At 66.5% G+C, this 56611-nt stretch carries 54 protein-coding genes (2 of these 54 cut by a window edge); 22 read left to right on the forward strand and 32 right to left on the reverse strand.

Translation table 11 applies throughout. The features are described 5' to 3' along the window. The 7 genes from secA to mtrA form a co-directional block, all read right to left on the reverse strand. Positions 1-2588, reverse strand: the 5' portion of a protein-coding gene (secA, locus tag IE92_RS0113010; RefSeq protein WP_030148939.1) for a preprotein translocase subunit SecA. Its footprint begins 196 nt before the window's first position; the window shows 2588 of its 2784 coding nt (coding positions 1-2588); its start codon is at positions 2586-2588; its stop codon lies off the left edge, out of view. A gap of 307 nt (positions 2589-2895) precedes the next feature. Continuing rightward, positions 2896-3549, reverse strand: coding sequence for a ribosome hibernation-promoting factor, HPF/YfiA family (hpf, locus tag IE92_RS0113015; RefSeq protein WP_030148940.1), 654 nt, complete (start codon positions 3547-3549; stop codon positions 2896-2898). A gap of 216 nt (positions 3550-3765) precedes the next feature. After that, positions 3766-4302: a YagU family protein gene (locus tag IE92_RS0113020; RefSeq protein WP_030148941.1), complete on the reverse strand. Its 537-nt coding sequence runs from the start codon at positions 4300-4302 to the stop codon at positions 3766-3768. 252 nt (positions 4303-4554) lie between these two features. Next, on the reverse strand, positions 4555-5367 hold the full coding sequence (locus IE92_RS17440) for a ComF family protein (RefSeq protein WP_156027553.1): 813 nt from the start codon (positions 5365-5367) through the stop codon (positions 4555-4557). A gap of 109 nt (positions 5368-5476) precedes the next feature. Then, positions 5477-7180, reverse strand: coding sequence for an LpqB family beta-propeller domain-containing protein (locus tag IE92_RS0113030; protein WP_030148943.1), 1704 nt, complete (start codon positions 7178-7180; stop codon positions 5477-5479). Further along, complete coding sequence (mtrB, locus tag IE92_RS0113035) at positions 7177-8763, reverse strand: MtrAB system histidine kinase MtrB (RefSeq protein WP_245601293.1); 1587 nt, start codon at positions 8761-8763, stop codon at positions 7177-7179. Before mtrB ends, IE92_RS0113030 begins: the two co-directional genes overlap by 4 nt. Before the next feature lie 72 nt (positions 8764-8835). Continuing rightward, positions 8836-9516 carry an MtrAB system response regulator MtrA gene (gene mtrA, locus IE92_RS0113040; protein ID WP_030148945.1) on the reverse strand — a complete coding sequence of 227 codons (681 nt, stop codon included), beginning with the start codon at positions 9514-9516 and terminating at the stop codon, positions 8836-8838. Positions 9517-9767: 251 nt separating this feature from the next. Here mtrA and IE92_RS0113045 point away from each other — a divergent pair, with 251 nt between their 5' ends. The 5 genes from IE92_RS0113045 to IE92_RS0113065 are packed head-to-tail and all read left to right on the forward strand — an operon-like array spanning position 9768 to position 15674. Beyond that, on the forward strand, positions 9768-11450 hold the full coding sequence (locus tag IE92_RS0113045) for a hypothetical protein (protein WP_051701943.1): 1683 nt from the start codon (positions 9768-9770) through the stop codon (positions 11448-11450). Beyond that, a complete protein-coding gene (locus tag IE92_RS0113050) occupies positions 11447-12103 on the forward strand; it encodes a DUF4129 domain-containing protein (protein WP_043322166.1) in 657 nt (218 codons plus the stop codon). The genes IE92_RS0113045 and IE92_RS0113050 overlap by 4 nt, the downstream gene beginning before the upstream one ends. Next, on the forward strand, positions 12103-13353 hold the full coding sequence (locus tag IE92_RS0113055) for a DUF4350 domain-containing protein (RefSeq protein WP_051701944.1): 1251 nt from the start codon (positions 12103-12105) through the stop codon (positions 13351-13353). Before IE92_RS0113050 ends, IE92_RS0113055 begins: the two co-directional genes overlap by 1 nt. A gap of 5 nt (positions 13354-13358) precedes the next feature. Continuing rightward, positions 13359-14342 (forward strand): AAA family ATPase, encoded by a 984-nt coding sequence (locus IE92_RS0113060; protein WP_043322168.1) that lies wholly within the window; start codon positions 13359-13361, stop codon positions 14340-14342. After that, entirely contained in the window at positions 14343-15674 is a 1332-nt protein-coding gene (locus IE92_RS0113065) for a DUF58 domain-containing protein (RefSeq protein ID WP_030148950.1), read from the forward strand. Here the strand turns inward: IE92_RS0113065 and IE92_RS0113070 are convergent. Continuing rightward, the gene (locus IE92_RS0113070; protein ID WP_081864127.1) at positions 15671-16303 is read right to left on the reverse strand and encodes a TMEM175 family protein; all 633 of its coding nucleotides are present in this window, start codon (positions 16301-16303) and stop codon (positions 15671-15673) included. The two genes, IE92_RS0113065 and IE92_RS0113070, sit on opposite strands and share 4 nt — an antisense overlap. Positions 16304-16334: 31 nt before the next feature. After that, a complete protein-coding gene (locus IE92_RS0113075; protein ID WP_030148952.1) occupies positions 16335-16847 on the reverse strand; it encodes a DUF6790 family protein in 513 nt (170 codons plus the stop codon). A gap of 56 nt (positions 16848-16903) precedes the next feature. On the opposite strand from IE92_RS0113075, the gene IE92_RS0113080 reads away from it, so the two are divergent. Further along, complete coding sequence (locus IE92_RS0113080; RefSeq protein ID WP_030148953.1) at positions 16904-17359, forward strand: MarR family winged helix-turn-helix transcriptional regulator; 456 nt, start codon at positions 16904-16906, stop codon at positions 17357-17359. Positions 17360-17449: 90 nt separating this feature from the next. Here IE92_RS0113080 and IE92_RS0113085 read toward each other — a convergent pair whose 3' ends face one another. The 4 genes from IE92_RS0113085 to IE92_RS0113100 form a co-directional block, all read right to left on the reverse strand. After that, the gene (locus IE92_RS0113085; RefSeq protein ID WP_030148954.1) at positions 17450-17809 is read right to left on the reverse strand and encodes a VOC family protein; all 360 of its coding nucleotides are present in this window, start codon (positions 17807-17809) and stop codon (positions 17450-17452) included. Positions 17810-17981: 172 nt separating this feature from the next. Next, the gene (locus IE92_RS0113090) at positions 17982-19433 is read right to left on the reverse strand and encodes a catalase (protein ID WP_030148955.1); all 1452 of its coding nucleotides are present in this window, start codon (positions 19431-19433) and stop codon (positions 17982-17984) included. Positions 19434-19528: 95 nt separating this feature from the next. Continuing rightward, on the reverse strand, positions 19529-19993 hold the full coding sequence (locus tag IE92_RS0113095) for a Fur family transcriptional regulator (RefSeq protein WP_030148956.1): 465 nt from the start codon (positions 19991-19993) through the stop codon (positions 19529-19531). A gap of 73 nt (positions 19994-20066) precedes the next feature. Next, positions 20067-21062 (reverse strand): stage II sporulation protein M, encoded by a 996-nt coding sequence (locus IE92_RS0113100; RefSeq protein ID WP_030148957.1) that lies wholly within the window; start codon positions 21060-21062, stop codon positions 20067-20069. A gap of 17 nt (positions 21063-21079) precedes the next feature. Between IE92_RS0113100 and IE92_RS0113105 the strand changes: the two genes are divergently transcribed. From IE92_RS0113105 to IE92_RS17930, 4 genes are all read left to right on the forward strand, one after another. Beyond that, the gene (locus IE92_RS0113105; RefSeq protein WP_030148958.1) at positions 21080-21931 is read left to right on the forward strand and encodes an RDD family protein; all 852 of its coding nucleotides are present in this window, start codon (positions 21080-21082) and stop codon (positions 21929-21931) included. A 35-nt stretch (positions 21932-21966) separates the two neighbouring features. Then, positions 21967-22515: an SMI1/KNR4 family protein gene (locus tag IE92_RS0113110; RefSeq protein WP_030148959.1), complete on the forward strand. Its 549-nt coding sequence runs from the start codon at positions 21967-21969 to the stop codon at positions 22513-22515. A 114-nt stretch (positions 22516-22629) separates the two neighbouring features. Next, entirely contained in the window at positions 22630-22869 is a 240-nt protein-coding gene (locus tag IE92_RS0113115) for an antitoxin VbhA family protein (RefSeq protein ID WP_030148960.1), read from the forward strand. 53 nt (positions 22870-22922) lie between these two features. Further along, entirely contained in the window at positions 22923-23537 is a 615-nt protein-coding gene (locus tag IE92_RS17930; RefSeq protein ID WP_162178505.1) for a Fic/DOC family protein, read from the forward strand. Positions 23538-23630: 93 nt separating this feature from the next. On the opposite strand, the gene IE92_RS0113125 is transcribed toward IE92_RS17930, so the two are convergent. The 7 genes from IE92_RS0113125 to IE92_RS0113155 form a co-directional block, all read right to left on the reverse strand. After that, positions 23631-24800, reverse strand: a complete 1170-nt coding sequence (locus IE92_RS0113125) for a glycoside hydrolase family 1 protein (protein ID WP_030148962.1) — start codon at positions 24798-24800, stop codon at positions 23631-23633. Between the two features lie 43 nt (positions 24801-24843). Continuing rightward, positions 24844-25740 (reverse strand): alpha/beta fold hydrolase, encoded by an 897-nt coding sequence (locus IE92_RS0113130; protein WP_051701945.1) that lies wholly within the window; start codon positions 25738-25740, stop codon positions 24844-24846. 121 nt (positions 25741-25861) lie between these two features. Continuing rightward, on the reverse strand, positions 25862-27589 hold the full coding sequence (locus tag IE92_RS0113135; protein WP_051701946.1) for an ABC transporter ATP-binding protein: 1728 nt from the start codon (positions 27587-27589) through the stop codon (positions 25862-25864). Then, a complete protein-coding gene (locus tag IE92_RS0113140) occupies positions 27586-28494 on the reverse strand; it encodes an ABC transporter permease (RefSeq protein ID WP_030148965.1) in 909 nt (302 codons plus the stop codon). Before IE92_RS0113140 ends, IE92_RS0113135 begins: the two co-directional genes overlap by 4 nt. Then, positions 28491-29471 carry an ABC transporter permease gene (locus IE92_RS0113145; protein WP_030148966.1) on the reverse strand — a complete coding sequence of 327 codons (981 nt, stop codon included), beginning with the start codon at positions 29469-29471 and terminating at the stop codon, positions 28491-28493. Before IE92_RS0113145 ends, IE92_RS0113140 begins: the two co-directional genes overlap by 4 nt. Then, a complete protein-coding gene (locus IE92_RS0113150) occupies positions 29471-31153 on the reverse strand; it encodes an ABC transporter substrate-binding protein (protein WP_030148967.1) in 1683 nt (560 codons plus the stop codon). The genes IE92_RS0113145 and IE92_RS0113150 overlap by 1 nt, the downstream gene beginning before the upstream one ends. 227 nt (positions 31154-31380) lie before the next feature. Then, positions 31381-32478, reverse strand: coding sequence for a LacI family DNA-binding transcriptional regulator (locus IE92_RS0113155; RefSeq protein WP_245601294.1), 1098 nt, complete (start codon positions 32476-32478; stop codon positions 31381-31383). 92 nt (positions 32479-32570) lie between these two features. On the opposite strand from IE92_RS0113155, the gene IE92_RS17935 reads away from it, so the two are divergent. Then, entirely contained in the window at positions 32571-33350 is a 780-nt protein-coding gene (locus tag IE92_RS17935) for a tautomerase family protein (protein ID WP_081864131.1), read from the forward strand. Between the two features lie 2 nt (positions 33351-33352). Here the strand turns inward: IE92_RS17935 and IE92_RS0113165 are convergent, their stop codons facing one another. Continuing rightward, entirely contained in the window at positions 33353-33721 is a 369-nt protein-coding gene (locus IE92_RS0113165; RefSeq protein WP_051701947.1) for an ImmA/IrrE family metallo-endopeptidase, read from the reverse strand. Between the two features lie 3 nt (positions 33722-33724). Further along, on the reverse strand, positions 33725-34207 hold the full coding sequence (locus IE92_RS0113170; protein ID WP_030148971.1) for a helix-turn-helix transcriptional regulator: 483 nt from the start codon (positions 34205-34207) through the stop codon (positions 33725-33727). Between the two features lie 131 nt (positions 34208-34338). Here IE92_RS0113170 and IE92_RS17445 point away from each other — a divergent pair, with 131 nt between their 5' ends. Further along, on the forward strand, positions 34339-34830 hold the full coding sequence (locus IE92_RS17445; RefSeq protein ID WP_051701948.1) for a helix-turn-helix domain-containing protein: 492 nt from the start codon (positions 34339-34341) through the stop codon (positions 34828-34830). Positions 34831-34930: 100 nt separating this feature from the next. After that, a complete protein-coding gene (locus tag IE92_RS17450) occupies positions 34931-35740 on the forward strand; it encodes a M23 family metallopeptidase (RefSeq protein ID WP_051701949.1) in 810 nt (269 codons plus the stop codon). Between the two features lie 60 nt (positions 35741-35800). On the opposite strand, the gene ahcY is transcribed toward IE92_RS17450, so the two are convergent. The 3 genes from ahcY to IE92_RS0113195 are packed head-to-tail and all read right to left on the reverse strand — an operon-like array spanning position 35801 to position 37773. Further along, on the reverse strand, positions 35801-37282 hold the full coding sequence (ahcY, locus tag IE92_RS0113185; RefSeq protein ID WP_030148974.1) for an adenosylhomocysteinase: 1482 nt from the start codon (positions 37280-37282) through the stop codon (positions 35801-35803). Positions 37283-37338: 56 nt separating this feature from the next. After that, positions 37339-37557: a hypothetical protein gene (locus IE92_RS0113190; protein ID WP_030148975.1), complete on the reverse strand. Its 219-nt coding sequence runs from the start codon at positions 37555-37557 to the stop codon at positions 37339-37341. 12 nt (positions 37558-37569) lie between these two features. Beyond that, a complete protein-coding gene (locus IE92_RS0113195; protein WP_030148976.1) occupies positions 37570-37773 on the reverse strand; it encodes a DUF3499 family protein in 204 nt (67 codons plus the stop codon). 80 nt (positions 37774-37853) lie between these two features. On the opposite strand from IE92_RS0113195, the gene IE92_RS0113200 reads away from it, so the two are divergent. Both IE92_RS0113200 and IE92_RS0113205 read left to right on the forward strand, forming a co-directional pair. After that, complete coding sequence (locus IE92_RS0113200; protein WP_030148977.1) at positions 37854-38294, forward strand: metallopeptidase family protein; 441 nt, start codon at positions 37854-37856, stop codon at positions 38292-38294. Positions 38295-38420: 126 nt separating this feature from the next. After that, positions 38421-39233 carry an ABC transporter ATP-binding protein gene (locus IE92_RS0113205; RefSeq protein WP_051701950.1) on the forward strand — a complete coding sequence of 271 codons (813 nt, stop codon included), beginning with the start codon at positions 38421-38423 and terminating at the stop codon, positions 39231-39233. An 85-nt stretch (positions 39234-39318) separates the two neighbouring features. Here the strand turns inward: IE92_RS0113205 and IE92_RS0113210 are convergent, their stop codons facing one another. The 4 genes from IE92_RS0113210 to manA form a co-directional block, all read right to left on the reverse strand. Further along, entirely contained in the window at positions 39319-40722 is a 1404-nt protein-coding gene (locus IE92_RS0113210; RefSeq protein ID WP_030148979.1) for a DUF5719 family protein, read from the reverse strand. Next, positions 40723-44034 (reverse strand): glycosyltransferase family 2 protein, encoded by a 3312-nt coding sequence (locus IE92_RS0113215; RefSeq protein WP_051701951.1) that lies wholly within the window; start codon positions 44032-44034, stop codon positions 40723-40725. Positions 44035-44158: 124 nt separating this feature from the next. Next, entirely contained in the window at positions 44159-44476 is a 318-nt protein-coding gene (locus IE92_RS0113220) for a WhiB family transcriptional regulator (protein ID WP_081864134.1), read from the reverse strand. 151 nt (positions 44477-44627) lie between these two features. Beyond that, positions 44628-45839 carry a mannose-6-phosphate isomerase, class I gene (gene manA, locus IE92_RS0113225; protein WP_030148982.1) on the reverse strand — a complete coding sequence of 404 codons (1212 nt, stop codon included), beginning with the start codon at positions 45837-45839 and terminating at the stop codon, positions 44628-44630. 182 nt (positions 45840-46021) lie between these two features. Here manA and IE92_RS0113230 point away from each other — a divergent pair, with 182 nt between their 5' ends. The 3 genes from IE92_RS0113230 (at position 46022) to IE92_RS0113240 (ending at position 50044) form a co-directional block, all read left to right on the forward strand. Continuing rightward, a complete protein-coding gene (locus IE92_RS0113230) occupies positions 46022-47200 on the forward strand; it encodes an acyl-CoA dehydrogenase family protein (RefSeq protein WP_030148983.1) in 1179 nt (392 codons plus the stop codon). 91 nt (positions 47201-47291) lie between these two features. Beyond that, entirely contained in the window at positions 47292-48731 is a 1440-nt protein-coding gene (locus IE92_RS16815; RefSeq protein ID WP_051701952.1) for an O-antigen ligase family protein, read from the forward strand. Then, positions 48728-50044 (forward strand): O-antigen ligase family protein, encoded by a 1317-nt coding sequence (locus tag IE92_RS0113240; protein ID WP_051701953.1) that lies wholly within the window; start codon positions 48728-48730, stop codon positions 50042-50044. The genes IE92_RS16815 and IE92_RS0113240 overlap by 4 nt, the downstream gene beginning before the upstream one ends. Positions 50045-50068: 24 nt before the next feature. Here the strand turns inward: IE92_RS0113240 and IE92_RS0113245 are convergent, their stop codons facing one another. Further along, a complete protein-coding gene (locus tag IE92_RS0113245) occupies positions 50069-51088 on the reverse strand; it encodes a glycosyltransferase family 2 protein (RefSeq protein WP_051701954.1) in 1020 nt (339 codons plus the stop codon). 91 nt (positions 51089-51179) lie between these two features. On the opposite strand from IE92_RS0113245, the gene IE92_RS0113255 reads away from it, so the two are divergent. The 4 genes from IE92_RS0113255 (at position 51180) to IE92_RS0113270 (ending at position 54488) form a co-directional block, all read left to right on the forward strand. Continuing rightward, a complete protein-coding gene (locus tag IE92_RS0113255) occupies positions 51180-52274 on the forward strand; it encodes a glycosyltransferase family 4 protein (RefSeq protein ID WP_162178506.1) in 1095 nt (364 codons plus the stop codon). A gap of 88 nt (positions 52275-52362) precedes the next feature. Beyond that, positions 52363-53247, forward strand: coding sequence for a glycosyltransferase family 2 protein (locus IE92_RS0113260; protein WP_030148988.1), 885 nt, complete (start codon positions 52363-52365; stop codon positions 53245-53247). A 60-nt stretch (positions 53248-53307) separates the two neighbouring features. Further along, positions 53308-54060, forward strand: a complete 753-nt coding sequence (locus IE92_RS0113265) for a glycosyltransferase family 2 protein (protein WP_043322173.1) — start codon at positions 53308-53310, stop codon at positions 54058-54060. Between the two features lie 32 nt (positions 54061-54092). Further along, entirely contained in the window at positions 54093-54488 is a 396-nt protein-coding gene (locus tag IE92_RS0113270; protein WP_030148990.1) for a DUF2304 domain-containing protein, read from the forward strand. 73 nt (positions 54489-54561) lie between these two features. On the opposite strand, the gene IE92_RS17455 is transcribed toward IE92_RS0113270, so the two are convergent. Next, positions 54562-55800, reverse strand: a complete 1239-nt coding sequence (locus IE92_RS17455) for a hypothetical protein (RefSeq protein WP_051701956.1) — start codon at positions 55798-55800, stop codon at positions 54562-54564. Between the two features lie 3 nt (positions 55801-55803). Further along, positions 55804-56611, reverse strand: the 3' portion of a protein-coding gene (locus tag IE92_RS0113280) for an NAD-dependent epimerase/dehydratase family protein (protein WP_030148992.1). It continues 281 nt past the right edge of the window; 808 of the gene's 1089 nt are visible here — the last part of the coding sequence; its start codon lies beyond the right edge, outside the window; its stop codon occupies positions 55804-55806.

Raw genomic sequence — 56611 nt, forward strand, 5'->3', positions numbered from 1 at the left:
CTGAGCTTGCGCTGCTCGGGCTCGTTACGCTCCAGACCCTTCGCCGTCACCTCGACGGTCCCGCCATCCACGGCCTCGGTTGCACCCTCGGCAACCTCAACCTCAAGGTTGAACAGGAAGCCGATGGACTCCTCGCGGATCTGGCCCATCATCTGCTGGAACATTGCATAGCCCTCGCGCTGGTACTCAACCAGCGGGTCGCGCTGTGCCATCGCACGCAGGCCGATACCGTCCTTGAGGTAGTCCATCTCGTAGAGGTGGTCCCGCCAGCGGCGGTCCACAACCTGGAGCACCACGCGACGCTCGAGCTCACGCATGGCAGGCTCGCCCAGCTGGTCTTCACGACGACCATAGGCCACCTTGGCATCGGAGAGAATCTCGCGGCGGATGAAGTCGCGGTTCACGCGTCCACGCTGTCCGGCCTCGGCGATCACCTCGTCGATGGTCACACCAACGGGGTAGATCTGCTTGAGGTCGACCCACAGGGCGTCGAAGTCCCAGTCGTCGCCGTTACCCTCGTGCACGTGCACGTCGAGGATTTCGTCGATGACGTTTTCCAGGAAGGTGTCCACGCGATCGTGCAGGTCATCGCCCTCGAGGATGTGGCGACGGTCGGTGTAGATTGCCTCACGCTGACGGTTCAGAACGTCGTCATACTTCAGCACGTTCTTACGGATCTCGGCGTTGCGCTGCTCGACCTGCGACTGGGCGCTGCGGATCGCCCGCGACACCATCTTGGACTCGATCGCCACATCGTCCGGGGTTCCCCCACGGCTCATCAGGGCCTCGGCTGCACCGGAGTTGAACAGGCGCATCAGGTCGTCGGTCAGCGACAGGTAGAAGCGGCTCTCGCCCGGGTCTCCCTGACGGCCCGAACGACCACGCAGCTGGTTGTCGATCCGGCGCGATTCGTGACGCTCGGTGCCCAGCACGTAGAGTCCACCGGCCTCGGCGACCTTTTCGGCCTCCACCGAAACCTCGGCCTTGACGTCCTTGAAGACGTCGTCCCACGCTGCCTCGTACTCCTCGGGGTTCTCCGAGGGGCTCAGGCCCTTCTCAGTCATCTTCGCCACCGCGAGGAACTCGGCGTTTCCACCGAGCATGATGTCGGTACCACGACCGGCCATGTTGGTGGCCACCGTTACGGCGCCGAAGCGTCCGGCCTGGGCCACGATCGCGGCCTCACGGGCGTGGTTCTTGGCGTTCAGGACCTCGTGACGGATACCCTTCTTCGCCAGCAGGCGGGAGAGGTACTCGCTCTTTTCCACCGAGGTGGTTCCCACCAGAACCGGCTGGCCCTGCTCGTGACGCTCGGCGATGTCCTCGGCGACCTGCTCAAACTTGACCTGCTCGTTCTTGTACACCAGGTCGGGCTGGTCGATGCGCTGCATCGGCTTGTTGGTCGGGATCGGGACCACACCCAGCTTGTAGGTGGACATGAACTCGGCGGCCTCGGTGTCGGCGGTACCGGTCATACCCGAGAGCTTCTCGTAGAGACGGAAGTAGTTCTGCAGGGTCACCGTGGCGAGGGTCTGGTTCTCCGCCTTGACGGTCACACCCTCCTTGGCCTCGATGGCCTGGTGGATACCCTCGTTGTAGCGACGACCGGCGAGGATACGGCCGGTGTGCTCATCCACGATCATGACCTCACCGTTCATCACGACGTAGTCCTTGTCGCGCTTGAACAGGGCGGATGCCTTGATCGAGTTGTTCAGGAACGAGATCAGCGGGGTGTTGGCCGACTCGTAGAGGTTGTCGATGCCGAGGTAGTCCTCGACCTTTTCGATGCCGGGCTCCAGCACACCCACGGTGCGCTTCTTCTCGTCGACCTCGTAGTCCACGCCGGCCTCAAGCTTGGTGGCGATGCGGGCAAACTCGGTGAACCAGCGGTTGGCCTCACCTGAGGACGGGCCCGAGATGATCAGCGGGGTACGGGCCTCATCGATCAGGATCGAGTCGACCTCGTCCACGATGGCGAAGAAGTGGCCACGCTGGACCAGGTCGGCGGACTGCCACGCCATGTTGTCACGCAGGAAGTCGAAGCCAAACTCGTTGTTGGTGCCGTAGGTAATGTCGGCGGCGTACTGCTCGCGACGCTCGGCCGGGGTCTGACCGGAGATGATCACACCGGTGGTCATGCCGAGGGCGCGGAACACGCGGCCCATCAGCTCCGACTGGTAGCTCGCCAGGAAGTCGTTGACCGTAACCACGTGCACACCCTTGCCGGCGATGGCGTTGAGGTAGGCGGGCAGGGTGGCGACCAGGGTCTTACCCTCACCGGTCTTCATCTCGGAGATGTTGCCGAGGTGCAGGGCCGCACCACCCATGATCTGCACGTCGAAGTGACGCAGACCCAGGGTGCGCTTAGAGGCCTCACGGACGGCGGCGAACGCCTCGGGCAGGAGGTCGTCGAGGGTTTCGCCGGCTTCGAAGCGACCGCGCAGCTCGGCGGTCTCCTCGCGCAGCTCCTCGTCGGTCAGGCCGTTGAAGTCTTCCTCAAGCGCGTTGACCGCCTTGGTCAGGTTCTGCAGCTTTTTGATGACTCGGCCTTCGCCAACACGAAGGACTTTTTCCAGGACTGAGGCCACGACTTGCTCTCCACTTGTCTTTGGTCGCCGACGGGGCGCGGGTCCGCACGGGTGTGCGGCCCACCCATCGTCGACGGGGCGCAGTTCCGCACGGTGTGTGCGGCCGACCCTTCGATGGGACCATCGAGGGCCAAGTCTATGTTATCGGGACGGGGGAACAACACCGGTGTTCGGTGCGGATTTCGACCGAAAACACAGTAAATTTCTCCCAAAGCGAAGCGCCCCGGCCCCCTATAGAGGGCCGGGGCGCTGGTCCGCGGGGCGACACACACCGCACTGATGGTGAGTGCCCCGGCGGATGATGTGTCTAGGAGGCTTGTGCTTCCGCTTCCTCATGCAGGCCGATCACACCGTAGTCCCAGCCCTTACGGCGGTAGACCACGCTGGAGCGGTCGGTGCGGGCATCGATGAAGAGGAAGAAGTCGTGTCCGACCAGTTCCATCCGGTCTACCGCCTCTTCCACGGTCATCCACTCGGCGGGGAACAGCTTCTCGCGAATCACCACGGGGCTGTAGGGCACGTCCTCTTCGGATTCCTCGATCACGGGGACGGATCCGGTGGCAACCGCGTTCAGGACATCAACGCCGGCAGCTTCGAGACCGATGGAGGTAAACCCCTCGGCGCTGGCCTCGTGCAGCGAGGTGCGACCGCGGCCCCGCAGGACCTTACGGCGGTCCTTCGAACGGCGAATGCGCTCCATCAGCTTCGCCATGGCGAGGTCAAACGCCACGTATTGGTCGGATCCGGTGGCCTCCGCGCGAACCAGCGGGCCGGGACCCACGAGGGTGAGTTCCACCCGGTCTTCGCCGCGACGGCCGGACTTATCGCTGTGCCGGGAAACCTTGACCTCAAACGAGATCGTCTTTTCCGCCAGGTGCTCGACCTTGGCGGACTTTTCCTCGACATAGTCACGGAAACGATCGGTGATCTTCAGGCCAAATCCTACGATGTTGGTTTCCATGTGGACCTCCAGTCAGGGCGTGCCACCAGTTGATCCCGGCGGTCCTTTCACGCCTTTAGCCCCCACCGTAGCCCCCTTTCCTAGACTTGTCATCAGAAAACTTGGATCCGATGTTTTCCGGGCGTGCCCCGTTCGGGCAGAGCCTGAGAATCCGCACAAAAAACGGCGGCAGGGCGCGCATTTTGCGCCCCGCCACCGCCCCAAACCGATCCCGGGTTACAGGTTCACCAGCGTCTTGGACCTGTCTTTCTGGGCCAGGAAGAACCCGCAGGCGGCGATCGCCCAGCCCCACACCGCATGCCCAAAAGCCTCGGAGAAGTGCTCCTCCCAGGGCTGGTTCCAGGCGGCGGGGACCGTTCCCATCGCCGGCATCAGAATCAGGTGGAAGAAGACCCAGACCACAAGCCCGAAGGCCGCGCCCTGCCACAGCGAGGTGATCGGCAAATACTGGGCGGCGAAGAGGTACACCATGGCGCACACAATCGAGAAGGCAAAGTGGATGATCAGCGCCACATAGAAGACCTTCTGATCCCCGAAGAGGACGAAGGAGTGGGTTTGCTCCGAGGTCATCCCGAACTGCTCAAGCAGCGTCTGGGGTGGATTGGTCGCGTTTCTCTCGATGCTGCGCGGCGGGAAAATGACCTCCCATCCGATCTTCACCATTCCGGAAATCATCCCGGCAATGAAGCCAAACCAGAGGCTCTTCAGGATGATTGCGCCCACCGGAGCGAGCGGCTTTGTTAGCTTAAACACGGATTCCCCCACACATATTGACCCCCAAAATTACGTCAGTAGCGACGAACCCCAGCGTAATTTTTGCGACAAACCACTGTCAATACGGGCGGCCGCCATTTCGCGAAACACCACGGTAGCGTGGGTCTCACGATCCGCAATTTCGGCCCAATAACGTGATAAATACGCGGCTCTTTACTCTAGCTTCACCCCCAACGAGGCCAACACTGGTCCGCAATTTCGACCATCTATATGCGACAGTGGTTGTATGCATCAGGCGAAACGAGCCGCACGGGCAAGGACCAGCACTCCCGCCGGGAGCAGCCCCGCGTCCCGAAGGGCCCGCACGGCCTCACGCAGCGTGGCACCACTCGTGCACACATCATCGACCACCCAGAGGTTGGGGCTTCGGAGCGCCGGGGAGGTGCCGGATCGAGCCGAGACTCGAGCCACCGAGCCCCGGGGACGAACCCTCAGCGTCCCCGCCAGATTCTGGGCACGCTCGGCGGAGCTCAGACCCAGCTGATCGCGCGGTGTGTGCGCCCATTCGAGCAGCCGCAGGGGTGGATGGCCGGTGCGCCGGATCAGCATATCGACCGGGTGATACCCACGGCGAGTAAATCCGGCGGCACGGCCCGGGATGGGAACCAGGAGAGCCGGAGACGAACGCGTGCCCCCGTTGGCGGCCTCGATGGTCTTGGCCAGGGGCGCGGCCAGGGCACCGGCGAGGTCAACCCGATGGTGATTCTTGAAGTCGAGCACCAACCGCGAGACGGGATCGTGATACCGCAGTGCCCAAAGCAGCCGGATATCGGGTGAACGAGCACCGGGCAGCCGGATATCGGGTGAACGAGCACCGGGCAGCCGCGATCCGGGCGCGTGGGCAGCAGGCATGCGAGCGCCCGGCGGCGGGGTGGGCGGAGCATCGGGCAGCCGGCCCTCGCGTGGTGTCGCCGAGGCGAGCACCACGCGGCATCCGGGACAGAGCCCGGACACCGGCCAGCGTGGATCGGCCGGAAGTCCGCATCCCGCGCAGGGAACGGGGACGAAGCAGCCCAGGGCAAAGGAAGCGATTCGAGTGGTCATGGGACCATTCTGATTCGCGGGTGCGGAGGGAGGCGTGAGGTTGTCGAACCTGTGGAGAACGGGTTCGGTTACCGGGGTTGTGGAGGAAGACAATAAGGGCGGGAAAACCCTATTCCACCCGCTCGACGGCCCCCTGCTGGGTCGCGATCACCCGCACGTCCGTGGCCACCTGCTGCCAGGATCCCGAACGCCACTGCATCATTCGCCCGCCCTCGGCCAACACCCGCAGCTGATTCTCCGAGCTGCCACCCACGAGCTCATGCCCGCCGGACACGGTCACCAGACTCTCGCTGCGCCCGCCGATCGTGGACTGCACAATCTGAGCAATCCCCTGATCATTGGTTCCCAGCGATGCCACCGAGTTTTCGTCCACCCAGGTGGCCGAGGTTGCCGAGCCCGCGGCCGCGGGCACCCGAATCGGTTCTCCCAGCTTGGACGGGACGCCGTTTTCATCCTTCTGAATGCCGGCCACCAACAGGGTACTTCGCCCGCCGGAGACCACGAAGGCCAGCACCCGCGTTCCATCACGCGAGACCTGCAGCGAGACGATCTGTGAGGCGTCCGGCCAGCTTGCGGCTACCGGATGCTGCTTGCCGTCCGGGGTGATCGCCAGGATCTCCCCAGGCGCATCGGTGGGAACCGTCCAAATATTGCCGGCCTCGTCGATACTCGGCGCGATCAGGTGCGGACGCGCGTCCACCAGCAGCGGACCCGCCGGCCGGATCGCCGAGACTCCGCTGGGGGCGAGCGCGGCAATCAGCTGCCGGGCACCGTCGATGGCCACCGCACTGGGGTTCAGCGACTCGACCTGGGTCGAGAGCACCGCGAGCTTTTCCAACCGGTCATCGGTCTGGAATCCAAACCCGTCCTTGGTCAGCACCAGGGCGCGCGGGTCGGTCCGCGCGCCGGAGATGGTGAGCGGCACCGCCTCCTGGGTCACCCCGTTAATGCTCAGCGAGATTGCCTTGATCGAGGAGACCTCGGACAGGCTCTCGGTGAGCTGCGCCTTCATCCGGCGCAGGGTGAGATCGTCCTGGCCGCCGGCCTCACGATTGAGGTTGATACTGGCCACGCTGTTTTCCACCGGGACCGCGTCCGAGAGCAAGCGGGTGCCCTCGGGGAAGGCCGTCGAGACGGCCCCCGCGAGCCAGGGGCTCGGGCCCGCCAGGAGCGCCTTGACCACGTTGGTCGAGGTGGAGGATCGCGAGGGGAACCACCGCACCTCGGGCACCAGCACGCTCCAGCTCGGGTCGAAGAAGCGCAGCGTGTAGGGCTTAAACACCTCGCGGAACTTCACCGGATCGAGGATGATCCCATCCGGAGCCCCGGAAATCCGCCACTGGCCATCCACCCGGGCAAAGGTGAAGTCCAGCTGGATGGACGAGCTGCCAAAGGACGGGGTGTACTGGCCGGTGCTGTCCACGGCCGCCTCGGGGCTCGTGGTCAGGACCAGTCCGTCGGTCGCATCGTTCGGTGCAATCTTGCGCTGCTCGGCCTGATCCATGATCGTGCGGGCATCGGGCTTCCAGGATCCCGCCAGGGTCGCGGTCAGGAATTCCCGCGCCGTCGCATAGTTGCCCGCGGGGCTGGCCGCGGCCTCGATAAAGCCGGTGAGGATCTCCTCGCGGCTCGCGTCCTTTTCCGGACCGCGAGCCAGGAACACCACCTCGGGGCCCTCGGGACGGTCCACCGCGTGACCGGCGTTCACGCCGCCTCCCCGGGGAATGGTGGCGCATCCGGAGATCAGCAGTAGGGCAACAACCGCGCCGACCAGGGCCGTGCCCCGGCGACGCCAGGTGGTGGAGATACTCATGCGGTAGTCCCCTCAAAATCGGTTTCGTCGGGGCCGTCGGCACCCGCATCCGCGGGCTCCAACGGCAGCGGGGATGCCCCCAGGGCCGCGGCGTCCTCACCCTGGTGGCGGGGCAGCAGCAGGCGGAAATTGGATCCGGCACCGGGACTGGACCACACCGCCAGGGTTCCCCCGTGCAGCTGAGCATCCTCGAGCGCGATCGCCAGGCCCAGTCCGGTTCCACCGATGGTCCGGCGACGCGACGGGTCCGCCCGCCAGAAGCGATCAAACGCGCGGGCGGCATCGGTTTCGTTCATGCCGAGGCCGTAGTCGCGCACGGTGAGCGCGACGGTGGTCGCGGTGGAATCGATGGTCATCACAACCGGGCGGCCCTCGCCGTGCTCGATCGCGTTGCCCAGCAGGTTGTTGACGATCCGGCGAATCCGGCGCGGGTCCATATCCACCGGGCCGTATCCCCCGGGGGCCAGCACGATCAGGCGGGTGCCGCTCTGATCCGCGAGCTGCTGCATGCCGTCGGCGCAGTCGCGCACGAGTCCGGGCAGGCTCACCGGTTCCATTTCCAGCTGAATCGATCCGGCGTCATAGCGACTGATTTCCAGGAGATCGGCCAGCAGCAGTTCGAAGCGCTGCGTCTGCGTGTGGAGCAGCTCGACCGTGCGCCCGGTGGTGGGCGAGAAGTCCTCGCGCTGGTCGTACAGCACGTCCCCGGCCAGGCGAATCGTGGTCAGCGGCGTGCGCAGTTCATGGGACACATCGGAGACGAAGCGCTGCTGCACGCTGGACAGCGCCGCGAGCTTCTGGATCTGGCCCTGCATGCTGTCGGCCATCCGGTTGAACGAACGTCCCAGGGTGGCCAGCTCATCCTGACCGCGCACCGGAATGCGCACCTCCAGGTCACCGGCGGCCAGCTTGGCCGAGGTCTGCGCGGCCACCCGGACCGGGTCGGCGACCAGGCGCACCACGACCCAGGCGACCCCGCCCACCAGGAGCAGCAGCACCAGGCCGCCCACCAGGAGCGAGCGCTGGACAAAGCCCAGGGTCTCCTCGGTACTGGCCAGGTTGTAGCCGATGTACACCTCGTAGGCAGCCCCATCGGGTAGGCGCACCTGGCCTCCCACGATCAGGCCGGGATCGGTGTGTTCGCCGCTGGCGGCGAGCGCCGTGGATTGCCACCACAGGCCGTCGGGGTTCTTTTGAACCGTGCGGCGCAGCTCGGCGCTGATCACCTCGCCCTGCAGCCCGGGGGCCACAAAGTCCTGCGGCGCGGTCGCGCTAAAGGGCTGATCGGGGACGCGGAAGGCGGCGACCAACGGGCTGCCCGACGCCTGGGCGAGGTCGGTTCGGGCGGTGGTCATCAGCGCCTGAAAGTCCACCCGAGACTCCGCAGTCGAGGAATCCAGGGTGCGCTGGGCGGTGTCCAGTGCTCGCCGGGTATCACTCTGGGCCTGCGATGCCCGGGACTGATAGAGATCGCTCCCGATCGAGATCGTCATGTATCCGCTGGAGAGCATGATCGCCAGCGCGCTGAGCACCATGGTGATCGTCACCGCGCGGAATTGCAGCGAGTGTCGCCACGCACGCATGATCCCGCGAGGAATTCCCCGCCAGCGGCGGAGCCGAACCGCGGAGAAGTAGTCTTCGGGCATCTCGGGCCGCTACTCGGCGCTCCCGGCTCGGTAACCGACTCCGCGCACGGTCATCACGATGCGTGGGTTATCCGGGTCCAGCTCGACCTTTGAGCGCAGACGCTGAACGTGCACGTTGACCAGGCGCGTATCGGCCTTGTAGTGGTATCCCCACACCTGTTCCAGCAGCGCCTCGCGGCTGAAGACCTGGGCCGGCTTGGCGGCCAGGGCGTGCAGGAGGTCAAATTCCAGCGGGGTGAGGTTGATCCGCGAGGAACCCCGCCGCACCTCGTGTCCGGCCACATCGAGGATCAGGTCGCCGATGGCCAGCTCGGTCGCCGAGGCCTCGCTTGCCGGGCGCAGCCGGGTCCGCACTCGGGCCACCAGCTCCTTGGGGTTGAAGGGCTTCACGATGTAGTCATCGGCACCGGATTCGAGACCCTTCACGACGTCCGCGGTGTCCGACTTGGCCGTCAGCATGATGATCGGCACACCGGATTCCTGACGCAGGCGGGTGCAGATCTCGATCCCGTCCATTCCGGGCAGCATCAAATCGAGCAGCACCAGATCGGGCTTGTGCTCGTGGAAAGCGTCGACGGCGGCGGCACCGTCGGCGCAAAACTCCGGCTCAAAGCCCTCGGTGCGCAGCACGATCCCGATCATCTCGGCCAGCGCCGTGTCGTCATCAACCACCAAAATGCGTGGAGTCATCGATCCCGTTCTCAGTATTCGCCGCGGGTTTGCACCGCGCAGGGGGAAACACAGTTCCCCTCACACTACCCGTTGTCTCCGGTTTTGGAGACGTATTCTGCCAGCCACGGCCGTTTCGCGCCCGATCGGGGGGCCATAGACGACAAAATCCGGGCCGCTTTGGTCTCGCCGGGTGTGACTCTGCCCACGCGACGACTCGGTGTGTCACGATGGAGGCACGCTAGCCGATCCGATAGCCGAGGAGAACTCCGGTGACCGACCCACGTTCACAGCACCAGCCCGAGCAGAATGATGCACGCTCGGGTGGGTTTGACCCGGGAATTCCGGCGTTCACCCCGCCCTCCGCCGGTCCGGCAGACCCCTCCACCGCGGTCCCCAGCTGGACCACTCCGGGATACCCCACCGCTCCCCCGGCACCCGCTCCGGGCGGATCCATGCCGGGTTCGGGCATGCCGAATCGGGGATATCCTGCCCCCGGATCCGCGGGTCCCGGCGGCGGTCCGTCTGCCAACCAGTGGCAGGCTGCCCCCAAACCGGGGCTCATTCCGCTGCGACCGCTCGCCTTCGGCACGCTGATGGGCGCGCCGTTTCGAGTCCTGACCCGCAATCCTCGGGCGAGCCTGGGCAGCGCCCTGCTCCTGCAGGCCCCGATCAGCATCATCTCCCTGTTGGTCGCCGGGTTCGGCATGGTCTGGTTCACCAATCGGATTTCCAACGCCTCCTACGCCGACCGCGTTGAGATCGCACTCGGCGGCGGGGCGGTACTGCTGCTCCTGCTACTGATTCCAACCCTGCTCTCGGCGCTGAGCGTCGCCTTCCTCCAGGGGGTCCTGGTGAGCGAGGTTTCGCGCGCAACGATCGGTGAAAAGCGGCGGATGGGCGAGCTCTGGAAGGCCGTGTGGCCCCGGGTTGGGCCGCTGTTCCTCTTCAGCCTGTTGCAGATTGCGGCCATGACCGTCGCGGTGATCGTGATCGCCGGGGCCGTGATCGCGTTCATCGCCACCAACTCCGACAACTGGGGCTGGGCGATTCTCGCCGGTTTCCTATTGGGTGCCGGCTTCTTCCTGCTGTTTGCCTGGTTGCTGATCAAGACCTCCCTGGTCCCCAGCGTAATTGTGCTGGAGCGCCGCGGGCTTGGGGCCGCGATCCAGCGGTCCTGGCGCCTCACCAATGGATACTTCTGGAAGACTCTGGGGATTCAGCTCCTGGTCTACATGATCGTCTCCACGGTCAGTCAGATCGTGATCTTCCCCATTTCCATCGCGATCAGCCTGCTGACCACCCTCTTCATGCCCACCGGTGAGACCGACATGTACGGTGCGGTGATCAGCCAGGCGGTGCCGAGCCTGATCGTCGGGGTGGTGTCGCTGCTGATTGGTTCGATCACCGTCGTGGTGCAGTCCTCGGTGGTGGCGCTGATCTATATCGATCTGCGCATGCGGAAGGAGGGTCTGGACATCGACCTGCTGCGCTATGTCGAGGCCGGAGCGACCACGAGTGGTCTGCCGGATCCCTTTACCGTGGTGCGGCAGGAGTCCGCGGCCTCGGCCGGGCGGTATCGTTCGGGGGGACCGGCCGGTCCGCAGGGCTATCCGGCTCCGGGCTATCCCGCAGCCCCCGGCTATCCCGCGGCTCCCGGCTATCCCGCAGCCCCCGGCTATCCCGCGGCTCCGGGCTATCCCGCAGCCCCCGGATATCCCGCGGCTCCCGGGTCCCGGGGGCCCGCGGCACCCGGCTACCCGGCCACACCGGGCTACCCCGCCGCTCCCGGATACCAGCCCGTGCCCGGCACGCAGACCGCCCCGGGCTATCCGACCACCCCCAGTTCTCAGGGGCCCACCACCCCGGGCACCCAGCACTCCGCCGGCCCCAACTACCCGGCACCGCCCACCGGTGCCCCCGCCCCGCGTACCCCGGAATCGGGAGACCAATGAGTGTGCGTCTCGCCGAGCCTCCCCTCACCCCGGACGCCCCGGAGGCGCATGACTGGCTGAGCAACGAGCTCACCAAGCCCGAGTATGCGGCGGCCACCCCCAATCTGTTTGATCGTCTGGTAACCGAGTTCCTCGGGTGGCTGGGACGCCTGTTCTCGGGCTCCATCGACGGCCCCGGGGACTGGGTACCGGTGCTCCTGCTCCTCCTGCTGGCCGCCGCTGTGGTTGCCGCGATCCTGATCTGGGGGCGTCCGCGACTCAACCGTGCGCGCGCGTCAACCACACAGGCGCTGTTTGGCGAACGGGACACCCGATCCGCGGCCGAGATTCGCGCCGCGGCGGCGCGGGCGGCCGCGGCCGGTAACTATGACCTCGCGGTCCTCGAGGGCTACCGGGCGCTGTGTCGCGACCTGGATGAGCGCACGATTATCGTGCTGGATCCGGGGAGCACCGCCCACCAGGCCGCCGGTGCCGCGAGCCGTGCCTTCCCCGCGTTCGGCGAGGTTCTGGCCCGGACCGCCAACGACTTCGACGCGGTGCGCTACCTCTCCGTACCCGCGACCGCCCAGCAGTGGGAACGCATCCGCAGCACCGACGAGAGCCTGCGCGCCCAGCGTCCGGTGCTTGCCGACATGGTCTCGGAGGTGCGGTGATGAGCGTGCGCGAATCCGAGATCGCCCCCGAGGTAGCCTCTGCCGCCCTGACCCCCACCGTGCGCGGGTTCCTACGGCAGCGCCGTTTTTGGATCATCACGGCGGCGGTCATCATCCTTATCGCGCTGGTCCTCATGGTGCTGGGCAATGCCGGCAACGCCCGCGGTCGCGAGCTTTCGGCCGAGGACCCCTCCCCGGTAGGTGCCCGGGCCGTGGCCAACGTATTGCGGGATCACGGCGTCCGGATCACCATCGCGAACTCCTACGAGCAGGCCACGTCGGCGCTTGAATCCGAGCCCGGCACCCTGCTGTTTGCCGATCTCGGTGGATACCTGGACGCGGAGCGCGTCCGGGCGCTGTCCGATGCGGCCACGTCGACCGTGCTGGTTGACCCGGGATTCTCGATCCTGTCCGAGCTCGATCTGGGCGCGATGCCCGCCGGGGTGGCCACGGAGGATGTCTCCGACGAGGTCGCCTGCCGGGTGCCCGCGGCCCTGCGCGCGGGCAGCATCACCACCGGACGGGTGTTTCAGTCCGAGTCGGCTACCGGCTGCTTCGGCACCGACACCGATGGCTACTCCCTCGTGGTGAGCGCGGACCGGCGGGTGACCCTGCTGGGTTCGCGGTCGGTCCTGCAGAACGACTCCGTGCTGCGGGAGGGCAACGCCGCACTCGCGGTGGGCCTGCTGGGTGAAAAGACCCACCTGGTCTGGTATCTGCCCACCGCAGCCGACCTGGAAGACACCGGAATCACCTCCCTCGAGGATGCGACTCCGACCTGGCTCACCCCGGTTCTGCTCCTCGTGTTTGTCACCGCGCTGGCCGCCTTTGTCTGGCGCGGACGCCGCTTCGGCAAGCTCGTGGCCGAGGATTTGCCCGTGGTGGTCCCCGCCTCGGAGACCCGTCGGGGTCGAGCCCGCCTCTATCAGCGAGTGGGTGCCCGCACCCGGGCCCTGGATGCGCTGCGGATCGGGGTGGTGGATCGCTCGAGCGCGCTCCTGGGCCTTCCGAGACAAACCCCGGCCGATCAGGTCGCCATCACCGTTGCCGACCGCCTGGGACGCTCCCGCGCCGAGGTCTTTGACCTCCTGATCGCCCGGCCGGCCACCAACGAGGCCGAGCTGGTCCGGCTCGCCCGAGCCCTACACGATCTGGAGGACGCGCTGGCCGCGGCCCTGGATCCCACCCGCCCGACACCGCCGGGGCAGGCGCCCCACCCCACCGACCCCTCATCCCTCGACCGGAAGTAGCCACGATGACACTCAGTGCCGAAGAAATCCACGTCCGCGACAACAACCTGCGCGGTGCCCTGGCCCGGGTTCGGGCCGAGGTGGGCAAGTCCGTTGTGGGCCAGGATGCCGCCGTCAGCGGGCTGATCATCGCCCTCCTCGCCCAGGGCCACGTGCTCCTGGAGGGTGTGCCCGGCGTCGCCAAGACCCTGCTGGTGCGCACCCTCAGCACCGCGCTCTCGCTGGACACCAAGCGGGTGCAGTTCACCCCCGACCTGATGCCGGGAGACGTTACCGGTTCACTGGTGTACGACGCCAAGGCCGGGGATTTCGAGTTCCGACGCGGTCCGATCTTCACCAACCTCCTGCTCGCGGACGAGATCAACCGCACGCCCCCGAAGACCCAGTCGGCCCTGCTGGAGGCGATGGAGGAGCGTCAGGTGTCGGTGGACGGTGTCTCGCTGCCGCTGCCGAGCCCGTTCCTGGTGGCCGCGACCATGAACCCGATCGAGTATGAGGGCACCTATACGCTGCCCGAGGCGCAGCTTGACCGCTTCCTCTTGAAGCTGGTGCTGGACCTGCCCGAGCGTGACACCGAGATCGAGGTGCTGCGCCGTCACGCGCTGGGATTCAACCCGCGCGACCTCGGCGGGGCCGGCGTACAGCCGGTGCTCAGCGCCGAGGAGCTCAAGGCCGCCCAGGATGCCGCCGCGCAGACCACCGTCTCTGGCGACGTGCTGGCCTACCTGGTGGATCTGGCCCGCGCCACCCGGCAGAGCCCGTCGGTCCGCATGGGTGTGAGCCCGCGTGGTGCGACCGCGCTACTGGCCAGCGCCAAGGCGTGGGCCTGGCTGAGCGGATACCCGGCGGTGACCCCCGACCACGTGCAGGCGATGGTCCTGCCGGTCTGGCGTCACCGGTTGCAGCTGCGTCCCGAGGCCGAGCTGGAGGGTGTGTCCGCGGACACCATCCTGCGCTCGATCATGCAGCAGGTTCAGGTTCCCATCTAGATGGCGATCACCGGTTGGTTTGTGCTGCTTATCGGGGCCGGGGTTATCCCGATCGTGGTCGGCACCGGGCTCGGCGGCAACCCGCTGTTGATCCTGGCGGGCTGGATGGTGCTGTCGCTGGTGGTGCTGATCCTGGATCTGTCCCTGGCCGCCTCGCCGCGCGCGCTGCGCCTGGTCCGTGGCGGTGCCTCGCGGGCCCGCCTGGGCGAGCCCACCGACGCGCTGCTGTATCTCACCAACACCGGCGCACGCACCCTGATGGGCATCGTCCGTGATGCCTGGATCCCCTCCGCCGGGGCTCAAACCTCGCGGGCGCGGGTGCGCATTCCCGGGGGCGAGCGTCGCCTGGTGCGCACGGTCCTGGTCCCCACCAGGCGCGGCGAGCGTCGCAGCGAATCGGTCACGGTGCGCTCATTCGGACCCCTGCGATTGGCAGCCCGGCAAACCACGCTGTCGGCCCCGGGCACCCTGCGGGTGCTCCCGCCGTTCAGATCGCGCCGTCACCTGCCCTCGCGGTTGGCCCGGCTGCGCGAGCTGGATGGCGCCACCTCGCTGATGGTGCGCGGTCAGGGCACCGAGTTTGACTCCCTGCGCGACTATGTCCGCGGCGATGATGTGCGCTCGATTGACTGGCGCGCCAGCGCCCGCCGGATGGGCGGCCAGCCGGACGCGGGCGAGCACCTGGTGGTCCGCACCTGGCGTCCCGAGCGCGACCGCCGGGTCATCATCGTGGCCGATACCGGCCGAGCCGGGGCCGCCCGGATCGCCGATGAGCCACGCCTGGACACCGCGTTTGAGGCCTCGCTGCTGTTGGCGGCGCTGGCCACCCGCGCCGGAGATCGGGTGGACCTGCTGTGCTTTGACCGTCGTGTCCGCGGGCGGGTCACCGGCTCCACCGGTGCCGCCCTACTTGAAAATATGGTCAACACGATGGCCGATATCGAACCCGAGCTGATCGAGACCGACTGGTCGGCGATCCCCGCAGAGGTGCGTCAGATCATCTCCCAGCGCTCGCTGGTGGTCATCCTGACCGCGGCCGAAAGCCCGGGTTCCGCCGCCGATCTGATCGCCAGCCTGCCCGAACTCACCGCGCGCCACCTGGTGGTGGTTGCCTCGGTCCGCGACCCCGAGGCCCTGGCCGCCCGCCATTTTGTCGACAGCCGCGAGGACGTGTACGAGGCCGCCGGTGCCGAGCGCGCGCTGCTGGATGCCGACCGTGTCGCCCAGGCGCTGCGCCGCGTGGGCGCCGATCCGATTGCCGGCTCCCCGGAGGCCCTGCCCCCGCTCCTGGCCGACCACTACCTCGCCCTCAAGCGGGCCGGCCGCCTCTAGCCGGCGGTTTTCGGTTGCCTCGTGCGGTCACGCCGTTCCAGGAAATCGGAGACCCATCCGGCGGGAACCAGAAGCAGCAACCACCACACCCCGCCGACCGGGACACTCAGGGTCAGAATCAGCGCGAGCAGCACGGCGGCGAAGGTCAGCCAGCTGTTGGTGGGGGTCAGCAGGTCCCGGTCCGCCTCCGAACGCAGGCTCGGATCGCGAATCACCACCCCCTCCATCAGCGCGAAGGTCAGGCTGGCCACCGCGATGGTGCCGATGTAGAGGGCCCGGGCAGCCGGGTTTTGACCGGCCGCAGCGAGCATATTCGAGGCGAACGGGAGGAAGGCGATACTGGCCAGCCAGATCAGGTTGACCCGCATGAGCCGCGGCGAATAGGCGTGCACAACCTCAAACAGGCGGTGGTGCATGGTCCACATCCGGGCGATCACCGCGAAGCTCACGAAAAACGCGATCAGGGTGCCCTGATGCTCGGACAGGAACTCCCCCACCCGGTCGGCCCGGGCATCGGAGGCCGCGTCCACCAGCGGGAGCAGCAGCAGGGTGATCGCGATCGCCACGGTGGCGTCGGAAAAGTTGACCAGCCGGTCCAGGCCGCGCTGGGTGCGCAACATACGACTCATGGATTCATCCCCCTCGGGTGCGTGTGACTGTTTAGGACACCGTGGCCGGTGCCGCGGCCTCCAGGCGACGACTGCGGACGGCCAGGATGATCATCACGGCCGGGATCAGCACGTCATAGGCGAGCACGCCGCCGGTGTTTCCGGGTGCCCAGTTGCCGTGGGCCAGTGACTGATAGACGTGCCCGAGGGTGGCACCCCAGAGGAACATTCCCGCAATCAGGCCGATCGTGATGCGCTCCCGGGCCCCGGCGCGCACGGCACGGAACCCGCCGATTGCCAGGCCCAGGTTGGCAAACGCGATCTCGGTGACAAATGGGGTCTGCTGGAACCCGATCGCGGTGGTCATCACATCGGGGATCACCAGGAAGGACAGGGTCATCCAGGCGCTTCCGCACCCGAGCGCAGCCACCGCCCACCAGCGCTGCCAAATTTCCAGCCGCGAAAGTTTCGTGGATCGCGCCGAATGAATGCTCGCCCCGATCACGGCGATCAGCAGCCAGAGGGCGGGAACGGACGTTTCAAAAATGAACTGTGAGGTAGACATATCGACAGTCTTGCACACGCAATATTGCGTGCGCAAGACTGCGCTATACTGATCACATGGATGATGGAATTGCCGATCTGCTGCACCGCGTCGTCGCAACCTTTGGGGACCTCGCGCGCAGGCGCATGGCCGCCGGTGATGCCCGGTTGACCTATACCCAGGTTCGGATTATCGGCACGCTGGAGGAGTCCCCGGGCATGACCCAGCGCCAGCTCTCCGACTCGGTCGGCCTCTCCGAGGCGGCGACCTCCCGCGCCCTGCGCACGCTGCGCGACGAGGGGTTTGTGGACATCATCACCGACCCCAGCCACGCCAAGCGACGCCTCGCCTCGGCAACCCCGGCGGGACTGGACGCGTTCCACGCCTCGGGCACCGCCAGCGCCACGCAGCTTCGCGTGTGGCTGATCCGCGAGGGGTTCCCCTATGATCGCTATCTCGCCGATTCACAGCGCCTGGCCGAACTCCTGGACACCGTGGATCGCAACCCGGGCCCCGCACCCACGCAGCACTAAGCTCCGTCACTCGCCGGGCTGAGACGGGCCGAGACGGGCCGAGCTCAACGACACCGGGCCGAGCCGGGCCGGGCCGGTAACAACGATCGCTTAGTCGTGCGCGTCGCCGATGCAGAATACGGTTCCAAAGGGGTCGGTGAACACATCCCACTGGATACCCGGATACTCATGGTGTGCCTGATGCTCGGCACCCGCCGCACGCACCGAATCCAGCAGGGCTTCACGTTCCTCACCGGCTTCAAGGTCAAAATCGAGGTGGATGAGGTTTTTCCCCGGTGTCGGGTCCGGAACCTTGGCGAATCCCAGGTTGATGCCGGGAATAGCGCCCGAAAGCACCAGGAACTCCCCCGTCCCACCCACATCATTGAGCGCACCGCCGAGAAGTTTCGCCCACCAGGCCGCCACGGGCGCCGGATCGAGGGTGTCCAGGGTGATCATGCCGAGTCGCATCGGGGGGTCCTTTCGCCGGTGAAGAGTACCCCCAGCGTAGCCGGATCCCCCGACCGCGCGCCAGAACCTCGCCCCCAGCCGGCATCGCCGCGGAGCCCTCCCGGGAACCACCAAAAAAACCGCACGGCGTCGCCGGTAGGGGCGACGCCGTGCGGCGGAAGGGGAACCGAGCCTAGGCGGCCAGGTTGGCGGCGAGGGCCGCACCCAGGGTTGCATCCACGTTGGTCCAGTAGGCGATGGCCCGGGCGCGGATCTCGGTGTTCTGGACGGCACCCACGTGACCGGTGATGGTGGCCAGCAGGCGGGCGCGCTGAGCGTCATCCATGACCTCGCGGACGAGGGTTCCGGCCTGACCGAAGTCGTCGTCCTCGGCGTGCAGGCTGGCGGCGGTCCGGGCGAACTCGCCATCGTTCTCCCAGCCGCGCTCGTCGGCGGCGTAGGCGGAATCTCCGGCGGGGCCACCCACCGAGTTCGGCGCATACACCGGAGTCGAGGCGGAGTTGAAGGAGTAGCGGGCGGCACCGTCCTGCGAGTACGAGTGAACCTCGTTCTTGGGGGCGTTCACCGGCAGCTGGGCGTGGTTCGTGCCCACGCGGTAGCGGTGTGCATCCGCGTAGGAGAAGATGCGGGCCAGCAGCATGCGGTCGGGGCTGGCGGCGATACCCGGCACGAAGTTCGAGGGGGCGAAGGTGGCCTGCTCGATCTGCGCGAAGTAGTTCTCCGGGTTGCGGTTCAGCTCAAACTGACCCACCTCGATCAGCGGGTAGTCGGCCTTGGGCCACACCTTGGTGAGGTCGAACGGGTTGAAGCGGTAGGTCTTGGCATCCTCGTAGGCCATGACCTGAACCGAGACGGTCCAGCTCGGGAACTCCTCGCGCTCGATCGCGTCGTGGAGGTCGCGGATCATGTAGTCGGCATCGGTTCCGGCGAGACGCTCGGCTTCCTCGGCGGTCAGCGAGGCGTTGCCCTGGTTGGTGCGGAAGTGGTACTTGACCCAGAAGCGCTCGCCCTCGGCGTTGATCCACTGGTAGGTGTGCGAGCCGAAGCCGTCCATGTGACGCCAGTTGGCGGGGATACCGCGGTCACCCATGAGCCACGTCACCTGGTGGGCGCTCTCCGGGGAGAGGGACCAGAAGTCCCACTGCATGTCGTTGTCGCGCAGGTGGCTGCCCGGCAGACGCTTCTGCGAGTGGATAAAGTCGGGGAACTTGATGCCGTCGCGGATGAAGAACACCGGGGTGTTGTTGCCCACCAGGTCATAGTTACCCTCGGTGGTGTAGAACTTCAGCGCGAAACCGCGCGGGTCGCGCCAGGTGTCCGGGCTTCCGGCCTCACCGGCGACGGTCGAGAACCGGGCCAGGGCCTCGGTGACCACACCGGGCTGGAACAGCGCGGCCTTGGTGTAGGCCGAGACATCGTGGGTCACGGTCAGTGTACCGAAGGCGCCACCACCCTTGGCGTGCACCACACGCTCCGGCACACGCTCGCGGTTGAACTGGGCAAGCTTCTCGACGAGGTAGTGGTCGTGCAGCGGGATCGCGCCGTCGCGGCCGATCGCAAGCGAGTGCGAATCGGCGCTGACCGGGGCGCCGGAGTTGGTGGTGGTGGTCGGTGATTCCGTCATGGTGATCTCCTCTTTTTTCGCTGGCAAGTACCCCGATATGGCAGTAGCCACCGGGGTGTGTCACAGTGTCCGGATAGGGGCCGGGACCGTCTGGTTCAGGAGACGGGTTCGGCCGTTTTTTCCGCGCGGGCCACCTCGTCCTGGCAGGCCGGACACAGCCCCCAGAACGTGACCTCGGCGGTCTGCACCGTGTATCCCGAGGCATTGCCCGGGTGCAGGCACGGAGCGTGCCCCACAACACAGTCCACATCGTTGATCGCGCCGCAGCGGGTGCACACGATGTGATGGTGGTTATCATCCACCCGACGCTCATACCGGGCCGGGGAACCGGCCGGTTCGATCCGACGCAGCAGGCCGGCATCGGTGAGCGCAGACAGGACGCCGTAGACGGCCTGCACCGAGGTGTCCGGGAGGTCCGCGAGGACCCGCTCAAACACGGTGCCGGCATCCACATGCGACTTCTCCCCCACCGCACGCAGCACCGCGAGACGCGGGGCCGTGAGACGGAGACCCGCGCCGCGAATGGCGTCGGAGAGCTCCTCGGTGGTGGCGACTGTCATGACACCCACCCTACACGTTTTTTTGAATGACTAAAAATAACGAAGGGTTTCCGTGTGGCGAACGGAGGTTGAACTAGCCCGCGTAGACGCGCTGGGCACCGGATTCAAACTCGCCCAGATCGCCGGTTTCTCCCGACCGATACGCCTTTCGTCCCAGAATCAGCACGTACGCGAGGAACCCCAGGAACACCGCTGCACCGATTCCGATTTTCACCGGCCAGGGCAGCTCGGATCCGGTCACAAATCCCTCCACGACCCCCGAGACGCCCAGCACAAACACCAGGCCGATGGCCACGGTGATCAGCGAGCGACCATCCTCGGCGAGCGCCACCAGACGCGGACGCTTGCCCGGAGCCACCCAGGCCCAGAAGATACGCAGTCCCGCGGCGGCGGCCACAAAGATCGCCGTCAACTCCAGCATGCCGTGCGGGGCGATGTAGAGGAAAAAATCTCCGCCGTGGCCAAAGGTGTGCAGGATCGCAAAGGACTGCCCCAGCCCCTGAGCATTCTGCGCGATGATGAACGGCACCCAGATTCCGGTGACTCCGAAGGCCACCGCCTGCGCGGCGATCCAGGCGTTATTAGTCCAGACCATCGCCCCAAACGACGAGGACGCATACTCGGAGTAGTACTGGTAGAAGTCCTCCGAGGCGTACTTTTCCAATCCGGCCTGGGTCCCCAGATTGTAGACCAGCTGCGGGTCCCCCAGCAGCCAGATCGCCCACGCCACCGCGATCAGGATCGTGGCCAGCGCCACGGCGAGGGTCAGCCAGCGAATCCGATAGAGCGCGGCCGGCAGTTGTAGCACAAAAAACTCGCCCAGCTGAAGCAGGACGTTTTTACTCGCGGCCGTAAAGCGCAGCCGGGAACGGGCGATAATCACCCCGAGCCGATCCCCATCCGGGGTGCTGCCGGCGGCCGCCTGCAGGACCGAAAGATCACTCGCGGCCGACTGATAGCGGGCGATGAACTCATCCGCCTCGGCACCACTGAGCGAGCCCCTGGCGGCGAGCGCCTGAAGCCGGGTCCATTCTTTTTCGTGCGCGGCACGATACGCGTCAAGATCCATCTGCTTAGATTGTAGACATGACCGCGACATTTTCGCCGATTGCCGTCGGCGACAGCACGGAAAACGAACTCATCACCGGTGAGGCCGTGGCCCTTGAGGTGCGCCACACCTCGTTCCTGCTGCGCGCCGCCGGTGCCCTGATCGACGGCCTGGTCACGGTGATCTTCATCATCGGCTGCTTCATGCTGCTGGGGATGCTGTCCACGATGATCGACATGGATGCGGCCATCGCGCAGGCGTTCAGCGTGGCCGTCCTGGCAACCGGGCTGGTCATCCTCCCGGCCACCGTGGAAACCCTCACCCGCGGCCGCTCGGTGGGCCGCTTCACGGTGGGTGCACGAATTGTGCGCAACGATGGCGGGGCAATTTCGTTCCGTCATGCCCTGACCCGGGCTCTCGTGGGAGTCCTGGAACTGTATCTCACCCTCGGCGGGCTGGCCGCGACCGTGGGGCTGCTGAATAATCGCAGCCGCCGCCTGGGGGATCTCCTGGCGGGAACCTACTCCCAGCACGAACGCGTCCCGCAGATTCGCCGTTTTATCCGGCCGATGCCGCCCGAGCTGTACGGATGGGCACAGATCGCCGACGTCGCCAAGCTCCCCGAGCCACTCGCCCGTCGAATCAGCCAGTTCCTGGCCCAGGCGGACCGCTTCACCCCCGAATCTCGCCTGCGCGTGGCCAGCGAGCTGGCCGCCGAGGCCGCCGTCTTCACCTCGCCGCTGCCGGCCGTACACCCGGAAACCCTGCTGGTGGGGGTTGCCGCGATCCGCCGAGACCGCGACGCCCGCGCGCTGCAGGCACGCGCCCGCCGCCTCGATGCGCTGGCCCCGGCGCTGATGGGCACACCACACGATTTCCCCCAGCGCTAGGGGACCATACAACTCCGACCCGCTAGCATGTCCGTATGACCGGTATCGACTGGATTGGCACCCCCGACTCCCCCACGTGTGAGCACATCGATACCGAGGCTCTCGAACGGATCCGACTCGGCGACGGTGAGCCGTTTCCGCCGTCCTATCGTGCACTGATTCGCCAGGTTGGCTGGGGACGGCTCTTTGGGCTGTGGTTCATCTATCCCCCGGTCAGGGAGGGGTATGCCGATGGCTGGCCGGGTCGCACCTCACGATTGAGCGAGCACTTTCGGGTCGTGTACGCCGACAGCCGCGCCGAGGAGTACACCTGGGTCATCGAGCCCGATGGCTCCTGGGACCTGTCCGAACGACTCGAGGTTTTTGGGTGGAGCGAAAACGGCGACTACCTGCTCTGGGAGCTCGGTGCCCGCACGCCGCTCGGTGAACTCCCGATCTGGGAATCCCGCGGGCTTGGATCGCTGCACCGCCTGGGAAGCAGCCTCGACGAGGCGCTGCCGCTCCTACGCGAGCGCGCCACCGACCCGGCGGCCCCGGACACCCCACGGTTCCAGCCCCTTCCAAGCTTCCGCCTGAAGGGTTAGCGCCCGATCCGCCCCAACCGCAGACTTGAGCGTCGGCTGAAAATCCGGAACTTGGCTCTGGTACTTCGTCTAGGGGGTTGTTAGGGTCAGAGCACACCTTCGAGGAAGGATCCCATGTCCACCCAATTTGATATCCAAGCGCGCTGGCCGGAGCTCTTCGCCTCACTCGATGCAGTCACCACAACGCACATCATCAACACGCTTGCGTCAGGTTGGCACGAAGGCTGGGAACCCAACCGCGAAGACGTAAAGAACCTTACAGATTACGCACGCGGCACGATCGACAAGGCCGAGTACACTCGTCGAGCAGACGCGGCAGCACGTACGCACGAGGCCCGAAGCACCGCCGTCTAATGCCCGGGCCATTTGACTCCTGGGATGCATATTTCTGGGAGCCAGGTGGCCTCGTGCTGCAAAATCTCTTTGGCCTCCGTGACGCACATGCGCTCGCGAAGCGAGAATATGCGGAAACCGCGATTCAGCAGTTCGATATTGAGCGTGGAGCCACGAACATCGCTCGGACCTATGATGCTCGTCATCTCCGCAGCATTCACGAGCACCTTTTTGGCGGCGTCTATGCGTGGGCCGGCCAGTTCCGCTCTGTGGGGATGAGTAAGGGCTCCTACGATTTTGCAGAACCTTCATCGATATCTGGCTATCTTGCGCAGGCGCACCGAAGGATCACGACGTCACCCTGGGCCGCCATGAATAAGACCGAGTTCGCGACCGAATGCGCGCGAATCTTTGCGTACATCAACTATGCGCATCCGTTTCGCGAAGGAAACGGACGAACTTCAAAAATCTTCATGCAACAGGTGTCCGAGCTGAGCCGATTTCGACTTGAATTCGACCCGAAGGTTTCCCGTATAACTCCGGAGATCTGGAACCAGGCTTCACGCCTATCGGTACCAGATATTGGTTCAGATGAGCCCGAACCACAGGCGCTAGTTCCCGTATTTGCTCGGCTCGCACGGCCGCGAAACCCTCTAGAAACAGCTAGACCCGGTTCCTCACCTGCGTGAACCGGGTCCGCTCTTTGTGGCGGGGATTGCGCAAGAGATGGGTGCACAAAAATGCCCGGGACCAGCGGTCCCGGGCATTTTCGGTGGTGAGGCTTAGAGCGCGTTGCGCTTGGCGATCTCACCCAGGTAGGCCAGCGAGGGCTTGGGGGTGCGCACGAAGGTTTCGCGGTCCACGGCGATCAGGCCGAAGGTCGGGCGGAAGCCCGAGGCCCACTCGTAGTTGTCCAGCGCGCTCCAGTGCTGGTAACCCAGCACCTCGACGCCGTCCCGCATGGCCGAGTGGAGGCCCTCGAGGGCGCCGTCCAGGTAGGCGATGCGGCGGGTGTCATCGGCGGTGGCGATGCCGTTTTCGGTCACGAAGACCGGCACACCCTCGGTGAGCTCCCAGGCCGAACGCACACCCATCTCCAGGGCCTTGGGGAAGAACTCCCAGCCGGTGAGGGTGGTCTCGACGTCCTCGGACACGGGCAGCGGGCCGTTGGGGCCGATGAAGGTGCGGGTGTACGCCTGCACGCCCACGAAGTCATCACCCTTCACGTTTTCCAGGTACCAGTCATCGCGGGGGTGACCGTACTCGCGCATCATCTCGTCCGCGCCGGGCTCACCGGTGGAGTGGAAGGCCTGGGTCGCGACGGTCCAGCCGGACTTCAGACCGGAGATCTGCGAGAGCACCTCGCGCGAACGACGGTGCGACTCCAGCAGGGTGTCGGCGACGCCCAGGTCCGGGTTGGGCAGCCCGTAGGCCACCAGGTTCGAGGCGTCCTCGCCGCCGGCGAGCATCGCGGCGATGTTCGGCTCGTTGATCGTGCACACGTGCTTGACGTCCTGCAGGATCGGCAGCAGCTTCTCGGTGTAGCGCGCGAACAGGTCCGCGGCGTCCTTGGCACGCCAGAATCCGTCGTTGTACATCCAGCGCGGCACGGTGAAGTGCATCAGGGTCACGGTGGGGTCCAGGCCCAGCTCGTGGGCGGTGTCGATCATGCGACGGTAGTGGTCGATCTCGGCGTTGGAGAAGAATCCACGCTCGGGCTCGATTCGGGCCCACTCGATGCTGAACCGGTAGGAGTTCAAACCGGCATCCGCGAGGAGCTTCATGTCCTCCGGGTAGCGGTGGTAGCTGTCCATGGCGTCGCCGCTGGGCTCCACAATCGTGGTGTCCTTGGCGTGCTCCATGACCCACCAGTTGCTGTTGACGTTGTTGCCCTCGATCTGGTGCGCGGCGGTCGCGGCACCCCAGAGGAAGCCTTCGGGGAATTTCAGCACGGTACTACTCCTTGGTCGTGAATGTGCGGACGGTAGGGGAAATTTAGTGGTCGGCCCAGAACGCATCCAGGGCCAGGGCGGTGGCCTCGGGCGCTTCGAACTGGGGCGAGTGGGCACCGACGGGGATCACCGCGTAGTCGGCCCCGAGACGCAGGGCGCTCTCGCGCTGCATCGGGATCGGCCACTTATCGTCGTGCTCGCCGTGAGCCACCAACACCGGCAGGCCGGTCGCGGCCAGCTCGGGGGTGGTGTCGGGGTCGTTGCGGAGGATGCGTGCACCCGAGATCAGGTTGTCCGAGGACGTCGCGGCGGCGCGGTGACGCAGGAATGCCATCTCGGGATCCATGTCTTCATCGGGCATGCCCAGGGTGTGCGGGTTGTCGCGATACCAGAGGCCGATTGAGCCGCCCTCCTGCACCGCAAACTCGGTGTCCTGATGGCGGCCGGGCCAGCCGTGCGGGCCCGAGCAGAGCAGGGTCAGGCTGGCAAACGCGGAGGGGTCCAGGATCGCCGCGGCGCGGGCAACGCAGCCACCGAACGAGTGGCCCACCAGGTGCACGGTGGCGACTCCGGTTTCGGCGGCCACGATTCGGGCCACCTCGACGGCGTCGGCGGCGAACAGATCAAGCGTGTAGTTCTCCACGCCCTCGGGTCCCACCGAATCGGCCTGACCGCGCTGGCTGTATACCCAGGCATCCCAGCCGCGCTCGGCCAGCAGCGGCAGGAACGTGCGGAAGTCCTCACGAGACCCGGTGAAACCGGGCACAAACAGCACCGTGCCGCGACGCTCCCCGACGGGGGCCGAGTGCAGCGCGGTGAGCGTGCCCACCCCGGCCGCAATGTTCAGCGGGGTCACCCGCGGGTCCAGCTCCAGGCCACCAAACGGGCTACCGGGGGTGATCGTGGAACCGGGGGTGGTGGTCGAGTCGGGGGTACTCATGGGGTCTCCTTCGCGAGGCTCGGGCGGTGAAGCGGTGGCTCCCGACGGTGCACCCGAAACGGGTTCGGGTGCACCGGTGGGATCGGGATGTCCGGGAACCAGGTTCCCGGGCATCCCGGTTTTAGCGGGTTTCGCGTGCCCGCGCGGGGTTGGGCACGGCGTCCAGCAGGCGGATGGTGTACTCGTCGCTGGGGTTGCGCAGCACGTCGGCGGTGGGGCCGGACTCGACCACGCGGCCCGAGTTCAGCACCATCATCCGGTCGGTCACCAGGCGCGCACTCAGCAGGTCGTGGGTGATGTAGAGCATGCTCACACCCCACTGCTCGCGCAGATCCTCAAGCAGGCCGAGGACACCCGCGCGCAGCGAGACATCCAGCATCGACACCGGCTCATCGGCCACGAGCACCTGCGGGTCACTCGCCAGGGCGCGGGCAATCACCACGCGCTGACGCTGACCACCGGACAGCTGGTGCGGGAGCTTCTGCGCGAACGTCTCCGCGGGGGTGAGCCCCACGGTTTCCAGCAGCTCCAGCATGCGCTCGCGCGCGGCCTCGCCGCGACGCTCGGTGAAGTTCAGGATCGGACGCAGCAGCGTGTACTCCACCGTGTGCAACGGGTTCAGCGCCGCATACGGGTCCTGGAACACCATCTGGACGTTTTTGCGCAGCTCACGCAGTTCGCGGCGGCGCAGCGCCGAGAGGTTCGAGTCACCGAAGCGCACCAGGCCGGAGCTGGGCTTTTCCGCGCCGGTCACCAGCTTGGCGATCGTCGACTTACCCGAACCCGACTGTCCCACCAGTGCCAGGGACTCCCCCGGTGCCAGCGTGAAGGAGACGTTGTCCACCGCGACCACGGGCGCCTCGCCCCGACGCGGCGGCGCATAGACCTTGCTCACACCCTCGACCACGATCGACGCGTCGGCGCGTCGGGCCGCCCGAGCATCGGATCGCGGCGAGGTGGTGGCACGCTCGGCCCGCGCAGCATCGGCCGAGCGTCCGCGGGTGCTGAAGCCGGGGATGTGGATCTCCTCGGCGCGCGGGTCCGCATAGTGGCTGAGCAGCATCCGGGTGTATTCGGCCTGCGGATCGTCCAGGATCTGGTGGCTCGGGCCATCCTCCACTACGACGCCGTCGTGCATCACGAGCACACGCTCGGTGGATTCCAGCACGATACCCAGGTCGTGGGAGATCAAGATCGCGGTGAACCCCTCGCTGGCCTGGAGCTGGCGGATGGTGTCCATCACCGCGTGCTGCACGAGCACGTCCAGCGCGGTGGTGGGCTCATCAAAGACCAGCAGTTCGGGCTCAAGCGAGAGAGCCAGGGCGATCGAGACACGCTGACGCATACCGCCGGAGAGTTCCCCGGGGTAGCGATCCAGCACCGTCTCGGGCAGCTCAACCTTGCGCACCAGCTCGCTCGCGCGAGCATTGAAGCTGCCCGCCTCGACGTGACCGTGGGCACGGAAGATGTCGTGGAAGTGCTTGCGAATGGTGCGCACCGGGTTCAGCGCGTTCATGCCCGACTGCAGCACCATCGCGAATCCGCCACGACGCTGCTTGCGCAGGGCCTCGTCATCCAGGGTACGAATGTCGGATCCGTGGAACAGGATCTTGCCATCCACGATGGTTGCCGGCGGCTTGGCCAGGCGGGTCAGCGCAAAGCCCAGGGTCGACTTCCCCGAACCCGATTCGCCCACGAGTCCGATGAACTCGCCACGACGCAGGCTGAAGGACACATTCTTGACCGCGGCTACCGGCTCGAAGCCCTCGCTGCGGTACTCCACCGTGAGGTTTTCGACCCGCAGAATCGGCTCTTCGGCTCCCCGTGCGGGAGTGGTGTTGGTGGTCATCGACCCTTTCCTTCCCGAAGCCGCGGGTTGGAAATCCCGTCGACACCAAAGTTGATGAGCGTGAGGCTCGTGGCCAGCAGCGCGATGCAGAGACCCGGAGCAAACAGCAGCAGCCACTGTCCGGTGAGCAGCGCGTTGGAGTTCTGTGCCCAGAAGAGCATGGTTCCCCAGCTGACGGTGGTCGGATCACCCAGACCCAGGAATTCCAGGCCCGCCTCGGCGAGGATCGCCGCGGTGGCCGCACCGAAGAACGAACCGGTGATCAGCGAGGTCATGTTGGGCAGGATCTCACGGAAGATGATGCGGAACGAGGAGTCCCCGGCGAACCGGGCGGCGGTCACGAAGTCACGCGAGCGCAGCGTCTGGGTCTGGCTGCGCAGCACGCGCGCACCCCAGGCCCAACCGGTGACCACGATCACCGCGATGATCATCACGATGCCACCGTTTTGCAGGTAGGAGGCGATCACGATCATCAGCGGCAGACCCGGGATAACCAGGAAGAGGTTGACGATGAACCCGACCACGTCGCCACCGAAGCCGCGCGAGTAGCCCCAGCTGAGGCCGATCAGCACGGCGATCACCGTGGCGATCGCCCCGGCCGCGAATCCCACGAAGACCGAGACGCGGGCGCCCCAGATGATCTGCGAGAGGACGTCCTCACCGGCTGCGGTGGTCCCGAGCCAGTGGGCGGCCGAGCCGCCGGCGCTGCGTTCGAAGCCGTCCTGACTGGCACCGTAGGGGGCGAGCCAGGGGGCGAAGGTTGCGGTGATGATGAAGAGGGCCAGCAGGACCACGCCGATCCGGGCCCGGGGGTTGGACCAGATGGTGCCGGCGATGCGGCCGATCGTGCGCAGGGTGCCACGCAGTGCGCGCGCCCGCACGGGGGTAGTGGTGGTGGATGTCATCGTCGCGTCCTTGGGTCGAGTACACCGTAGAGAATGTCTACGAGGAAGTTAGCGATGAGCACGCTCACGGTGATCATCAGGAAGAGGGCCTGCATCAGCGGGTAGTCCTGGTTGACCACGGCGTTGTACAGCAGGTATCCGATTCCGGGGTAGCCATACACCTGCTCCACCAGGATCGAACCACCCACCACGCCACCGAGGGCCAGACCGAACCCGGTGAGGTTCGGCAGGATCGCGTTGCGGGCGGCGTACTTGATGGCCACGGTGCGGCCGCGCAGACCGTTTGCCTCGGCAAAGGTCACGTAGTCATCGCCGAGGGTGTTGATCATCGCGTTACGCATACCCAGGATCCAGCCACCCAGCGAGGTGATCAGGATGGTCAGGGCCGGCAGGGTCGCGTGATAGATCAGGTCGGCGATGAAGGAGAACGAGAACTCCGGCACCGCGGTGGGCGAGGATGCGCCCGAGGTCGGGAACAGGTGTCCCACATAGCCCGCGAAGAACAGCAGCAGCAGGGCGATCCAGAAGTACGGGAATGCGCTGAGGAAGCTGCCGCCCAGGGTGGGCAGGGTGTCGAGCCAGGTGCCGCGCTTCCAGGCGGCGAGGACACCGATCAGGGTACCGATCACGAAGGCCAGGATGGTGACGATTCCCACCAGCACCACGGTGTAGGGCAGGGCCGTCAGGACCAGGTCGGAGACCTTTTCGGGGTAGAAGGTGAACGAGACACCGAAGTCCAGCGTGACCACCTGCTGGAGGTAGTGCACGTACTGTTCGAACAGGTTACCGCCGGGCACACCCAGCTGGGCCTCGATCGCGGCGCGGGTCGCGGCGCTCACGGGTCCGTTCTGGGAGAGCTTGGCGATCGCGGCGTCGGCCGGCGAACCGGGCATCAGCCGGGGCAGGAAGAAGTTCAGCGTGACCGCGGCCCACAGGGTGAGCAGCAGCATGCCGAGCTTGCGCAGTGCATACTTCATTATTTCTTGTCCTCGGTGTGCTCACGCGGCTTCAACGAAGTGAAGATCAGCAGGGCGGTCGGGGTGTAGGTCTTCAGCGAGGCGTACGGGTGGTCGGCGTCGGGCCAGCCCACGTACTTGTTCTCGCTGTACAGACCCCAGGAACCGCCGTAGTAGAGCGAGATCACCGGCAGGTCGGTGACCATCGCGTGCTGCAGCTGGTAACCCAGCTCACGGGTTTCGTTCGGGTCGAGCGAGGTGCGGTACTTGGCGAGGATCTCGTCCACGGCCGGGTTCTGGTAGCGCTCGAAGTTGCTCGGTGCCTCCTGGCCCACGGGCCGGAAGTTGGAGCTGTTGAGCAGACCGTTGAGGTCCTGGTACTGCGAACCGAGTCCGCCGTAGGCACCCATCGCGATGTCGAAGTCACCGTTGCGCAGGGCCAGCTGGTACGCCGGGGGCTGCGGCTGGGTGAGCTTGACGTCGATGCCGAGAGCGGAGAGCTGACGCTGTACCTGGCTGGCCGCACGCAGCCAGTCGGTGTAGCCGTTGGCGGTGAGCAGCGAGAAGCTCAGCTGCTTACCCGAGGCGTCCACGAGCTTGCCGTCCTGGTCGTGGTACCCGGCCCGGGCGAAGGCCGCCTTGGCCGCGTCCAGGTCCTGGGTAATCACGCCACCGTTGGGGATCGAGGGGTCGAGGTCTGCCTGCTGGTTGGGCAGCAGGATTCCGGCCTGGGTTGCGGGCTGCATCGAGCCCTCGGTTGCGGCATCTGCGATCTGCTTACGATCCAGGGCCAGCGCGATGCCCTGACGCACGTCGGGGTTGTTGAACGGGGCCTTGGTGAGGTTCGGCTGAAGCGAGATCACACCACCCGGCGGGAACCAGTAGCGGTTGTACTGGTTGGCGCCGCCCCAGGTTTTCTTCACGTCGCTCATGTACATGTAACCCCAGTCGTATCCCTGGGTGACCATGGCGAGCTGACCGTTGGTGGCGGGCAGGATCAGGTGCTTGACCGTGACCTTGTCCTTCTGCCAGTAGTTCTCGTTGCGGTTCATCGTGTACTGCTGCGGGCTGTAGTTACCGAGCGTGAACGGGCCGGTACCCACCGGGTTTTCATCGGTGTAGGTACCGGGGTCCTTGACGTTCTTCCACAGGTGCTCGGGCAGGATCAGGGTCTGCGCGATGATGTTGGCGGCGGGAACGTCCGCGGACTTCAGGTGCACGGTCACGGTCTGGCTACCCTCGTCGGTGCCGGTTTCGACCGTGCTGATGTACTGCCAGATGCCCTGCATGTCCAGGGTCGGGCTGGTCTTGAGCAGGTTGAAGGTGAACTCGACGTCCTTGGCGGTCAGCGGCTTACCGTCGGACCACTTGACGCCATCCCGCAGGGTGAACACCACGGTGGAGGCGTCGGGCTGGGTGACCTTCTGGGCGAGCCAGGGGGTTACATCCCCATTGACATCGTTCACGATCACGAGCGGCTCGTAGATGTAGGCGGCACCGATCCGGCGGTTGGCCATGAAGGGGTTGAAGTTGCGCTGATACATGGGCGAGCCCTGATCGGCGGCCAGGAGCAGGGTGTCCTGGGGAATGGTGGGGTCCGGCTTGCTCTCGATGTGGATGTTACATCCGGTGAGGGCTAGACCCGTCGCGATCGTGATTGCGACAAGCGAGAGCAGTCGCGATCGGCGGGGAAATTTCTTCATTGAATGCGAAACCTCGAGTCATCCTCGTCACGAGTCGGCGCGTTCGGGGGAGGGCATTGAACACGTCGAGTTGCCACGCGGACGCGTGCAACCCCCTCAGTGTAAGCGCATACATTTACAAAATGCAAGCCCCAGAGCGTGGCGCAAAGCCCCCGGACGGGTCACACCCAGGTTTGGGCGTTTTCCTCACAAACGGGATGGATTGCACCGAACCAAGTGGCAACCAGCTACCGCGCGGGTTCGGTACTCTCGCGCAGCAGGACCGACACCGGCAGGCGGACCCCGCGCGGCTCCCCCGCCGGCTCCTGGAATCGCTCATCCAGCAGGGCGATCGCCGCCCGACCCAGATCCTCGATCGGCTGACGCACGGTGCTCAGCCGCGGGCTCGACAGCGCCGCCGCGGGGATACCGTCAAATCCCGAGACCAGCACGCGCCCGGGCACCTCGATGCCGGCAGCCGCAAACTCGTCCAGGACCCCGAGCGCCATCTGATCGTTACCGCACAGCACGGCACCGGGAAGCTCCCCACCGGCGTCCGCCAAGTCCGCCAGTTCACGGCCGACTCGGCGGCCGGTTTCCCGGGTAAAGGTGTCGCTGATCCAGCGCATATCCTCGGCGCGCCCGTGCTTTTCCAGCGCGTCGCGCACACCGCGGCGACGATCCCGGGCATCGGGAGACTCTTCGGGGCCACCGAGGTACACCAGCGGACGGTCGGTACGCGAGAGCACGTGATCGGTCAGCGCCGCCATGCCCTCGCGGTTGGACACCGACACCCGGTCAAACTCCTCATAGTCGCCGCGCGAGGACAGCACCACCACGGGAATGCGGGCGGCCAACGGCTTCAACACCGCATCGGGCACGGCCCGAGCCAGGACGATCAACCCGTCCACCCGGCCGGCCATATCGGTGAAGGTTTGCAGCGAGTTACTCCCCCGACCCACCGCGACCATCAGTGCGTATCCACGCCTCCAGGCTTCCAGCTCGGCTCCGCGCACAACCTCATCGAAGTAGAGGTCGGCGATGTGGTCGTCGGCCGTCTTGCCCAGGTCGGTGACAATATCGGTCCCGCCGGTTTCGGGCAGTTCGATCTCACTCAGGTCCTCGATGGCGTCAAATCCCGGCAGGTAGAGACCCAGCACGCCGGTGCGCCGCTCGGCCAACCCACGGGCGGCACCGCTGGGGACATACCCCAGTTCACGCACGGCTGCCTCGACCCGGGCGGCGGTGTCGGGACGCACCCGATCCGGCGAGCGCAGCACCCGCGAGACCGTGGCGATCGAAACCCCGGCACGCTCGGCGACGTCATACACGGTGGGCGGTTTCACTATCCGGGGCCTTCCAAAATGGATGCGCTTACGCGCGGGAGGATTCCAGCGTACCCTGTTGCCGCGGCGCACACGCGGGCATACTGGCATGCATGGCTCAGATCATCGTCTATGGACTCGCGGACACGCTTCGCCCGCGCCGGCAGGCCCTCTCGAACGCGATCCATGCGGCCGCGGTCTCCGAACTGGGGCTACCCGAAGCCAAACGCTTCCACCGCTTCGTCCCGCTCGCGCGCGAGGACTTTATCTTCCCTGCCGACCGCAGCGAGAACTACACGATCATCGAGGTGTCCCTCTTTGCCGGGCGCAGTACCGAGACCAAGAAGCGTTTCATCCGCGCGCTCTTTACCCGCATCGGCGATACGGTGGGCATCGAGGCACAGGATGTGGAGATCACCCTGACCGAAACCCCACGCGAAAACTGGGGCATCCGCGGGCTCCCCGGCGACGAGCTGACCCTGAACTACGCGGTGGAACCGACCACGGACAATGCTGCGGGGTGGTTTGCGGTCGCCCCGCTTTCGGGACAGGTCTATCGTCCCGACACCACCTCCGCGCCCGGGGCACCCTCCTGGGATCCCGCCCCATCCCAGACCATCCGCCTCATGAACGAGTATGGGGTGGGGTGGCCGCTCTGGGGGCCGGACGGCCTCACCACCGAGGAGGACTTTCCCCAACTCTCCCCCGCCCTCCGTGCGCGGCTGAAGGCCTGGGCCGAGGAATTCAACACCCATTTCGATCATGAGCACGGCTGGCGCACGCGCCCCGAGCTGCGCGAAACCCACGCGGCCGAGGGCGGACTACTGACCCTGCACCTCACCGAGGAGCTGGGAGGCCGCTACGGCGTGCAGCTGGATCTCTGGGAGAGCTAGAACTAGTTTCCCGCGTGGCGCTCGCGCTCGTCGAGGTACGCGCCGAGGATCCGTTCGGTCACCCCCAGCTCGACCGCGAGCTCATGGCGCTGCTGGGTCCAGCGGGCAACCTCGGCGAAACGACGATCATCGATCAAATTGCGAGCGGCAAGCGCGTCGGCCGCACGCTCCTCCTTACGACTGGTTGCCGAGTGCCCGAGCACCACGTGGGCGACCTCATGCGCCACCACCGAGCGCTCATGCCGGGCGGTCAGGCCGGGACGCACAAAGATCACGCGCAGGCGCGGCACCCAGAGTCCCGTGGGCGCGCCGATCCGCCGGGCAAGCACGGCCACCCCCAGGGCTTCGGCATGCGCGTACGGATCGTACATCCACTATCCATTCGGAAACTCGGGGGCCCCTCCGTCGTCGGTCGTGGCGGCCGCGATTTCCTCACCCAGGTCAACACTCATCAGATACTCGTCCCGTGAGCGAGTCTTAGTCTGCCGGAGGGGTGTGACATTGGCGGGCAGCATATGCGCCACCAATACCTGGCTCGCCTCCTGAACCGCCACCTCGCGACGATCCTCGGGCACCAGCTCAACCAGACGCCCCAGCACGTCGGCATAGCGGGCCGCCGCGTCGCTGACCGCGCCTCTCGCCTGCGGCACATCAAGCACCGACATGATGCGCTGAAGCGTGCCGGCCTGGGGAACCTTGACGCCGTTTTCCAGGTTGACGATGGTTTGCCTGGTCACGCCCGCCTCCGTCGCCAGCTGCTGCTGGGTCAACGATCGGTTCCGACGCTCGGTGCGCACGCGCTGAGCCACCTCTTCACGCTCGGCGGCCGAAAACCGCGCAAAGTCATTTTTTGCCATATCTCTACCGTAACATCGTTGACTTCTCATGCAAACAATAAATGTGCTAATTGTCACGAATCATCCACTAGTGCGCAAAAAGTCGCCTAAATGGTTTGCATTATTGTCAATTATCTTCTAGATTCGTTGACATGAACACCGAAACAATCACCCCGGGAGGCGCGCTTCGCACCCTGCGAGCCCAGGCGCACCTCACCCTCGCCGAAGCCGCCGAGCTGGGGAACACCGACATCTCCTATCTCTCTCGGGTGGAAACCGGCAAGCAGGAGGCGACCCCCACCTTCCTCGGACTCATGCTGCTCGGACTCGGCCGCGCCCTCCTCACGGAGGGCGGCGACGAGACCCGTCTGGCCGAGGCTCGGGGCCGGACGTTCCTCAACCCCGGGCAGGTCGAGGAGCGATTCCCTCAGCTCAACCGCGGCAAGCTGTCGCGGCTGCGGTTCAATGACCGCGGCCCCCGCTTCATCAAGCGCGGTCCCCGAACGGTGCTCTACCTGGAATCGGAGATCCGGCGCTGGCTGGCCTCCCCCGAGGCCGCGGTGGAGCGGATCGAGAATCCCGACTCCCGCGCCCTCCACCCGTCAAATCATCGCCCCGGCACCACTTCGGTTGCCGGGCGCTGACCACACAGATTTTCCACGCCACCCGGCGTAGGATCCCACACTTTCTCGTTCCGGAGCGAGAGAGAGACAACAGTACATACACACATCGAAAGGAGGAGTTATGGCACGACTACCATTCCCCCGCAGTCAGGTTTATGCGTTCTTTGGACCGCGCAATTATCCGCCGGACCCCGATCACAAGGGCATCGACTTTGGCTACGGCATGAGCGTGGGTCTGGCCGTTCCCTGCGCCGCGGCCGGCGTTGTCATCGGCTCGGGGCACGGCAGCCAGATCAACTTTTGGAAAGAGGTTGACCACGGCGGAGGCTGGACCACCCGATACCACATGCTCGGATCCTCAAACGGACCGGGCGTCGGAGACACCGTCGCCGAAGGCCAGACCATCGGATTCGTTGGACCGCAGAGCGGAACCAGCAGCGGAGTGCACCTGCACTTCGAGGTTCACAACAAGAACCTACCCAGCAAGCCGATCTACGGCACCGCCGTGGACCCGCTGACAAACATCAACAACTTCGGGAACGGCTCCGTTCCCAACCCTACGGAAGAGGAAAAATTGACTCGAGGATTCGCAGTTTACGCCAACACGGCAACCAACCAGTGGGCCGTCGGTGGCCCGGGAACCTGGCAGGTACTTTCGGGTGCCGAGACCGGGCTGTACAGCACCATCTACGGTGAGCGCGTCGCCCTGAACGACGCCGACTACCAGGGTGTGGCACGCCTGTGCCGCAGCGGCAAGATCAGCGACGTGCGCGTCTATGCAAACGTCACCACCAACGTGTGGGCGCTGGGTGGCCCGGGCGTCTGGTTCATCATTCCCGCGGGACAGGGCACCCTGTTTGAGAACCTCTTCGGCGAGAAGACGGTCCTTACCGACGCACAGTTCCAGCAGCTGCGCGCGGCACTGGTCTAACCACCACCCAAGCCAAACGGCCCGGCATCCCTGTGGATGCCGGGCCGTTTGGCTTGCCCGCTAGTAGCGGTAGTGCTCGACCTTATAGGGTCCCTCGACCGGGACACCGATGTAGGCGGCCTGCTCCGGGGAGAGCTCGGTCAGCTCGACACCCAGGGCGTCCAGGTGCAGGCGGGCAACCTTCTCATCCAGGAGCTTGGGCAGCGTGTACACACCCACCGGGTACTCCTCGAGACGGGTGTGCAGCTCGATCTGTGCGAGTACCTGGTTGGTGAACGAGTTGCTCATCACAAACGAGGGGTGTCCGGTGGCGTTACCCAGGTTCATCAGGCGACCCTCGGAGAGGACGATCACGCTGCGGCCGTTGGGCAGGTTCCACTCGTGCACCTGCGGCTTGATCTCGACCTTTTCGACGCCCTCGATCTTGCCGAGGCCGGCCATATCGATCTCGTTGTCGAAGTGGCCCACGTTGGAGACGATCGCGTGGTGCTTCATCGCCAGGATGTGCTCGGGACGAATCACGTTGAAGTTACCGGTGGTGGTCACAAAGATGTCAACCAAGCCGACAACCGATTCCAGCTTGGCCACCTGGAAGCCGTCCATCGCGGCCTGCAGCGCGCAGATCGGGTCAACCTCGGAGACGATCACCCGGGCACCCTGGCCGCGCAGCGCCTCGGCCGCACCCTTACCCACGTCGCCGTAGCCGACGACGAAGGCGACCTTGCCGCCGATCAGCACGTCGGTGGCGCGGTTCAGGCCGTCCGGCAGCGAGTGACGGATGCCGTAGCGGTTATCGAACTTGGACTTGGTCACCGAGTCGTTGACGTTGATACCCGGGAACAGCAGCTTGCCGTCGCGCTCAAGCTCGTAGAGGCGGTGCACACCGGTGGTGGTCTCCTCGGTCACGCCCTGGATCTCCTCGGCGATGCGGGTCCAGCGGTCGGTGCTGGTGCCCAGCGAATCGCGCAGCAGGTCGAGGATCACGCCGTACTCGACGCTGTCGGTCTCGGCGGTGGCGGGCACTGCCCCGGCGAGTTCAAACTCGCGGCCCTTGTGCACCAGGATCGTGGCGTCGCCGCCATCGTCCAGGATCAGGTTCGGTCCGGCCCAGTCGGCACCGGCCTCGGCGGCCTCGGTGGACCAGTCGAAGATGCGGCTGGTGCACCACCAGTACTCGGGCAGGGTTTCGCCCTTCCAGGCGAACACCGGGACACCCCGCGGGTTCTCCACGGTTCCGTTCGGGCCCACCACGACGGCCGCGGCGGCCTCGTCCTGGGTCGAGAAAATGTTACAGCTGGCCCAGCGCACCTGAGCACCGAGCGCAACGAGGGTTTCGATCAGCACGGCGGTCTGCACGGTCATGTGCAGCGAACCGGCGATGCGAGCACCGGCCAGCGGCTGGCTCTCGGCGAATTCGGAACGCAGGCTCATCAGGCCCGGCATCTCGTTTTCGGCGAGACGCAGCTGGTGACGACCGGCCTCGGCGAGGCTCAGGTCTGCAACGAGATAGGGAAGATCGTTTGAAAGTTCGGGACGCGACATAGTCCCATTGTTGCAGACCGTTTCGTTACATTACGGAGAGGATTCTGGGCGGGTGATCAGCGCTCGGACGAATCGTCCGAACGCCCCTCCAGCATCGTGCGCACGCCGCGAAAACCGCGGTAAAGTACCAGGCCACCGGCCAGAATCAGGATGATCGCGGTGAGCAGGCTTGACCCGGTGAATCCGCCCATCGCCCCGCGCATGATGCCGTAGATGACAAACCCCGCCCCCAGGACGATAAACAGAATGTAGGACACACGCTGGAACGGGCTCATGCTGCCTCCGAGTTAGGGGGTGGTTCGCGGTTGAATCAGGGTCCATCCCCGCGGCACCGTCTGACGGGTCGCATGGAACGCACACAGATCGTAGCAGTGCGGGCGACGCTCGGTGCCGAGTGGTCCGATCACGGCCATCGAATCCGCGTAGTCGTAGGTGAGGGTCGCGACCGCCTCGCGGTTACAGCCAATTCGGGAGCAGAGCCTCTGGTTCATATCCCTTTCAGCGTACCCTGCCCACACGGACGCACCGGCCCGGACGGTCGGTATTGGAGGGAAACGCGTAGACTGGGGCAATGCCCCGCTCCTCCCATTCCCAACGATCAGGCACCGGACGCCGTGCCGTACGACACGATCGTCACGGACGCGCAGGCCGCAGCTCGGTCACCGGGCCGCACCTCCCGCCGCTGCGTGGACGGGTCGACTTCTTCGATCTGATCGTCGGCAGCACCGCAGATTTCCTGCGCGGAATGTGGAGCGAGGAGCTGGAAAACGTCTCGTTTGAGATCGGCGGGATGCCGCTGGGCGAGCCCGGTCCCACCGGGGTGCGCCGCTGGGATGCGCTGCGCGATCAGCGCCGGATCATCCTGTACCGGGTGCCGATCGAGCGACTGGCTCGGCTGCACGTCAACGATCAGCTGCACCGCCAGATGCACATCGAAAGCTGCGTGTTCCGGGCCACCGCCGAGTATCTGGAGCGTGACCCCTGGGACCTCGGACCCGAGCGTTTCCGGTAGGCTGAAATCCCGGGCACGACGCCGCACACCCACGACTCGCGTCCCCGCGCCACGACCCCGCAGCGCCCCCTGCACAGTGTTGATCGTGCCGGCTCGGACCGCGCGATCCCGTCTTGAAAGCGTGTGATGCTCCCCTCTTCCTCCTCCCCAAAAATCGGCACCGAGGTGCTAAAACTCGAACACGTCGGCCTGGTTCGCGGAGGCCGCCCCCTCCTGATCGATGTGAATCTCACGGTCCATGCCGGTGAACGCTGGGCGGTGATCGGGGCCAATGGTGCCGGTAAGTCCACCCTGCTGAGCCTCTGCGGCGCGGTCCAGCACCCCACCAGCGGCACCGTGGACGTGCTGGGCGCGCGCCTGGGCCGGGTCGAGATCCGGGAACTGCGCACCCATATCGGCCACGTGAATCCGCGGCATCCGCTGCAGAGTCCACTGCCGATCCTGGACGTGATCCTTACCGGGTTGACCGGCAGCGTGGAAAGGATGATGCGCTGGGAACCCACCGCCGCCGAGAGCGACCACGCCCTCGAACTCGCGGCCCTGCTGGGTCTGGGATCCAAGCTCGCCGAGCCCTGGACCACCCTCTCCCAGGGGGAGCGCGGCCGCACGCTGATCGCCCGCGCCCTGATCACCGACCCTGCCCTTCTGCTGCTGGACGAGCCCTCCACCGGGCTCGACGTGGCGGCCCGGGAGCAGCTGCTGGAAACCGTGGACCACCTGGTATCGGTCAGACCCGAGCTGGCAACCCTGCTGGTGACCCATCATCTCGAGGAGCTGCCCACCTCGACCACCCATGCGGCGCTGGTCACCGACGGCCGGATCTCGGCTCAGGGGCTCGCCCGCGCGGTGCTGACCACCGAGGCGGTCTCGGAGAGCTTTGACTATCCGATCCGGATCAGCGAGCACGAGGGCCGCTGGAGCGCCCGCGCCGGACGCTAGCCGGAATCACAAAACCCGCGCCCTCTCGGGGCGCGGGTTTTGTGTTGGTGGCGCGGGAGCACGGTGCCACGCAGGTCCGGTGCTTTTAGCGCGGGTAGACCGTCACCGTGGAGGAGCCGGGGTTCGCGGGCTGCACCGCGAACGAGGACAGCGCGCTCGGGCCCGCATAGCTCACCGAGGCCAGCACGTCGCCGGTTCCCGACATCACATAGCCGGCACCGGCGCTCACCGGGACCACGGCACCGCCGCCGGCCGGCACGGTCACCTCGATCGGATCGCCCTCGACCGGGGTCAGCGTCACGCGAGCATCGGCGTCGCCCCGGTTTCCCAGGTGCAGGCGGGGGTTCTCCCCCGGCGCGATGGCAAGCCGTGCGGAGTTTCCGATCTTGGAGCTGGAGGCAAACCAGGCAAAATCCGCTCCGTTGGTGGTGGTGACGCGCACGCCACCCACCACCGGCTGATCGGATTCGACCCTGACCCCGAAGGATCCGGCCGGCAAGTTGGCCAGGAAGATTTCGTGCACCACACCCGCGGGCACGGTGGCCTCGAGCGACATCGGGGCGCTGCCCCCGGCCTCATTAACAAACGAGATGGTGACCTTGGCGTCGGTGGTACCGGGCACCATCAGGCGCAGCGCGGTCGCGCGGTCATCGTAGGTGTCATCCGATTCCAGCTCGGCGGGGGTATCGGGGATCACCACGCCGGGAATGTACTGGCTGAGCGCGGGCGGTGCCGACGGACCGGCAACCTCGACACCCGAGGGGGTCAGGCCGCGCACCGAGCTCTGCTGCACGCTGGCAAACACGTGTCCACCGCGGGTGCTCACGTGGATGATCGGCTTTTCCAGACCCGGGGCAAGGCTCGCCAGCGAAACCACCTTCTGCGAGCCCGCCCGCACGATGATGCCATCGGCACCGGGGGCCTCCACCCGTCCGTTGTCGCCAAAGATCTCCAACACCACGTTGGCGTCGGCGGTCCCCGGGTTGGCCAGGGTGATCAGCGAGGTGCGGCCGGTCGCGGTGCTTCCGGCTACCAGCCAGGCGTCGGCCACGGGCTCGGCGCAGGCACTGGCAGCAAATCCGGAGAGCCCGGCCAGGCCGGCCTGCTGGGACTGGGATCCGGCCAGCAGCGGGGTCTGGCTTCCCGCCACCGGAATCCGCAGCGCCTCGGCCGAGCCGGCCTCGGTTCCGCTGAGCTCGGGGTTGGTGAGCGGGGTGACCGAGGGATCGGTGTCGGCGCTCGTGGCGGTCTGTACGCCCCCGATGACGGTCGCCTGTCCGCCGGACTCACCGGGCTGCAGCAGCGGACCCGAGCAGACCCGGGTCTGGGCGGCGGCACTGGGGTGAACCTGGACGCTCGGCGCGCTGGCGGTGATGGTGGGGATGGTCACCCGGGTGAACCCGAAGGCAACCAGGCCCACGACTCCCACCCCGGCGATGCCGGCAACGATGCGTCCGGAAACCGTGGCGATGCTCCGTGAGGAAACCATTTACTTCTGCTCCTTCGAGTCATCGGCCGGGGCTTCGGGCACCGCGCCGGTGACGATGATCGTCGGTTCGGCGGCCGGAGCGTCCTCGGGGGTCGCAATCGGTGCGCTTCCGGTATCGGCGTCCGGCACGTCCGGCTCGACAACCACGGGGGCTGCCTGAGCGCTCCCGGCGGCCCGCGCCAGCTCGGCGTCGTGGGCGGCCTCGGCGGTGCGTGCGATCTCATCGGCGTCGGTCGGTTCGGGCCAGGCCGGGGTTGCCTCGGCCTCGGGTGCGGTGACCGGGGTCTCGGGCTCATTCACGTCCGGGGCGTGGGCCTCAACCTCGGCGGCGAGGGCCGCCTCGGCCTCCTTCTCGGCGACCCGTTCGGCACGGCGACGGGCACGGTTCGAGCCCTCGGCCTCACGATGGTTTCCACGACGACCGGCCGCACGGCGTCCGCCGCCCGAACGCGGAACCGCGTGACCGATGGTGCGCGGGGTGGCCTCGGCCATGCGACGCGAAGCCGCGGTGGGAACCGCGAGCAGCAGAGCCACGATGAACACCAGACCGGTCAGGAAGCCCACCACCGGGGTGGCCCAGGTTGTCGGAGCATCGGCGGCGGGCGGAATCTCGCCGTCAAAGCGCCAGAGGATGCCCTGATCGGTCGGTCCCACGCGTCCCAGCGCCCCCTCGGTTTCCAGCGCGGCTACCGCACGATTGAGGGTCTGTTCGGCACCGGAGGCATCCGCCGGGTCGAGCCCGGGGCTGGCCGGGGCCAGCAGGACAAAGCGCACCCGCAGGTCGGTCAGGGTTTTGGCCACGTCCAGCCCGCTGGCCGAAATCAGGTTACCGGCCAGGTCGGCGACGCGGTTATCGTCCTCGGTCAGCGCGGTGCGGGTGTTGGCGCGGGTCGAGCGCGAATCCAGGCTGGTGCCGCCCCCACGAATCAGCGTCGCGGAGATGGCGTCGGCCCGCTCGGGACGAATCAGCAGGGTGCCCTGGCTCGGATCCTGGCCGGCGGCCGCGGTCACGTAGGCGGGCAGGGTGCGTCCATCCGATGCCTGCACCGGGCTGTGTCCGGTCGGGAAGATCGCGATCATCGGGCCGGCCACCACGATGGCCAGCACACCCACCACGAGGGCGGGGATCATGCCGCGACGACGCATGGCGTCCAAGCCCACGGCCGCGGCACCCACCAGGCCCAGCCAGTACAGGCTCAGCGCCGGTGCCGGCCAGATCGCCACGGTGTTGGGACCGCTCAGGGTCACCAGCAGGTGACTGGAAAGGGCCGCGGTGGTCAGACCCAGCAGCGCGATCAGCAGCAGCCCGGACACGCGCAGGGTTCCGCGGAAGAATAGGGCGATGATCGCCAGCAGGAGCAGGGGGGCCAGCAGAACCGGCAGCGCCCACTCGGCGGCGACGCCACCGATGCCGAGCGCGGAGATCAGTCCCGGCCAGCCGCTGTTGCCGTAGGCGGGCATGCCCAGGGCGATCTTCCAGCCCTCGGTCACCGGATACGCGGTGAGTACCGAACCGGGATCGGCGAGCAGCGCCCACCAGTTACCGGCGCGGATTCCCTGCTGCCAAATCAGCGGGGCAAACAGGGTCAGCGCGGGGATCAGCATCCAGATCACGCGCGGGATGTACCGTCCGGCGGTCACCAGCAGCACCACCCAGATCAGCGCGAACGCGATCGAGAGCGAGGGGGCACAGGCCAAGATAACGGCGGCCAGCATCGCGGCCACGGCGGTCGCCGCCCAGGAGCGGCGGAAGACCGAGGCGGTGTAGAACAGCCAGGGCAGCAGCAGGTGCACGATAACCGCGCCGATTTCCCCGGCTGCCAGCGAGCCGAGCAGGCTCGGGGCCAGGGTCCACAGGGCGGCCACAAAGAGGCGGTATCCGCTGCGTTCGGTCAGCCGGGTCGCGGCAAACCATGCACCCAGGGTCGCCAGCGGCAGCGCCAGCAGGTAGAGCAGCACGATCGAGAACGAGGGGTTCCAGAAGGTCAGCGTGCCCAGGAAGGCCAGCACCACGGCGAACGGATCGGCCGCGGAGATGACGCCCAAGCCCTGGTCCCGCCAGGCAAAGCCGGTGTTTCCCCAGAGCTCGCCGACGGTGTTCGAGAGCGGCAGAAGTCCGCCGCCGGTCAGCGCCTGGACGTCGATAAAGCGGAAGAACAGCACGGCCGAGAGCAGCGCCGATGCGGTGACCAGCCATCCTCCACCGCCGGAGATGAAGCGCAGGTCGCTGCGTTCCACCACCACGGTGACGGCTCCGGCCTCGCGACGCAGACGGCTGCGGCGGGTGACCTCACCCACCGAGATCCGCAGCGGCGCCAGCTGGGCCCAGCCCACACGCTTACCGGCTCGGAGGCGCTGGCGGGAGCGGGAGACCCGGCCGAATCCGAAGGCCACGGCCAGGGCGGCCCCGATCTCCGAGGTGATCAGTTCGGGCTGCTTGGTGATCAGACGCCAGACGGCACGCACCAGGGCCAGCGGGAGCAGGCTCAGCCAGTGCAGCCAGACCACGGCCGCGTTGGCGTAGACCATCCGGCGATGCAGTTGGGCGGCGCGGGACACATAGGCCTGTCGGCGAACCACGGCACCGCGCCGCGAACGGTTGGGACCGGCCACGCCGTCCCCGGCCCAGCGCACGCGGGCGCTGGGTTCAAGCGATACCCGCTGCTCGGCCAGACGCACCCGCACCGACAGGTCCAGTCCGTCATCGGCCTGGTGCAGTGCGGGATCGATGCCGGAAACCTCGTCCCAGACGCGGGCGCGCACCAGCATCGCCGGCGCGGCCACACCCAGCACATCGCTCACCGCGTCGTGCTGGCCCTGATCCAGTTCGTTGGCGACCAGCGTCACCGCGGCGCCGAGCGGGGTCATCGACTCTCCATAGGAGATGATCGTCTCGCCGCGATCCCAGTCGAGAAGCTTGGGTCCCACGATGCCCACCGAGGGTGAAACCTCGAGTGCACCCACCAGCGCCGCCAGGGCGCCGGGCTCGGGTGCTGTGTCCTGGGCGAGCAACCAGTAGGCGTCCCCATCCACATCCGTGGCCACACCGGCGGCGGTCAGCACGTCGGAGGATGCCCGGATTCCGGCCCGCACGGCCTCGCCGAAGCTCAGGTTCTCGCGCAGCTGGACGATCTGCTGGATCGCCGCGCCCTGCAGCAGTTCGATGACCGCGGGTGGGGAGGCAAGGCTCACGGCGACGACGTGATCGGGACGGCGCGTCTGAGCCTCGAGGGCGTGCAGCGTCGCCCTCAGGTGCACGGCATCCCGGGAGCCGTCCTGGACAACAATGATGGCGGTTACACGTGGAGACATTTCTTCCAGACTATGTTGTCCCGGCGAGCACCGGGACTCGCTGCCTCGGCGCGCCATAAATCCCGGCGGATGCCCAGGAAGCACACCGGGGCGGAATCCTCAGATTCCACCCCCGTGGTGAGTCCTAGCCCGCGCGCTTTTTCAGCTTGCGACGTTCGCGCTCGGAAAGTCCGCCCCAGATTCCGAACCGCTCGTCGTTACCCAACGCGTATTCCAGGCACTGAGCCCGCACCTCACACGAGGTGCAAATACGCTTTGCATCGCGTGTGGAGCCGCCCTTTTCAGGGAAAAACGCCTCGGGATCGGTCTGCGCACACAGCGAGTCTGCCTGCCATGACAGAGGATTCCCGTCCTCGTCATTGCGGCGTACTCCGGGTACTCCCAGATCAACCGGGTCAATAAACCAGTCGTCGGGAACCCCCTGTCGATAGTCGAGTGACATATCGACCCCCTTTCCCCTTGGTGTTTCGGTGCACCGGTTAGTGACACCTAGATAATTACACCTTTGTAATTGGGGATTCGTCAAGTCGCAGATCGTAAACCCTCAGCGCAAGCTAGAGACTTCACGACGCGCCGACAGGTTCAAATCGTGTTCAAGCGGTGACGCCAGACGGGCCCGCGGCGATCCAAATTTCACCATTCCCGGCGATGCGTACCGGCGTATCGCTCGGAGTCAGATATCGGATTTCTCCGCGCACCAGATCGGTGTGATCCGCGCCGCGATCCAGGGCCGCCTCGCCGCGGATTTGCAGCGTAATCGCCGGTCCCGAAACCGCAAAACTTCCCGCAATTTCGGGGTCTACGCGGTACAGGGCGAAGTTTGCGCCGGCCGGCTGATAGCCCACAATGCCCGGGGCAATCTGATCACGATCCAGGAACGGAACGGGGCCGGGGGTAAACCTGACAACGGCCAAAAGCTCGGCAATATCGACGTGTTTGGGGGTCATTCCGCCGCGCAACACATTGTCACTCGCCGTCATCAACTCGAGTCCAACACCGCGCAGATAGGCGTGCATGTTTCCCGCGTCCAGATACAGCGACTCCCCCCGTTTTAGGGTGACCCGGTTGAGGAAGAGTGCCACAAACACACCCGAATCCTCGGGATAGTCCGCGACAAGAAGGCGGACCGTCTCGGCCAGATGGGGCAGCGGCACCCGGGAAATCGACGCGGCGGCCGCGACCAGCGCGGCCCGCTCGGCCTCTCGATCGCCCCCGAGCGCGGCCGAAACCTCCTGAGCCAGCACCTCCCCCTCGGTACCCGCCTCGATCGCTCGGGTGAGCCGCTCGCGCAGCGCGTGCAGCACCGGGTCCTGCACTCCGGCGTGCACCAGCTCGTCCAGGTCGGCGATGACCTCGGCGATCGGGCGGAACCCCGAGAGCGCCTCAAATCCGTCCTCCATCGCCACGATCAGCTCGGGCTTGGGGAAGGGGTCCCGATAGTTACGGTTCGGGGCATCCAGGGCGATCCCCGCGGCGTTCTCGCGTTCGAAGCCAGCGCGCGCTTGCTCGGCGTTGGGGTGAGCCTGAATCGACAGCGGAGACCCGGCGGCCAGCACCTTGAAGAGGAAGGGCAGCGCACCGCTCTCGGTCCCCGCGGCCGCGGGTTCGGCCGCCAGCCACTTCGCCAGCGTGCCAAAGCTCGCCGGCCCCTCCGGTGCACTCACCCGCGTCGGGCTGCCCGCATGGGTTCCCAGCCACAGTTCGGCCTCCGGCGCCGCGGTGGGCGTCCCACCCAGCAGAGCGCTGATCGCGCCCGGGGCACCCCAGGCATAGTCGCGGGGAGTATTGGTGAGGGTGACGAACACTGCTTCCTCTTTTCTACGGGTGCGCCGTACACGGCCGTCCTGGATGTGCTTATGCCCACCATACAAGTCCGGGCACTCGGTCGTGACGAAGTCTGGAGGAACTCGCCAAGGTGTCTGGCGCGAGCCTCGGCCTCTCCCTAGGCTGGGGTCGGTTTCATCGGTGATTCAGCAAAGGAGCGATCATGACCTTCCAGCCCCTCGACAGTGACTTCTACGGGTTCACCACCCGGCTCGAACCCCATGAGCAGGAGGCCCTGTCCACGGTCCGCGCCTACCTCGCCGAGAACGTCGCCGATCGGGTCACCGATCTCTGGGAGGCCGCGGAGTTTCCGCATGATCTGATTCGCCCGCTGATGGCCACCGGCGTGGGCACCTGGGCCTGGGAGGAAACCCGGCCGCGGGAAAACTCCGCGGTGTTCCGCGGGTTCTTGGCACTCGAACTCTCCCGCGTCGACGCCTCCATCTCGACCTTCCTCGGCGTGACCGAGGGCCTGGCCATGGGCTCGATCGGGGTCTGCGGCTCGGCCGCCCAGCGCGCCGAGTGGCTCCCCCGGCTGGCCACCGGCGAGATCGTCGGGGCCTTTGGGCTGACCGAACCGCTCTCGGGCTCGGACAGCGCCCGCGGGCTGACCACCACGGCCACCCGGGATGGGGACCACTGGGTTCTCAACGGCCAGAAGCGCTGGATCGGTAACGCGACCTTCAGCGATATCACCATCATCTGGGCCAAGGACACCGCCGACAACCAGGTCAAGGGCTTCATCGTGCCCACCTCCACCCCGGGTTATGTGGCCACCAAGATCGAGCGCAAGACCAGCCTGCGCATCGTCCAGAACGCCGACATCACGCTGACCAATGTACGCATCCCCGACTCCCTCAAGCTGGAAAACGCCAACTCCTTCGCCGACACCGCCAAGGTGCTGCGCCTCACCCGGGCCGGCGTGGCCTGGTCCAGCGTGGGCGTGGCCATCGGTGCGTATGAGGCGGCGCTGGAATATGCCCGCGAACGCATCCAGTTCGGGAAGCCGATCGCCGCCCACCAGCTGATCCAGGATCTGCTGGCCAAGTGCCTGGCCAATATCACCGCGTCGATCGCGCTGTGTGTGCGGGTCTCGGAGATGCACGATGAGGATGCCCAGCGTGACGAGCACTCGGCCCTCGCCAAGTCCTTCTGCACCTCGCGGATGCGCGAGACCGTGGCCTGGTCGCGCGAGATTCTGGGGGGCAACGGCATCGTGCTGGACTACCGGGTGGCCCGCTTCTTCGCCGACGCCGAGGCCCTGTACTCCTATGAGGGAACCCGCGAGATGAACACCCTGATCGTGGGTCGCTCGATCACCGGCAAGGCGGCGTTCGTCTAGGCACGGCGGGCACACCCGGTTCACCGTGAATCCGGCTGGATCGCCGGGCAATTCGGCGTGGATCGGCGGACCTACCGGGTAGTGTTGAGCTATGTCCGAGACCCGAGTTCTCCCGCCCGCCGCGCTGTCCACGGAGCGCCTGTGGCTGCGCGCGGTGGCCACGTTTGCGCTGTTTGTGGCGCTGGCGGGCGACGGGCTGCGCAACCTGCTCGGTTTCCCCGGATACCTGGTGGTGGCCGCGATCACGCTGATCGCCTGCGTGGTGCTCACGATCCGGCTGCGTCCGCGCCCGCTGACCGGCCCCTGGCCGCTCGCGCTGACCGGATACATTCTCTTTGCGGTACTCTCGCTGATCTGGTCGGCCTATCCCGGCGGATCGGCGATTACCCTGCTGGGCATGCTCGCGTGCACGGCCATCGCGCTGATGCTCGCCCTGGTGATGACCTGGAACGAGATCATCGGCGCGCTCACCCGCGCGGTCCAGGCGGTGCTGGCGCTCTCGATCGTATTTGAACTGGTGGTCTCGCTGATCATCCGTCACCCGGTCCTGCCCTTCTGGGTGGAATACGGGCATAAGCCGCCGCTGCTGGCGTACTGGTCGCGGAACGTCCTGTTCACCGGCGACCGGATCCAGGGCATCCTGGGCAACGCCAACCTGCTGGCGTTTGTGGCCCTGCTGGGCATCATCCTGCTGGGGCTGCGCCTGCTCGCCTACCCCGGGCTCTCCCCCGCCGCCCGCGCGCGCGAACCCCGGCGCTGGGTGACCGCCGCCTGGTTCGCCCTGGCGGTCCTGCTGTTTGCGCTGACCCGCTCCTCGACCCTGGTGCTGGCGCTGGCCGCGGTGATCGTGGTTGGTGCCGCCGCACTCTGGGTGCGCGCCGGCGCACCGGGCAAGCAGTTCGCGCGTTCCCTGATCGTAGGGGGCATTTTTGCCGTGGGCGGTATCGCCTTCTGGCTGCTGCGGGATCGCGTGTTCTCGCTGCTGGGGAAGAGCTCGGATCTGACCGGCCGCGCCGAGATCTGGGCCACCGTGATCAAGCAGGCCGAAAAGAGCCCGATTTTGGGCAATGGATTCGCCAGCCCGTGGGTCCCCTGGGTCGAGCCCTTCAACCACCTGGTGGTGCGTAACCGCGTGCTCCAGTTACAGGCACACAACACCTGGTTAGACGTCTGGATGCAGCTGGGCATCATCGGTGTCATTCTGCTGGCCCTGGCCCTGGCCTCGGCGCTCTGGCGTGCCTGGTTCACCGCGATCGACCGCCCCCGGGTGGACCACAACGATGCCCGCGCCTTCTCCCCCTATGCCCTGGTTCCGCTGCTGATCCTGGTGACCCTGCTGGTCCAGTCCATCGCCGAGAGCCGTCCGCTGGTGGAATCCGGCTGGGTCCTGATCTGCCTGTTTGCGCTCACCGGTGTGCGCCGCCCGCTGATGGATGCGGGCACCGACCTGGCCCCCGATGCCGATCCGCAGCCGCGCTATGACCGCCCCGAGGTGCCCCCGCCCGGCGATACCCGAACGGCGCACGCATGAGTCGTCCGGACCAGGGCGGCGCCGCTCCGATCCGACAGCTGCGCGAGGTTCTCACCGGTGCGCCGGGGGTTCAGGCGCTCGCGGTGACGATCATCGGGTGGTCCTTCTGCGTGCCCTTTACCCAGTCGCTGCTGGGCTGGGCCGGCGTCGCGGCGGGGCTGGCCACGCTGTGCTTCCTGGCCGCCCTGATGCTGATCGGGAGGCGCGAATACATCGAGTGGGGCGGGGTCATCCCGCTCACCGTGCTGGCCTTTGTGGGCTGGTGCACCATCTCGGTCATCTGGGCCACCTCCCCGGCAAACTCCATGGTGGGGGCCGCCTATCAGCTCGGATTCGGGTTCCTGGCCGCCGCGGTGGCCCTCAGCCGCGACACGATCCAGGTGGTGCGAGCGGTGGGCACCGCGATGCGCATCCTGCTCACCGCCTCGCTGATGCTGGAGATCTTCTCGGGCATTCTGCTGGACACCCCGGTGCCCTTCCTCAAGATCAGCGGCACCATCGCCTCGGGTGGGCCGATCCAGGGCATCTTCGGCTCGCGAAGCTTCCTGGCCTTTGCCACCATGATCGCGCTGATCTCGTTTGTGATCGAGTGGCGCACCCGCTCGGTGCCCAAGCCCCTGGCGGGCTTCTCGATCTCGCTCGCGGTGATGTGTCTGCTGCTCAGTCGCTCGCCTGTGATGATGTTTGTGGCCGTGGTCCTGGGCATTGCCTCCGCCGCGCTCTATGGAATCCGTAAGGCACCGGCAGCGCGCAGGCCAGCTCTGCAGTGGGTCCTGCTCGCCCTCAGCGTGATCCTGGCCCTCGTGGTGTACCTGAACCGAGTGTGGGTACTGACCCTGCTCAACGCCAACGGGGAGTTTCTCACCCGCTACTCACTGTGGATCCAGGTGTGGCGTCTGATCCCGGTGAATACGATGGAGGGCTGGGGGTGGACCGGCATGTGGCGCGCGTCCACCACCCCGTACAACACCATCAACTTCACCCTACAAAACCACCATACCTCGGCCCTGAACGCCTACCTGGATGTTGCGCTCCAGGTGGGAGTGGTGGGGATCTGCCTGTTCGCGATTCTGGCCATCACCGCGTTTATTCGATCCTGGCTGCTGGCCAGCAACCGCCGCACGGTGACCTATACCTGGCCCGCGCTGATCATGGTGGCCCTAGCCGGAACCTCGGTGGCCGAGAGCTTTGTGCTGACCTCGGGTGGCTGGGTCATGCTGGTGATCTGCGCGATCCTCGCCTCCCGCTCCACCTCCTGGCTGGCGCGGTTCCGGGAAACCCGGCGCGCCCTGCCCCCGGTGCCGCGCGAGTAGGTCCGCCTCCACCGGCCACGACCGCTAGCGCGGCTGCAGCAGATCCCGCAGGATCTCCGCCCGGCCCTGCGAGGTATACCGCTCATAATCGCCGCGGCGAGACTCCCGCAGCACGGGCAGGACGCGACGCAGCCGGTTGGTGGGAAGCTCCGCCCTGAAGGTTTCGATGCGCAGCTTGGCGCGCGCGTCGGCAAGCACCGCGTCCGGCGCAACGAGGGTGTGGGGGTCGACCTCATCGAGTCTCTGGACCAGCGCCCGGGTGCGGCGGGCGAGCCTCGGATTGCGATCCGGATCGGCTTCCAGGACCCGCGAGATCTTGGTGCGCAACGACGCCTTGGTCACCCCCACCTGGTTCTTCCCGTGCTGCCGGTAGTTGATCAGCGCCGCGGTGGTGAACCCGATTCGCCCGCGTGACGCCGCCAGGATGGCCCACCACTCATCGTGCAGCCAGTCGGCCCCCACCGGCCCCGCCCACTCCACCAGTCGGCGACGCAGCGTCACCGTCGCCCCCGTTGCCAGGTTGCGGCGCAGCAGCACATCAAATCCCCGCCCCTCAAGAATCAGGGTGCGCTCCGCGGCAGAGATGTCCAGCGTCTCGAATAGGCCGAGGCCCAGATCCGTACCCGCCGCATCCACCAGGCGGGCATCGCCAAACAGCAGCTCCAGGTCCGGATCGGCGGCATGGCGCTCGAGCGCCCGCTCCAACCGGTCCGGGAACCAGACATCATCCTGGTCGCTCAGCGCCACCAGATCCGTCCGGGCACCGAGCACCGCCCGGCGAAAGTTCTCGGCGGTTCCCAGCCCGGGATCGTTCACGATAATTCGGTGGGGAATCGAGGCAGATCCCTCGGCACTCAGAACCTCGCGAGCAAGTTCCACGGTTCCATCATGGGAGGCGTCATCGGAGACGATCACCTCGGCGGGAGGCACACTCTGGGCTCGGATGCTCTCCAGCTGCGCACGCAGATACTCGGTCCCGCGAAAGGTACACACCACCACGGTGATCGGTTCGTGCCCCGGGGTGAGGGGAATATCGCGGCTCATGTTTCCTCCAGTTGCGGGCCCGGCTTCGCATCCCCCACACTACCGGGCACGAGCCGTGCGTTCCCCGCGCACACTGTTACAGTGGGGAACTATGCCAATTGTTGTGTGCGATCTGCTCTCCTATACCGGTACCAAGGGCGGGATGGAGACCTATACCCGTGAGCTGTATCGCGCGCTGGGTACCCTGGAAACGGGGATCGAATTCGTCGGTTTTGCCAGCGTCGAGGCCAGCGGAATGGACCTCTCCTGGTTCCCTGGTCGCACCGTCAATTCGGGAATCAGCGGGGAGAACCGGGTCGCCTGGGCCCGCGGCGAGCTGTTCGCGGTATCGAAGTTTGCCAAATCCGTCGGCGCGGACCTGATCCACTCCCCCGCCTCGCTCGGCCCGATGCGATCGAAAATCCCCGTGGTCCTGACCCTGCACGATGTCATGTACTGGTCTCACCCCGAGATGATGACCACCCCGCTCTATACCGAGCCGGTGAAGTGGATGGAGACCCGGGCCACCAAAAACGCTGCCCGGGTGATCACCATCTCCGAGTTTTCCAAGTCGGAGATCCAGCGCTTCATGCGCATCCCCGACGAGCGCATCGATGTGATCCCGCTCGCCGGCGCGCGCCCCACCGAGCGCCCACGCTCGGTTGTGCCCGATCAGACCCCCTACATTCTGGCCACCGGTAACCGCCGCCCGCATAAGAACTGGGACGGCCTGATTCGCGGCCTGGCTCGGGTGGATGAGGCCATTCGCCCGCGCCTGGTCATCACCGGCAGCCACGGTACCGAGGATCCGCTGCGCGCGGTGGTCGCCGAAACCGGAATGGCCGACTGGGTGGATCTGCGCGGTTGGCTCAGCGCCGAGGAGCTCGGCGAGCTGTACGAGCACGCCACGGCGCTGGGGCTGGTGTCATTTGTCGAGGGCTTTGGCCTGCCCGCGCTGGAGGCAATGATGATCGGGTTGCCGGCGATCCTCAGCGATATTCCAGCCTTCAGGGAGATCTGCGGGGATGACGCGGTCTACGCCGACCCGAGCAGCGTCGACTCGATTGCCGCCGCGATCACCCGGCTGATGACCGATCCGGCGCTGGCCGCCCACCTCGCCGAGGTGGGCCCCAAGCGCGCGGCACAGTACTCGTGGCCCCGGGTTGCTGAACGGACCCTGGAGGTCTTCCGGCGCGAACTCGGATAGCCTGTCTGGCTCGCCGTGTCCGTCGCCACGGGCCGCGATCGGGACGCGAATTACCGAAAACACGGGTTTCATTGCTACCGTACCCAGTGTGACTCTCGATATCATGCTCCCCTTTTATGGCCGCTTCGACCACTTCCGCGAGGCGGTAAACAGTGTTCTAAACCAGAGCGACCCGGATTGGCGACTCATCATTATCGATGACGTGTACCCCGATCTGGAGCCGGGCGAGTGGGCGAAGTCACTCAAGGACGAGCGGATCACCTATATTCGCAACACCGAGAATCTGCGTCCTAGCCGCAACTACAACAAGGCCATCGGCCTGATGGAGGCGGACTTCGCCGTGATTATGGGCTGCGATGACATCATGCTGCCCGAATATGTGGCGCGGGTGCGTGAGCTCACCACGCAGTTCCCCGATGCCGGCGTCATCCAGCCCGGTGTTGAGGTCATCGACGGCGACGGTGCCGTGTACGAGCCGCTGGCCGACCGGATCAAGGCCCGGATCCGCTTTGACGGATACGGTGCGCGTTCCTTTGCCGGCGAGGAGCTGGTGACCAGCCTGCTGCGCGGAAACTGGACCTACTTCCCCTCCCTCGTGTGGAACGTGAAGGAGCTGAAAAGCCGCAGCTTCCGCACCGACCTCGACGTGGTGCAGGATCTCTCGATGCTGCTGAGCATCTTTTTCGCCGGTGGATCGCTGGTGCTGGACGATACGATCGTCTTCCAGTACCGCCGCCACGCAACCTCACTCTCGGCCAAGACCGGTCCCGACGGTTCGAAGTTCATCCAGGAGCGCACGGTCTTTGCCGAGGCGGCCGAACAGGCACGCGAACGTGGCTGGGCCCGGGCTCGTCGGGCCGCCCGCAATCGCTTCACCTCCCGCGCCAACGCGCTCTCGGAACTGCCCGCGGCGTTCAAGGCACGCTCGATGCCGGCCACCCGGTCACTGTCCCGACACATTTTTGGGTCCTGATTCCTCCACTCCGGGTATGCCCCGGAACCAATTAGCGCCTCCCCCAGTAGGATAAAAATCATGGTTTCGCTTGATTCAACGCTCATCGTCCTCCCCGCCTATAACGAGGAGGCCTCGGTGGGCGATGTGGTGCGTGAAATCCACGAGAAGCTCGGAGCGGTTGCCTGCCTGGTGATCGACGATGGGTCCGCGGATGACACCACCCGGGTCGCCCGCGAGGCCGGCGCCACGGTGGTCACGCTGCCGCTGAACCTCGGGGTGGGCGGAGCGATGCGGGTGGGTTTCCGCTTCGCGTTGGAGCACGGGTTTAGCAATGTGGTCCAGGTCGATTCGGACGGCCAGCACAACCCCGAGTCCGTTCCCGATCTGGTGGCCGGGCTGGAATCCGCCGACATCGTCATCGGTGCCCGTTTCGCCGGCAGCGGTGACTACGAGGTACGCGGACCCCGCAAGTGGGCAATGAAGGTGCTCTCGGCCATCCTCTCCAAGATCTGTGGAACCAGACTGACCGATACCACCTCGGGATTCAAGGCCACCGGTCCGCGCGCCCTGGCGCTCTTCGCCAAGAACTACCCGGCCGAATACCTGGGCGACACCATCGAGGCCCTGGTGATTGCCGCACGCGCCGACTGTGTCATCGCCCAGATCCCCGTTTCCATGCGCCCCCGGGCGGGCGGCACCCCCTCGCATAACCCGGTCAAGGCGGCGCTCTATCTCGGACGCGCATTCATGGCCCTGCTGGTTGCGCTGATGCGGCCCTCGGTGTCGGTGCACACCCCCGAGGCGACCCGTCCCGCAGGCACCACCGCCTAGCCCGGCCCCCGAGAAGGAATGACGTGCACCCTATGAACTTTTTGCCTCAGCTCCTGGGCATCCTCGCGGCGGTCTTGATTCTCGCGGTGGTGATCGAAATGCTGCGGAGACGACGCATGCGCGAACGCCACGCATTCTGGTGGCTCGGGGCGGGACTCATCGCGCTCATCGCCGGGGCCTTCCCCTCGCTGCTGGATGGGATTGCCGGTGCCCTGGGCATTGCTGTGCCCCTGAACCTGGTGTTTTTTGCCAGCGCCGCGGTCCTGTTCCTGGTCTGCCTGCAGCACAGTTCCGAGCTTTCCGAGCAGGAGGAGCGTCTGCGCACCCTGACCGAGGAGGCCGCCCTCGCCAACGAGCGGGTACGGGCGCTCACCGAGCGGGTGGAGGCCCTGGAGGGCGATTCCCCGCGTCCGGGGGCGGCCGACTAGTCCGGCACATCATCCGTCCCGCGCAAAACGCCCCGCACCGAATCATTCGGTGCGGGGCGTTTTTCTTGCGTGGTTAGTTGTTGCCGATGACCGGGGCCTCCGCCCGGGTGCGAACCAGCGTGACCGCGTGCACCGCAAGACCCAGCAGCGGAGCCACACCCAGGGCCGTGATGGCCCGAGGCTCGACCGGCAGGGGGAGCAGGAGGATCGCGATCAGGGCCAGCGCTGAAACCACCCATCCCGCCACAAATGCCGAGTGCAAACCACGCGCGAGGACCGCCGATCCGGTAACACACAGGGCCGCGGTTGCTCCCGCGGTAACCACGACGGCCCCGATCAGAAGGCCACCCACCCCGGCATACTTATCGCCGTAGATGACGCCGAGAATCCACGGCCCAAGCCAAGCCGCAAGCAGGCCCAGGGCCACGCTCCCCACGGCCACGGCCGCCAGAAGCTTCACGATCAGGGTTCCCGTGTGCGGGTTGCCACGGAACCGGCTGATCAGCAGCGACTGGAGCGCCATCAACGGAATCACGATCGGTGCACGGGTCAGCATGACCAGCGCGATCAGCGTTGCCCGGGTTGCAATGGGGTCGTGCTGAGAGGTGGCTTGGAATACCAGCGGGAAGCCGCTGACCAGCACACCCGTGGCGATGGTGGCCACGACCGTGCGCGACACGTTCCAGCTCAGTCGCGGCAGCCCGACGTCCAGGGTGAACGAACCGCGAACCCGATGGCGGATAAACGGCCAGTACAGCAGAACCGAGAGCGGGAAGGGAAGCACCACCGCCCACTCGGTCAGCGGGACCGAATCGGCAAAGATCGTGATCGGCACCACCATCACCACGCGCAGCACCGCGTCGATGATCATCATCCCGGCCACCGCACGCCAGAACTCGATGCCGTACAGCACCCCGCAGAGCACGGCGACGGCAACGTAGCCAACCGCTCCCACGATCATCGCGATGAGGGCAACCCACGGGCCCTCCACAAACAGGTGGGGTGCCCAGACGAGCCCGCTCAGACCCAGGACAACCGCCAGCCCGCCGGAGGCCCACAGGGTGAATTTCAGGGCACCGGTGGGGCGGGTGGTGCGCACGGGCAGGGTGGCCCGACCGACCTCCTGCTGGATGCCGCTGAGCCCGGCCACGATCAGATACAGCGTGGACCAGAAGGCCGAGATACGTACCCACTGCTCATCCGAGGTGGTGCCCACCAGGACAAGCTGGATGACGTACCCGGCGACCCCGGCAATGGCCGTGGCGAGCAGAATCGTCGAAACTGCCCGGCCTCCGCCGGTCGTGGTGGTCACGGGTTAGACGACCCGCTCGTCCTGGCCGGCGATCCACTCCTGCAGAGCGGCCACACCGGTGCGTACGTTCCACGCCGGCGACCAGCCGAGCACCTCGGTGGTGCGGCTAATGTCGGCCCAGGCGTGACGCACGTCGCCATCGCGGAAGGCACCGTTGACGGTGGGTGCCGGGGCACCGTGGTACTCGGCAATGATCTCGGCGATCTGGAAGATGGTGGTGCCCACGCCGTTGCCCACGTCGTACACCTGGCCGTTGGTCACGGCCGGGTCGGAGTCGATCACGGCCTCAAAGGCGGTGGCCACATCGTCAATGTAGACGAAGTCGCGGGTGATCACCCCATCCTCGTAGACGGGGATCTGCTTGCCGATTTCCGACCACTGCGAGAACAGCGAAACGATGCCGGTGTAGGAGTTAATCAGGGACTGTCCGGGGCCGTAGACATTCTGCAGACGCAGGATGTTGACGGTGGTGTCGTGGGATCCCGCCCAGGCGGTCAGCAGGTTTTCCTGGGCCAGCTTGGTGGCACCGTAGATGCTGGTCGGGGTGGGGATGTTGAGGTCCGCACGCGCGGCAACCGGGGCCGCACCGGGGAAGTCCCACTGCGAGGCCGCCAGCTGAGCGTGGGTGCGCATGCCCGGGTAGAAGTCGGTTCCGTCGGACTCGTGGGTCCAGCGTCCCTCGCCATACACGGCGCGGCTTCCGGCCAGCACGATGCGGGCGGGGATCTGTCCGGCCCGGGTGAAGGCGTCCAGCATCTCGGTGGTGCCCACAACGTTCACCCGCGAGTGGCGGCTGGCCTCGGCCAGCGAC

Origin of the sequence: Mycetocola saprophilus, assembly GCF_000718085.1 — a bacterium.
GTDB lineage: Bacteria > Actinomycetota > Actinomycetes > Actinomycetales > Microbacteriaceae > Mycetocola > Mycetocola saprophilus.

Excerpts from the sequence above, each read along its gene's own strand:
- hpf (WP_030148940.1), bottom strand. The coding sequence starts at position 3,549 with ATGGAAACCAACATCGTAGGATTTGGCCTGAAGATCACCGATCGTTTC.
- IE92_RS17440 (WP_156027553.1), bottom strand. The coding sequence starts at position 5,367 with ATGACCACTCGAATCGCTTCCTTTGCCCTGGGCTGCTTCGTCCCCGTT.
- IE92_RS0113030 (WP_030148943.1), bottom strand. The coding sequence starts at position 7,180 with ATGAGTATCTCCACCACCTGGCGTCGCCGGGGCACGGCCCTGGTCGGC.
- mtrB (WP_245601293.1), bottom strand. The coding sequence starts at position 8,763 with ATGCGTGCGTGGCGACACTCGCTGCAATTCCGCGCGGTGACGATCACC.
- mtrA (WP_030148945.1), bottom strand. The coding sequence starts at position 9,516 with ATGACTCCACGCATTTTGGTGGTTGATGACGACACGGCGCTGGCCGAG.
- IE92_RS0113050 (WP_043322166.1), top strand. The coding sequence starts at position 11,447 with ATGAGTGTGCGTCTCGCCGAGCCTCCCCTCACCCCGGACGCCCCGGAG.
- IE92_RS0113055 (WP_051701944.1), top strand. The coding sequence starts at position 12,103 with ATGAGCGTGCGCGAATCCGAGATCGCCCCCGAGGTAGCCTCTGCCGCC.
- IE92_RS0113060 (WP_043322168.1), top strand. The coding sequence starts at position 13,359 with ATGACACTCAGTGCCGAAGAAATCCACGTCCGCGACAACAACCTGCGC.
- IE92_RS0113065 (WP_030148950.1), top strand. The coding sequence starts at position 14,343 with ATGGCGATCACCGGTTGGTTTGTGCTGCTTATCGGGGCCGGGGTTATC.
- IE92_RS0113070 (WP_081864127.1), bottom strand. The coding sequence starts at position 16,303 with ATGAGTCGTATGTTGCGCACCCAGCGCGGCCTGGACCGGCTGGTCAAC.
- IE92_RS0113075 (WP_030148952.1), bottom strand. The coding sequence starts at position 16,847 with ATGTCTACCTCACAGTTCATTTTTGAAACGTCCGTTCCCGCCCTCTGG.
- IE92_RS0113080 (WP_030148953.1), top strand. The coding sequence starts at position 16,904 with ATGGATGATGGAATTGCCGATCTGCTGCACCGCGTCGTCGCAACCTTT.
- IE92_RS0113085 (WP_030148954.1), bottom strand. The coding sequence starts at position 17,809 with ATGCGACTCGGCATGATCACCCTGGACACCCTCGATCCGGCGCCCGTG.
- IE92_RS0113090 (WP_030148955.1), bottom strand. The coding sequence starts at position 19,433 with ATGACGGAATCACCGACCACCACCACCAACTCCGGCGCCCCGGTCAGC.
- IE92_RS0113095 (WP_030148956.1), bottom strand. The coding sequence starts at position 19,993 with ATGACAGTCGCCACCACCGAGGAGCTCTCCGACGCCATTCGCGGCGCG.
- IE92_RS0113100 (WP_030148957.1), bottom strand. The coding sequence starts at position 21,062 with ATGGATCTTGACGCGTATCGTGCCGCGCACGAAAAAGAATGGACCCGG.
- IE92_RS0113105 (WP_030148958.1), top strand. The coding sequence starts at position 21,080 with ATGACCGCGACATTTTCGCCGATTGCCGTCGGCGACAGCACGGAAAAC.
- IE92_RS0113110 (WP_030148959.1), top strand. The coding sequence starts at position 21,967 with ATGACCGGTATCGACTGGATTGGCACCCCCGACTCCCCCACGTGTGAG.
- IE92_RS0113115 (WP_030148960.1), top strand. The coding sequence starts at position 22,630 with ATGTCCACCCAATTTGATATCCAAGCGCGCTGGCCGGAGCTCTTCGCC.
- IE92_RS0113130 (WP_051701945.1), bottom strand. The coding sequence starts at position 25,740 with ATGAGTACCCCCGACTCGACCACCACCCCCGGTTCCACGATCACCCCC.
- IE92_RS0113135 (WP_051701946.1), bottom strand. The coding sequence starts at position 27,589 with ATGACCACCAACACCACTCCCGCACGGGGAGCCGAAGAGCCGATTCTG.
- IE92_RS0113140 (WP_030148965.1), bottom strand. The coding sequence starts at position 28,494 with ATGACATCCACCACCACTACCCCCGTGCGGGCGCGCGCACTGCGTGGC.
- IE92_RS0113145 (WP_030148966.1), bottom strand. The coding sequence starts at position 29,471 with ATGAAGTATGCACTGCGCAAGCTCGGCATGCTGCTGCTCACCCTGTGG.
- IE92_RS0113150 (WP_030148967.1), bottom strand. The coding sequence starts at position 31,153 with ATGAAGAAATTTCCCCGCCGATCGCGACTGCTCTCGCTTGTCGCAATC.
- IE92_RS17935 (WP_081864131.1), top strand. The coding sequence starts at position 32,571 with ATGGCTCAGATCATCGTCTATGGACTCGCGGACACGCTTCGCCCGCGC.
- IE92_RS0113165 (WP_051701947.1), bottom strand. The coding sequence starts at position 33,721 with ATGTACGATCCGTACGCGCATGCCGAAGCCCTGGGGGTGGCCGTGCTT.
- IE92_RS0113170 (WP_030148971.1), bottom strand. The coding sequence starts at position 34,207 with ATGGCAAAAAATGACTTTGCGCGGTTTTCGGCCGCCGAGCGTGAAGAG.
- IE92_RS17445 (WP_051701948.1), top strand. The coding sequence starts at position 34,339 with ATGAACACCGAAACAATCACCCCGGGAGGCGCGCTTCGCACCCTGCGA.
- IE92_RS17450 (WP_051701949.1), top strand. The coding sequence starts at position 34,931 with ATGGCACGACTACCATTCCCCCGCAGTCAGGTTTATGCGTTCTTTGGA.
- ahcY (WP_030148974.1), bottom strand. The coding sequence starts at position 37,282 with ATGTCGCGTCCCGAACTTTCAAACGATCTTCCCTATCTCGTTGCAGAC.
- IE92_RS0113190 (WP_030148975.1), bottom strand. The coding sequence starts at position 37,557 with ATGAGCCCGTTCCAGCGTGTGTCCTACATTCTGTTTATCGTCCTGGGG.
- IE92_RS0113195 (WP_030148976.1), bottom strand. The coding sequence starts at position 37,773 with ATGAACCAGAGGCTCTGCTCCCGAATTGGCTGTAACCGCGAGGCGGTC.
- IE92_RS0113200 (WP_030148977.1), top strand. The coding sequence starts at position 37,854 with ATGCCCCGCTCCTCCCATTCCCAACGATCAGGCACCGGACGCCGTGCC.
- IE92_RS0113205 (WP_051701950.1), top strand. The coding sequence starts at position 38,421 with ATGCTCCCCTCTTCCTCCTCCCCAAAAATCGGCACCGAGGTGCTAAAA.
- IE92_RS0113210 (WP_030148979.1), bottom strand. The coding sequence starts at position 40,722 with ATGGTTTCCTCACGGAGCATCGCCACGGTTTCCGGACGCATCGTTGCC.
- IE92_RS0113215 (WP_051701951.1), bottom strand. The coding sequence starts at position 44,034 with ATGTCTCCACGTGTAACCGCCATCATTGTTGTCCAGGACGGCTCCCGG.
- IE92_RS0113220 (WP_081864134.1), bottom strand. The coding sequence starts at position 44,476 with ATGTCACTCGACTATCGACAGGGGGTTCCCGACGACTGGTTTATTGAC.
- IE92_RS0113230 (WP_030148983.1), top strand. The coding sequence starts at position 46,022 with ATGACCTTCCAGCCCCTCGACAGTGACTTCTACGGGTTCACCACCCGG.
- IE92_RS16815 (WP_051701952.1), top strand. The coding sequence starts at position 47,292 with ATGTCCGAGACCCGAGTTCTCCCGCCCGCCGCGCTGTCCACGGAGCGC.
- IE92_RS0113240 (WP_051701953.1), top strand. The coding sequence starts at position 48,728 with ATGAGTCGTCCGGACCAGGGCGGCGCCGCTCCGATCCGACAGCTGCGC.
- IE92_RS0113245 (WP_051701954.1), bottom strand. The coding sequence starts at position 51,088 with ATGAGCCGCGATATTCCCCTCACCCCGGGGCACGAACCGATCACCGTG.
- IE92_RS0113255 (WP_162178506.1), top strand. The coding sequence starts at position 51,180 with ATGCCAATTGTTGTGTGCGATCTGCTCTCCTATACCGGTACCAAGGGC.
- IE92_RS0113265 (WP_043322173.1), top strand. The coding sequence starts at position 53,308 with ATGGTTTCGCTTGATTCAACGCTCATCGTCCTCCCCGCCTATAACGAG.
- IE92_RS0113270 (WP_030148990.1), top strand. The coding sequence starts at position 54,093 with ATGAACTTTTTGCCTCAGCTCCTGGGCATCCTCGCGGCGGTCTTGATT.